The sequence below is a fragment of the Calditrichia bacterium genome, from assembly GCA_020634975.1.
Lineage (GTDB): Bacteria > Calditrichota > Calditrichia > RBG-13-44-9 > J075 > JACKAQ01.
Genome location: JACKAQ010000008.1, coordinates 1 through 57671, shown reverse-complemented (window position 1 = coordinate 57671; position 57671 = coordinate 1). Strand labels below are relative to the sequence as shown.

41 protein-coding genes and 1 riboswitch are annotated in these 57671 nt (G+C 46.0%); of the genes, 22 read left to right on the top strand and 19 right to left on the bottom strand.

Annotated features, from left to right (window positions below):
* The first annotated feature begins 135 nt into the window (after window positions 1–135).
* Complete coding sequence (gene umuD, locus H6629_23505) at window positions 136–570, top strand: translesion error-prone DNA polymerase V autoproteolytic subunit (GenBank protein ID MCB9070755.1); 435 nt, start codon at window positions 136–138, stop codon at window positions 568–570.
* Window positions 567–1847, top strand: coding sequence for a Y-family DNA polymerase (locus tag H6629_23500; protein MCB9070754.1), 1281 nt, complete (start codon window positions 567–569; stop codon window positions 1845–1847). The genes umuD and H6629_23500 overlap by 4 nt, the downstream gene beginning before the upstream one ends.
* Window positions 1848–1875: 28 nt before the next feature.
* Here the strand turns inward: H6629_23500 and H6629_23495 are convergent, their stop codons facing one another.
* The 6 genes from H6629_23495 to H6629_23470 form a co-directional block, all read right to left on the bottom strand.
* A complete protein-coding gene (locus tag H6629_23495) occupies window positions 1876–4098 on the bottom strand; it encodes a UvrD-helicase domain-containing protein (GenBank protein ID MCB9070753.1) in 2223 nt (740 codons plus the stop codon).
* An 89-nt stretch (window positions 4099–4187) separates the two neighbouring features.
* Complete coding sequence (locus H6629_23490) at window positions 4188–5765, bottom strand: hypothetical protein (GenBank protein ID MCB9070752.1); 1578 nt, start codon at window positions 5763–5765, stop codon at window positions 4188–4190.
* 27 nt (window positions 5766–5792) lie between these two features.
* Window positions 5793–6821, bottom strand: a complete 1029-nt coding sequence (locus tag H6629_23485) for a PorV/PorQ family protein (protein MCB9070751.1) — start codon at window positions 6819–6821, stop codon at window positions 5793–5795.
* Window positions 6822–6878: 57 nt separating this feature from the next.
* The gene (locus H6629_23480) at window positions 6879–10325 is read right to left on the bottom strand and encodes a hypothetical protein (protein MCB9070750.1); all 3447 of its coding nucleotides are present in this window, start codon (window positions 10323–10325) and stop codon (window positions 6879–6881) included.
* Between the two features lie 111 nt (window positions 10326–10436).
* Window positions 10437–13346: a TonB-dependent receptor gene (locus H6629_23475; GenBank protein MCB9070749.1), complete on the bottom strand. Its 2910-nt coding sequence runs from the start codon at window positions 13344–13346 to the stop codon at window positions 10437–10439.
* Between the two features lie 50 nt (window positions 13347–13396).
* Window positions 13397–14080, bottom strand: a complete 684-nt coding sequence (locus tag H6629_23470; GenBank protein MCB9070748.1) for a hypothetical protein — start codon at window positions 14078–14080, stop codon at window positions 13397–13399.
* Window positions 14081–14807: 727 nt separating this feature from the next.
* Window positions 14808–14914, top strand: a riboswitch (SAM riboswitch).
* Between the two features lie 138 nt (window positions 14915–15052).
* Here H6629_23470 and H6629_23465 point away from each other — a divergent pair.
* The 3 genes from H6629_23465 to metX all read left to right on the top strand — a co-directional run bounded on the left by H6629_23465 (window position 15053) and on the right by metX (window position 19083).
* Window positions 15053–16378 carry an O-acetylhomoserine aminocarboxypropyltransferase/cysteine synthase gene (locus H6629_23465; protein ID MCB9070747.1) on the top strand — a complete coding sequence of 442 codons (1326 nt, stop codon included), beginning with the start codon at window positions 15053–15055 and terminating at the stop codon, window positions 16376–16378.
* A 91-nt stretch (window positions 16379–16469) separates the two neighbouring features.
* The gene (locus H6629_23460; protein ID MCB9070746.1) at window positions 16470–17903 is read left to right on the top strand and encodes an aspartate kinase; all 1434 of its coding nucleotides are present in this window, start codon (window positions 16470–16472) and stop codon (window positions 17901–17903) included.
* Complete coding sequence (metX, locus tag H6629_23455) at window positions 17893–19083, top strand: homoserine O-acetyltransferase (protein ID MCB9070745.1); 1191 nt, start codon at window positions 17893–17895, stop codon at window positions 19081–19083. The genes H6629_23460 and metX overlap by 11 nt, the downstream gene beginning before the upstream one ends.
* Window positions 19084–19165: 82 nt before the next feature.
* Here the strand turns inward: metX and H6629_23450 are convergent, their stop codons facing one another.
* Both H6629_23450 and H6629_23445 read right to left on the bottom strand, forming a co-directional pair.
* A complete protein-coding gene (locus H6629_23450) occupies window positions 19166–19558 on the bottom strand; it encodes a DUF3224 domain-containing protein (GenBank protein ID MCB9070744.1) in 393 nt (130 codons plus the stop codon).
* Between the two features lie 59 nt (window positions 19559–19617).
* Window positions 19618–20334, bottom strand: coding sequence for an FKBP-type peptidyl-prolyl cis-trans isomerase (locus tag H6629_23445; GenBank protein MCB9070743.1), 717 nt, complete (start codon window positions 20332–20334; stop codon window positions 19618–19620).
* Between the two features lie 261 nt (window positions 20335–20595).
* Here H6629_23445 and H6629_23440 point away from each other — a divergent pair, with 261 nt between their 5' ends.
* Window positions 20596–21282 (top strand): response regulator transcription factor, encoded by a 687-nt coding sequence (locus H6629_23440; protein MCB9070742.1) that lies wholly within the window; start codon window positions 20596–20598, stop codon window positions 21280–21282.
* A 60-nt stretch (window positions 21283–21342) separates the two neighbouring features.
* The gene (locus tag H6629_23435; GenBank protein MCB9070741.1) at window positions 21343–23172 is read left to right on the top strand and encodes a hypothetical protein; all 1830 of its coding nucleotides are present in this window, start codon (window positions 21343–21345) and stop codon (window positions 23170–23172) included.
* On the opposite strand, the gene H6629_23430 is transcribed toward H6629_23435, so the two are convergent.
* A complete protein-coding gene (locus H6629_23430; GenBank protein MCB9070740.1) occupies window positions 23169–23504 on the bottom strand; it encodes an ATP-dependent Clp protease adaptor ClpS in 336 nt (111 codons plus the stop codon). The two genes, H6629_23435 and H6629_23430, sit on opposite strands and share 4 nt — an antisense overlap.
* Window positions 23505–23797: 293 nt before the next feature.
* Here H6629_23430 and H6629_23425 point away from each other — a divergent pair, with 293 nt between their 5' ends.
* Window positions 23798–26680 carry a TonB-dependent receptor gene (locus H6629_23425; GenBank protein MCB9070739.1) on the top strand — a complete coding sequence of 961 codons (2883 nt, stop codon included), beginning with the start codon at window positions 23798–23800 and terminating at the stop codon, window positions 26678–26680.
* Window positions 26681–28049: 1369 nt separating this feature from the next.
* On the top strand, window positions 28050–29798 hold the full coding sequence (locus tag H6629_23420; protein MCB9070738.1) for a T9SS type A sorting domain-containing protein: 1749 nt from the start codon (window positions 28050–28052) through the stop codon (window positions 29796–29798).
* Window positions 29799–30006: 208 nt separating this feature from the next.
* On the opposite strand, the gene H6629_23415 is transcribed toward H6629_23420, so the two are convergent.
* On the bottom strand, window positions 30007–30843 hold the full coding sequence (locus H6629_23415) for a phosphate ABC transporter substrate-binding protein (protein MCB9070737.1): 837 nt from the start codon (window positions 30841–30843) through the stop codon (window positions 30007–30009).
* A gap of 41 nt (window positions 30844–30884) precedes the next feature.
* Window positions 30885–32540 carry a M28 family peptidase gene (locus H6629_23410; protein ID MCB9070736.1) on the bottom strand — a complete coding sequence of 552 codons (1656 nt, stop codon included), beginning with the start codon at window positions 32538–32540 and terminating at the stop codon, window positions 30885–30887.
* 247 nt (window positions 32541–32787) lie between these two features.
* Here H6629_23410 and H6629_23405 point away from each other — a divergent pair, with 247 nt between their 5' ends.
* Window positions 32788–33441: a PorT family protein gene (locus H6629_23405; protein MCB9070735.1), complete on the top strand. Its 654-nt coding sequence runs from the start codon at window positions 32788–32790 to the stop codon at window positions 33439–33441.
* A 53-nt stretch (window positions 33442–33494) separates the two neighbouring features.
* On the opposite strand, the gene H6629_23400 is transcribed toward H6629_23405, so the two are convergent.
* The 3 genes from H6629_23400 to H6629_23390 are packed head-to-tail and all read right to left on the bottom strand — an operon-like array spanning window position 33495 to window position 36072.
* Complete coding sequence (locus H6629_23400; protein ID MCB9070734.1) at window positions 33495–33665, bottom strand: FeoB-associated Cys-rich membrane protein; 171 nt, start codon at window positions 33663–33665, stop codon at window positions 33495–33497.
* Window positions 33666–33682: 17 nt separating this feature from the next.
* Window positions 33683–35830, bottom strand: coding sequence for a ferrous iron transport protein B (feoB, locus tag H6629_23395; GenBank protein ID MCB9070733.1), 2148 nt, complete (start codon window positions 35828–35830; stop codon window positions 33683–33685).
* An 8-nt stretch (window positions 35831–35838) separates the two neighbouring features.
* Window positions 35839–36072: a ferrous iron transport protein A gene (locus H6629_23390; GenBank protein ID MCB9070732.1), complete on the bottom strand. Its 234-nt coding sequence runs from the start codon at window positions 36070–36072 to the stop codon at window positions 35839–35841.
* 345 nt (window positions 36073–36417) lie between these two features.
* On the opposite strand from H6629_23390, the gene H6629_23385 reads away from it, so the two are divergent.
* The 8 genes from H6629_23385 (at window position 36418) to H6629_23350 (ending at window position 45000) form a co-directional block, all read left to right on the top strand.
* Window positions 36418–37923 carry a PAS domain S-box protein gene (locus H6629_23385; GenBank protein ID MCB9070731.1) on the top strand — a complete coding sequence of 502 codons (1506 nt, stop codon included), beginning with the start codon at window positions 36418–36420 and terminating at the stop codon, window positions 37921–37923.
* Window positions 37924–38118: 195 nt separating this feature from the next.
* Entirely contained in the window at window positions 38119–39078 is a 960-nt protein-coding gene (locus tag H6629_23380; protein ID MCB9070730.1) for a stage II sporulation protein M, read from the top strand.
* Entirely contained in the window at window positions 39075–39983 is a 909-nt protein-coding gene (locus H6629_23375; protein MCB9070729.1) for a hypothetical protein, read from the top strand. The genes H6629_23380 and H6629_23375 overlap by 4 nt, the downstream gene beginning before the upstream one ends.
* Before the next feature lie 3 nt (window positions 39984–39986).
* Window positions 39987–40706: a DUF4129 domain-containing protein gene (locus H6629_23370; GenBank protein MCB9070728.1), complete on the top strand. Its 720-nt coding sequence runs from the start codon at window positions 39987–39989 to the stop codon at window positions 40704–40706.
* Window positions 40706–41902: a hypothetical protein gene (locus H6629_23365; protein MCB9070727.1), complete on the top strand. Its 1197-nt coding sequence runs from the start codon at window positions 40706–40708 to the stop codon at window positions 41900–41902. The genes H6629_23370 and H6629_23365 overlap by 1 nt, the downstream gene beginning before the upstream one ends.
* Before the next feature lie 13 nt (window positions 41903–41915).
* Window positions 41916–42896 carry a MoxR family ATPase gene (locus H6629_23360; protein ID MCB9070726.1) on the top strand — a complete coding sequence of 327 codons (981 nt, stop codon included), beginning with the start codon at window positions 41916–41918 and terminating at the stop codon, window positions 42894–42896.
* Between the two features lie 2 nt (window positions 42897–42898).
* Window positions 42899–44245 (top strand): DUF58 domain-containing protein, encoded by a 1347-nt coding sequence (locus H6629_23355; GenBank protein ID MCB9070725.1) that lies wholly within the window; start codon window positions 42899–42901, stop codon window positions 44243–44245.
* A gap of 32 nt (window positions 44246–44277) precedes the next feature.
* Window positions 44278–45000, top strand: coding sequence for an RDD family protein (locus H6629_23350; GenBank protein MCB9070724.1), 723 nt, complete (start codon window positions 44278–44280; stop codon window positions 44998–45000).
* A 15-nt stretch (window positions 45001–45015) separates the two neighbouring features.
* Here the strand turns inward: H6629_23350 and H6629_23345 are convergent, their stop codons facing one another.
* Window positions 45016–46197 (bottom strand): DUF1343 domain-containing protein, encoded by a 1182-nt coding sequence (locus tag H6629_23345; GenBank protein MCB9070723.1) that lies wholly within the window; start codon window positions 46195–46197, stop codon window positions 45016–45018.
* 427 nt (window positions 46198–46624) lie between these two features.
* Between H6629_23345 and H6629_23340 the strand changes: the two genes are divergently transcribed.
* The 3 genes from H6629_23340 (at window position 46625) to H6629_23330 (ending at window position 50390) form a co-directional block, all read left to right on the top strand.
* Window positions 46625–47224: an HAD family phosphatase gene (locus tag H6629_23340; protein ID MCB9070722.1), complete on the top strand. Its 600-nt coding sequence runs from the start codon at window positions 46625–46627 to the stop codon at window positions 47222–47224.
* Window positions 47225–47829: 605 nt separating this feature from the next.
* Complete coding sequence (locus tag H6629_23335) at window positions 47830–48993, top strand: pyridoxal-phosphate dependent enzyme (protein ID MCB9070721.1); 1164 nt, start codon at window positions 47830–47832, stop codon at window positions 48991–48993.
* A 38-nt stretch (window positions 48994–49031) separates the two neighbouring features.
* Window positions 49032–50390 (top strand): tetratricopeptide repeat protein, encoded by a 1359-nt coding sequence (locus H6629_23330; GenBank protein MCB9070720.1) that lies wholly within the window; start codon window positions 49032–49034, stop codon window positions 50388–50390.
* 156 nt (window positions 50391–50546) lie between these two features.
* Here H6629_23330 and H6629_23325 read toward each other — a convergent pair whose 3' ends face one another.
* The 3 genes from H6629_23325 to H6629_23315 form a co-directional block, all read right to left on the bottom strand.
* Complete coding sequence (locus tag H6629_23325) at window positions 50547–50795, bottom strand: hypothetical protein (protein ID MCB9070719.1); 249 nt, start codon at window positions 50793–50795, stop codon at window positions 50547–50549.
* Window positions 50774–52150 carry a hypothetical protein gene (locus H6629_23320; GenBank protein MCB9070718.1) on the bottom strand — a complete coding sequence of 459 codons (1377 nt, stop codon included), beginning with the start codon at window positions 52148–52150 and terminating at the stop codon, window positions 50774–50776. Before H6629_23320 ends, H6629_23325 begins: the two co-directional genes overlap by 22 nt.
* An 846-nt stretch (window positions 52151–52996) precedes the next feature.
* The gene (locus H6629_23315) at window positions 52997–54421 is read right to left on the bottom strand and encodes a sugar transferase (protein MCB9070717.1); all 1425 of its coding nucleotides are present in this window, start codon (window positions 54419–54421) and stop codon (window positions 52997–52999) included.
* Between the two features lie 1340 nt (window positions 54422–55761).
* Here H6629_23315 and H6629_23310 point away from each other — a divergent pair.
* Window positions 55762–56076: a hypothetical protein gene (locus tag H6629_23310; protein MCB9070716.1), complete on the top strand. Its 315-nt coding sequence runs from the start codon at window positions 55762–55764 to the stop codon at window positions 56074–56076.
* A 588-nt stretch (window positions 56077–56664) separates the two neighbouring features.
* Here the strand turns inward: H6629_23310 and H6629_23305 are convergent.
* On the bottom strand, window positions 56665–57594 hold the full coding sequence (locus H6629_23305) for a GDP-L-fucose synthase (GenBank protein MCB9070715.1): 930 nt from the start codon (window positions 57592–57594) through the stop codon (window positions 56665–56667).
* Window positions 57595–57671 lie beyond the last annotated feature (77 nt).

Here is a 57671-nt window from a genome sequence, read left to right as displayed (position 1 = left end):
GTTGATTCGGCGCACTTTTAGATATACATAAATTCACTTATTTTCACAAAAGATTCTCTGTTTTTGGGTTCAAGGGTCGATGATAAGCCATAATTAGTGATTTTTATTCCACTATTTAAAAAGGATTTTATGGCGATGGATCGACCGTGTAAAAACAAACATCTCCTGCCGGTTGTCCGGCTACCGCTGCTGCTGAAGTTCAGCTTTATACCGGCACGCGCCGGTTTTCCCTCCCCTGCGGATGATTATCTGGAAGGCAAGCTGGATATCAATCGATTGCTTATCCAGCATCCGAACTCAACCTACATTTTCCGGGTGGAAGGCGATTCCATGGTTTCGGAGCGCATCTGCAACGATGATCTGTTGATTATTGACACTTCCATCACACCCAAATCCGGCGAAATTATTCTGGCAGTGCTGGACGGCGGGTTTGTGGTAAAACGCATGATTCAGCGCGACAACCACATTCTGCTGATGGCGATGGACGGCGATTTCGACCCGATTCTGGTAAAACCGGAGCGGGATTTCGAAATCTGGGGAAAAGTGACTTTCGCAATCCACAGATATTGAGGCAAAATTTGTTCGCATTAGTGGATTGCAACAGCTTTTACGCCTCCTGCGAAAAGGTGTTTCGCCCGGATTTGCGACATGCGCCGGTGGTGGTGCTTTCCAATAACGATGGTTGTATTGTGGCGCGCAGCCCGGAAGCAAAACGGCTGGGCATTGATATGGCGCGGCCGGCGTATCAGATACAGCAAGTGTTGGAAAAACATAATGTTACGATATTTTCCAGCAACTACGCGCTGTATGGCGATATGAGCCAACGGGTGATGCAAACGCTGGCCGGTTTTGTGCCGGCGGTGGAGGTATATTCCATCGACGAAGCGTTCATGGATTTGCGGGGGATGCGCGCCAACAATTGGCCGCTGTTTGCCGAATCCGTTCGCGATACGGTTCGGCAATACACCAAAATTCCCACCGGCGTAGGCATTGCGCCCACCAAAACGCTGGCGAAACTGGCTAATCACGTCGCAAAAAGGTGGAGCGGTTATTCGGGCATTTGTGTGCTGGATAATCCCGCGCTCATTCGCGGCATACTGGATCATTTTCCGGTAGAAAATTTATGGGGAATTGGCAAACAATACACCAACCGGTTGGGTAAATTTGGCATCCAAACCGCCGGGCAGCTCGTTAAAGCACACGATTCCTGGATTTTGAAAGAATTAACGGTCGTCGGGTTGCGCCTGGTTGAGGAACTGCGCGGCAAACCGTGCATCGCGCTGGAAACCGTTCCGGGACCGAAAAAAGGGATCTGCACTTCGCGCTCGTTTGGCGATGATGTAACGGCGCTCACCGATCTGGAATCGGCAGTCACCGCGTTTGCCGGCAACTGCGCCCGAAAATTGCGGGTGGATAAATCCTGCGCCAAACAGATTTCGGTGTTTTTGCACACCAACTGTTTCCGGCCGGATCAGCCGCAATATTGCAATTATCGCATCATCGAATTGCCCGTGGCCAGCAACAGTACGCCGGAGTTGGTCACATACGCGCTGCGTTGTTTGCGATTAATTTTCAGAGAAGGGTACCGATACAAAAAAGCAGGGGTAATGGTAGATGATATTTTCCCGGAAACCGAAACACAGCTCAACCTGTTCGACGATGTTCAGCGGGACAGGCAACAGCGGATTTCCGGAATCATGGACTCGCTAAATCAAAAAATAGGGAAAGATGCGTTATTTATTGCGTCGCAGGGTGCCCGGCAAAACGGGTGGCGATTGCGCCAGCAACGGCTCTCGCCCCGTTACACCACACGCTGGACGGATTTGCCAAAAGCACGGTTTGGGTAATCGGGGAAATGGGATATCGATTACAACATCAGCTATCCGCTTTTTGCAGGTTGGCATATTCGGCGATCAGCTTTTTCATCCCGGCGCCTTTGAAAAACACGCTGAGTTTGGTGCCCATTCCCGTGCCTTCCATGCCCAAAATTTGCCCGCGGCCATAGGTTTCGTGAATCACCCAATCGCCAATTTTCCAAATGCCTTCGCTGGTCATCATTTCGGCGGCGTAGGTTGGCGCCTGCGAATCGTCGTAGCTGCGATGGCGATTGTACCGCGAGTTATCCGTGCCTTCCCAACTGCCGACAGACGTGCGCGTTTTCAAAAATTCGATGGGGATTTCGTTCAGAAAACGGGATGCCATACTACGAAAAGAATTGCCGGTGCCGCCGGATGTAAATCGTCGCCGCTGGCGCGCCCAAGTTAAATATAAATAATCCTTTGCGCGTGTCATTCCAACATAAAACAACCGGCGTTCTTCTTCGAGATTTTCATCATTTTCCAGCGAACGGAACAGCGGAAACAACCCGTCTTCCATCCCCGCGACAATCACCAGCGGGAATTCCAGACCTTTCGCGCTGTGCAACGTCATCAGCGTTACGGCAGAGCTGGTCGGGTCCCAGCGGTCGATGTCGGTCAGCAATGCCACATCTTCCAGATATTGGGCGAGCGTGGCAAATTCGCCGGTCGCGTTTTCGGAAAACGCCGCGATACTGTTCAACAATTCGTTGATGTTTTCCAACCGGGTTTGGTCGTCGGGCAATGCGCTGAGGTCATACATTCGCGCCAGCCCGAACATGTCCACAACTTCAGTCGCGATTTCAAATGCGCTGGACACCTCAATTCGATTTTGCAGATTCGCCAGTTGTCCGGCAAATTCCAGCACTTTGCTTTTGGCACCGGCGGGAAGCCCATCGATACTTGCCGCACTGAACATCGCATTGTGCAGCGAAATGCCGTTGCGATCGGCAAATTCCTGCAATTTTTGGAGCGTTTTGCCGCCAATTCCCCGTGTCGGGAAATTGATGATCCGTTGCAGTGCAATCGAATCATTATTGTTCACCAACACCCGCAGATAAGCGAGCACATCTTTCACTTCTTTGCGATCGTAAAATTTGGTGCCACCGACAATCACATACGGCACGTTGGCGCGTCGGAGCTTGTCTTCCAGCGCCCGCGATTGCGCGTTCGTCCGGTAGAGAATCGCCATGTCCCGAAAATCCAGATCGTGATCGCGTTTGGCCTGTTTCAAAATAGAAACAGCCTGGGCAGCTTCAACGCCTTCGTCCGATGTTTCGACAACCTGGATATCCGAACCGCCGGATTTATCGCTCCACAAATTTTTGCCGAGCCGTTTGGAATTGTTGCGCACCACCGCGTTCGCGGCATCGAGAATAATTTGGGTGGAGCGATAATTTTGCTCCAGCCGCACCACTTCGCAGTCCGGGTAATCGCGTTCGAAACTGAGGATATTTTCGATATCCGCGCCGCGCCAGCGATAAATACTCTGGTCTTCGTCACCCACAACGCAAATTCGCCGGTGCGTTTCGGACAACTTTTTGACAAAATAATACTGCGCTTTGTTGGTATCCTGATATTCATCCACCAACACGTAGCGAAATTTTTGTTGATATTTTTTGAGGATTTCAGGCTCGCGAGTGAACAAATCGAGCGGCTTAATCAGCAGATCGTCAAAATCCATGGCGTTATTGCGCCGCAAAGCTGTTTCATATCCGTGATAAATTTTGGCAATTTGCCGGTCTGTAAAATCGCCGGCGCGCTCCTCAAACATTTTCGGGCTGATCAATTTGTTTTTGCAATCGCTGATTTTATGCTGCGCTGAGCGCGGTTTCAATGTGGTTTGGTTGATGTTCAACCCTTCCATCACCTGCTGAATCAGCCTTACCTGATCGTCAACATCGTAAATCGTGAAACTGGTATCGTATCCGAGATGCTGGCTTTCGATGCGTAAAATGCGCGCGCAAATTGAGTGAAACGTGCCGATCCACATGCCGTCGGTAGCCATTCCCACCAGTTCATCCACCCGGTGACGCATTTCCCCGGCCGCTTTATTGGTAAATGTTACCGCCAAAATTTCCCATGGCTGAACCACGCGCCTGTCAAGCAAATAGGCGATTTTGTAAGTGAGCACACGGGTTTTGCCGCTGCCGGCACCGGCGAGAATCAGCAGTGGACCATCCTGATATTCCACCGCGCGACGCTGTTCGGGATTGAGATCGGAAATTTTTGAGAAATTCATTGATTCCGGGGGTTTGATTTTGAATAAATTAAATCGCAGAACGGCAGGAAATTAAACCAGCACCATTGAAAATGAAAGGGATAATTGAATCAGGGGTTGGCAAGTTTCCAGTTTTCGCTGACCGTCGGGAAAATCGGACGATTGGTGCCGGCGCGATAAAACCTGGTGGTCGCCCACGGATTGTTTTTGAACTGAACAACCTTTATGGTATCCAATACATCTTGGTTAATGTTGACGGGAAAAACATTCCGGAGGCTGTCGCAGGTTTGCTGGAGCAGTTGAATTTTTTTGTGGATCATCGCATCGTTTTTGACTTGCGGAGCATCGTAATCCAGCACTGGTCCCTTTTCTTTATTGACAACATATTTATCGTTGAAATTGGTGTAAAAATCGATCAAATCGTTGTCGGTGAAGGGCATTTTTTTTGTGATATGACTGGCAGATGCTTCAAAAACCCATTTATCCTGCCATGTTTTCAACCCTTTTTGCACGTTCGGCGCATCCGCCAAATCACGATCTTTTGCGCGTTGAACAGAAAAATAATCACGAATGGACAACTGAATGGCATAGTCCAGAATGGTTCGATAATCATCGGATTTTGCGGTTTCCGGGTTGACATATCGCGTTTTGAAATATGGCAGAAACTCGCCGATCGAAACACTGCCATCGCGCCAGGTGAAAAACTCCGCATCAAAATTATCCCGCAATTTTGCCATCGCGGTAAATTTATCCGCCGCATTTTTTACATCCAGCAAAAATACGCCGCGTTTGATATCAAAATTCTTTTCCCACTCAACAAGTGCGGGAGCCAACAGGTTAAATGCCTCAGCTTTGGTTTTTACTTCCAGCGGCGTCATCATATCGACGACGTATTTTTTAACCATTTCGCCATATTTCCGGTAAAAAATAATTTGCTCAAACCGCGATGCCTGGCTTTTATATTCGTTGGTTGTTACCGCGGATCGGCGAATATCCAACACTTGAAAAATCAAATAGTTATCGCTAATTTTTACCGGATCGGAAATTTCGCCAAAAGGCAAATTTTCGATGGCTTGCAATATTTCCGGGCTGATTTGCTGGTAATCGACATAATCGCTGATCAATAGATTGGGATCGATTCTGCGCCGTTCCGGATTATTATTTTGCAGCTCGTCGACCGTTTCGGCATAGCCGACTTCGCGCATGCGTTGGGCAACTTTTTGGGCGTTCTCCAAATTATTTTCCGGCCAATACCTGAATTTAAACGTCACTTTGGATTTGTTGATTTCTGCTTTAATCTCGTCCGGCGTCACTTTAATTTTGCTGCGGACATCGGCTTCCAACAGCGCATCGATCATCAGTTCCTGACGCAATTCTTCTGTTTCGGCCAAAATCCAGGTGCTTTTTTCCAAACCTAATTGGTAGCCCTTTTTCGCGAGCAGTTTTTCGTTGATCATGAAATCCAGATAGCTGCGTTTTTTGGTCTCAACCGTCTCACCAGGTTTGAGATGTCCTGATGCATTTTCGTAGCTCATCACAAAATCTGATACCGTGATGCATTCTTCCCCGATAGTTGCCACAACCGGTTCTTCTTTTTTGGCACAGCCATATAAGACAAAAATCGCTGTTACGAATAACAGCGATTTTATTGTTTTGAAAATCACGATATTGCTTATTTTTTTATCCATTCCAGAAAAAATATCTTCCAAATATGTTTAGTTGAATACCAATCCTAAAGAGAAGCGATGAACGCTTTCCAGAATTCCCCAGTCAGAATATGCATAATCGATACGGAATCCGAGGCTAGTCGGTGTCTGATAATCAATCCCGCCACCGAGGGTCAACCCATTTATTCCGGCATCTTCGAACGCATTTTCATAACCACCGCGCAAGAAAACAGTTCCTGCAAAACCGTATTCAATACCAAAACCCATACTTTCGGTCGAGTTGCTGGGGTGCAGTAAATCTGTTGTCAGCGTCACTTCCGAAAAAGAGCCAAGTTGTTTGGAGTATGAAATACCGGCACGGAAAATTTGCGGCAGCGGATAAGACCCGACTTTGTAGGAAACGGGCACGTTGTCAATCGTTGTGACATTTTCGTTCGGGTCGAGCACAGTATCCAGATCACGACCGTCCAAACGAATCTGACCGCCAAAATTGCTGATGCTCATGCCAAGCTTCATGCCTTCAACCGGAGTCAGATAGAATATCCCCAAATCAATTGCAGTGGTGCCACCACTGACATTGAGTATCTTTTCGTTGATGTATTTTCCTGTGAGGCCAAAGCTGAACCTGTCTGTCAGTGATTGTGCGTAAGTAACACCGACAGCAAAGCTTCTTGCGCCGTAAGTCAAGCCGTTCCCTTCGGGATTTTCGACCGTTCGCACGGGCTGCTCACCAAAATCGAGCATTGTGAAGCTGACGCCAACAGCAGCGTTGAACATCGGCAAAGGCATGGAGGTCGCCAAATATTCGAAATTTGTGCCAACCAACCATTCGTTGTGCATCAATTCCAACTGGATATTGTTCATCCAAACGATACCCGCAGGGTTGTAATACATTGCTGTCGGATCGTTAGATAATGCGGTGTAAGAACCGCCCATCGCCATTGCCCTTGCGCCAACACCAATTTCAAGAAACGAGGCTGCGTTGGTACCAACATTGCTGACTTCCGTTTGAAATTGCCCGAAAGCGGCATAACCCAACACTGTCAGCAGCAGAATTATATGTTTGATTTTAAGCATTTTATTACCCTATCATTTACAAAGTTCTTGAAAATCCGTCATCAAACGCATTCACATTTATTTGATAATTGCAAACTTGCCGGTTTTCACACCGATTCCGGGCGCTTCAACGGCATAAAAATATATTCCGAATGCAACTTCCAAACCGTCTCTCGTACGCAAATCCCATGCACGCCGGCGATTGCTGGATGATGCGTTGTGGTCCAGCTCCCGAACAAATTTACCCGATGCAGTGAAGATTTTGATCGTGCATTTTTCCGGTAAATTTACAAATTCAACTTTACGATCGCCGCGGCCTTCATCGCGGTTTACAACCAATCGTTCATCAAGGTTGTATGCAATGTAGGGATCGGGAACTACGTAAATTTCATCGAGTTCGTTTTTGGCCATTTCTGTGTTTACTGCATTTCCAAAGAGTTCAAATTCAAGAACATCATCCCGATCAAATGTTTTACGGGTTACAATTTTGTAAACATCACCATTTTGGGGTGCAACATATTGCGAAGTATCCAGATCTGCAGGGTAATTAAATTCGAACCGATAGAGGTTTTTACGTCCCTGAATCGTTTTTACAATTGTGATGTCGTCGTTTTGATCCAGTTTACCAACTTCGTTCCGGTCGAAGATGAAAAAGTCCATCTGAATTTCATTTCCGGGATCTGTTACATCCCAAATCTGGAAATTAACCGGGCGTCGGGTAACGGATGAATCTGCGTTTTCACCCAACACACGTATTTCAAAATCGCGTTTTACCCGGAAAAAGCTTGGCTCAGTTTTATCAAATAACTTCAGGGTTGAGACACCACTAATCCATTTGGATTTTGTGGTATCAATTTTTGTGGTATCGTTCTGCACCAGAAAATAAAATCCTTCGGTAATTGCCTCGTCTGTTTTGGCATTATTGGCAGGATTTAACAAATTCAATACGGTTGCATTTTTGCTGAGCGATTCCAGTTTTACGCGGCTCAATTCGCCGGTATAATTGGCGGAATCGAGGAAAACGTATCTGCCATCATCTTCAAAAGTAACCCGATAGCGAGCACCGTTTTGCATGATGAGCGGGTTATAAACTTCTATCGAAACCGAACCGGTGGCGTTGCCTTCGACGGTTTCAACCTGATTATCTTTCAAGCCGGGTTCTTCCCATCCAGCTAATAATTCTGTGGGAATTACCCGAGCAGTATTTCTATCAAAAGCAATTGCGCGACCTAAGAGGTCAACCTGCACGTTGATCGGTGTTTCAGTGGGTGCGATATCTGCGAGGTCTTGTAAAGTGGAATCTCCCAGAATATCGTAAAATGAACTGTGATGACCGCGGTCAACAGCAGAAATCGCGTAATAATATGTTCTGCCATTTGTAACATCGACGGAATCGATATAAAAATGTTTGAGACCGGAATCATTACCCATGTTGTAGGTTGTTCCCAAATCACTATCACTACCCAATTCGCTACCAAGACTAACCGGGTGCAAGCCCTGAATCCCATTTGCTAAATCGTAAATTGCGCGGGGTTTAAAAAGTAACGGGTTGCCAAAAGCATCCGTAATGGTGCGAATATCTTCGAATGAAGGCACCGTTGATTTGTAAACATAATACGCTTCAAAGTCGCGTTTGTAAATCGGGTCGAAAGACTTTTCCGAAATATCATCCCATTGCAGAAAAACTTTATCATCGCCGGCTGTCGCTGTAAGTGTGGATTGGCTCGGCGGTTTGGCAAAGTTGTAATCGTTATCGTAAATAATCTGCATGGTTTTTTTGTTCCGCAATGCATCCGGGAAATCGTTTCCGAATACCAGCGCAATTGCATAACTGTGGGTTTCTTTGCGAGTTTCACCAAACACTACGCGCTCGGTAAAATCGACAAAACCGCTACCGTATACAAAAGCAACGTCCGTTGCCCAGTCCGGATCGCGGGAAATCAGGCTGTCCGGGTTCGGTTGGAGGCGTTGCCAATATTCCTGATCGTTATCCATACAGCATGTGTAAGCATGAAAGGATACTGATGTTAAACCAACCTGATCCGATTCGTCGTTATCTGTGAATTCAAAATCGGGTTCATTGAGTGTCGGTAAACCGTCTGCTTCGCCGGCGTCGGGTCCGGGATATCCAACTTCTTCCGGTCCGAGTCCGTCAAAGCCCAAGTCATCGTTGATACGATCGATATCCAGTTCTCCGTTTCCGTTAACGTCTTCACCTTCATCGAGAATACGATTGTAGTTAACGTCTTCATTTGTGAACACGCCATCGCCATCCAAATCTTCCCATGTATCCCAGTCGCCGTCGTCGTCGATTCCGTTTGATTGGCTTTCGTCGATTAATCCATCCAGATCGTTATCGATACCGTCAAAAGATAAACCAGGGCTTTCCAAAAAGGCAAAACCAAAATATCCCGTTGGGAATCCGGTATCGGGATCGCGTCCGCTTTTGTTCCAGGTGTATGTGATGTCATCCAACGTTTGTGCATCTGCGTCGTTACCGGTGTTGATACCCATGTCCGGGTCAACCATCATCCCGACAACCGACTTCTCGATATCTTTTCCTTTGTTGGTGATATCGTAAAGATTAATTAACAAATCTTCCGCCAAACGGCCGTTCCACTGATAGGATCGAACTTCAATTTCCATGCCCAATCCACGTTTGCCATCCGGCCAGCTTCTGGTGTCGTCATCAAATGGAAAGTATAAAAATTGATCATTTTCATAATCGTTCATTACATAATATGTTTCCTGATCCGCACGCGGCTTTGCGCCGTTTTCGCCATTCCAGCGTCCTGCACGAACGCCGGGAAAGTTATCTCCGATCTGGCGGGTGTCGCCTTCGTAGGATTGTGCCGGCCAATATTCCGGCCAGGTTTCTTTCCGTGCAGTTGTGGCAAACCAGCCAATCGCATTCCGCATCGAAAGATCCAGTTCGCCGTTCCCGTTGAAGTCCTCGATCGGTTGCAAAATACCATCGCCTTCGCCGGGATCATTTGTTCCCGGTTCACCATCTTCCCCCACATCTTCGCTGATACCATAAACGAGCGGTGTGCGCAATGAGCTTGGAATATCCAGGTTGTAATATCCGGGAATCGGCTGCCATATGGCAAGGTGCGGACGCGGTTGGTTGACACGGTTTCCGTTTCCAAAATCATACGGGTCGGAAATAATTGCGATCGGGTTTCCGTTAACATCGTTAACTTCTGCCGCAACGTAAAAGAAACCGCCAAAAATTGAAGGTACCTGCTGTGCGCCTTTTGGCCATGCGAGGTAATTTCCACGGTTATTGCCGTCTCCGTTTGAGAGTAACCCACGGTTATCAATTTGACCGGTTACCAGGTTACCATCAATAAAAACAGTTCTGTAATAAATCCGGTTGCCTTCATTTTCCTGGCTGGTTTTGGACAGCCGGTTGTATTGGCCACGGGAGCTTTGGAGAGAATTGTTTGTTCTTTCGCCAGATTTTTCATTTTTGTCTTTTTCGGAAGCCTCGGCAAAAACCAGGCTGTTTCCTGCAAAAGCCAAAATGAAAACGTATATTGAACACCGAACTAAAAATCGCTTAAGCATTTAATTACCTCATTATATAAAATCTTCGTATTCTCTTTTCCGGTATCTTTACCTGTCAAACCCGGTTTAGAATTTGAATTCAAAACCGACTTGCACTTTTCTGGGAGCAGAGAAAAAGTCTGGGCGCAAATCTGCTTCCTGAAAGCTAATAACACCTTCACTCTCAATTTCGCCCTCCATTACTAATGTAATTTCGGGTAATCGTGCATTTTCATCTGCTTTACCACTGGCGGCAAAAACATTTTCCGCGTTCAAGTGATCAAAAATGTTATCAACTTTGAAAAACAGAACGCTCTTTAATCCGGCGATATTCAGATTTTTCTTAGCCTTCAAATCGATACTCCAGCTCAGCGGTTTGTTCGCGGAGTTACGAAATTCGCGTTCGTTCAAACCAAAATTTTCCAGAAAATCGGGTGAAAACGGTGTATTGGAATCCAGAAATCCTGTAATACCAACACTCCAGTTGTTGGGCTTCACAAAATTCACATAACAATTGAAGGTGTGACGCTGATCCCAATCCAGCGGAGCCACCTGACGATCGACAAAAACTTCCGTTGCACCGGTTACACTCGGTGTGGCATTTACCAAAAACAACTCGGTCGGATCGGAGTTGCTGCCGTTGGTGTAAGCCATTGTGTAGTTCATGCCGCCATTGAAATTCCCGGAACGCTTGGTAACGTCCACAACTATACCTTTGGACAAACCATAATCGCGATTGACGAAGCGGGTATATTTCACACCGTCAACCGTTTGAACTTGTTCGATACCGAGTAAATTCCGGAAATCTTTATAATATGCACTAATGTTAACAGCGATCGAAGTTCCGATACCTTGCTGCAAACCGATTTCATAAGCGACTGTTTTTTCCGGCTCCAAATCTGCGTTTCCGAGCAATCTGTCTTCCAAATCAATCGGGGAAAGGCTAACCAACGGCTGATTGAACATCCGGCCGTGCGGCGGCATTTGGAAAAAGTGACCGTATGAAGCCCGGAATGCACCCTGCGAGGAAATCGGGAAAGAAATTGCAAACCGTGGGCTAAACTGTGATTTAACCGTAGACTGAACAAGATTCTGTTCCGAACCGACCAGCGATGCCTCTGCGCGATAGTTTGCGGGCACTTTTTCGTTTGCGTTAAAATAATCGTATCGAACACCGGCGTTTAGGATAATATCGGAGCCAAGCTCCAGTTTATCTTGAAGATAGAATGCCATTTCAAACGGCTTATTCGAATAATCGCTGTAGGATTCAACTTCATCACGACCAACTTCGCGAACCCGGGTTGTGTCAAAAATAGTTTCCCAATTCCGCCAGTATAAATTCAGCGAGCTCCAGTAATCGTCAAATGACATGCCACGCGGATTTACAAAATTATCCAGCGGCCAGTCGTTATTTTCCCATGCGGAGGTTAATTGGAATCCACGATTGTAGATATCATAATAATGTTGTGTAACAGAAAATCCGGCTTTGATCAGATTTATCTTGTCAACTTGCCAGTTGAAATCGCCCTGAAATGCATATTTATCAACATAATTGCGACCTTCTGCATTGGTATATAAACCGGACGTTCCGCCAATGTTAAATTGCGTTCCACCTGATAAGTTTGTAGTTGTAATTGTAAATGGCGAAACCATTATACCGTCATCACCGGGGAATTGGGCAATTTTATTGTCTTTTCTGAAATACGAATCGCCATCATCGCGTTGATAGGATGCGGCAAAGTTGTAAAAGAAATTATCGCTGGGAAAATGTTGAAAACGCAGGAAATGCGAATACCGCCAATCTTGCGTTGTCTGGCGATTATCCGGCGAAAATACGTTCACCCTCGCCGTTGAACCATGTGATTCGCGATATGAGCCAAATCCGGTATAAGCTACTGTAATTTTTGGGGTTACCGAATAGGTCAATTTGGCTTGCAAAGAACCATAATCTGAAGTTAACGCTGGACCTGTCGCGCCATCACCTGTAGTAAGACCAAGCGAATCAGGGATATTAATTACGCCGCCTGCCTGAATATTATCTTTTGCCCATTCGCGATATGCAGCAATTCGCCAGCCATCTTCCGAACTAAAGCGCCGCTGATACCACTGAACGCTTTCGCTATTGTTGTAGCGACCGGTAATAAAAAATCCAAGTTTGTCCGACAAAATCGGACCGGTCAGGCTGAACTGAACGTTTTGTTCAGCAACAACATCAAAATTGTTTACTTCGCTGTAAATGTTTGTTTTATTGCTTAGCCAGTCACCCGCATAGTATTCAACATTACCGCTGAATTTTGCAGCCGGACGCCGGGTAACAATATTTACAACCCCGGATTGTGCCTGACCGTATTCTGCGTTAAATGTACCGGTAATCACTTCCAGTTCTGCAACCATATTGTTGTCAACTTCGACCAAACTGCCGCCGTTTTGTGCAAAACTGTTGTTTACCGCAACGCCATCAACAACATAGGAAACTTCGCGAGCACGTCCGCCGCGGAAGTGCAACTGTCCCCCACTGCTGACAACACCGCTCTGCAACTGGATAATTTCTTCGATTTCCGTAACCGGCAGCAAATCTACCGTTTCAGAAGTTACCACCGATGAGCTGTGAGTTCTGTCCAGTTCAATGGCGGCACGCTCGGCTTCTACCGTTACCGTTTCACCTTCAATTGCTGCGGATGTCATTTTGATTTCTAATGTGGTCGTACGATCCACACTAACCCGGACATTATTGAGGGTGGTTTCTTTATAGCCAACATAAAACACCGTCAATTTATATGCATCCGGTGACACGTTTAGAATGACAAAATATCCGTCAACATCTGTTGCAGCACCCAAATTCGTGCCTTCGAGTACAATGTTCGCACCAATTAATGGCTCGCCGGTGTTTGCATCGACTACAGATCCGGCTATTTTACCCGTTGTTCCTGCATGCAGAACAACAAAACTCATCAGCAGAAAAAGCAGGATAATTGCGGTTGGTTTTTTATTGAACATTAATAATGCTCCTATATTCGCTTAGTTTTTTTTCTATCTTTAGGAAATTCTTAAAGTTTTTGAAATGCAGAATAAGCTCTTGCACCTTGGATACTGCCATCTGAAAATGGATAATTCTGTATTTCACCAATCGTGCTCAAGATATTTGCAGAATGTGAATAGTCTATGATTGCAAATCTTAACTCGCCTGTCAGTAAAGAACCTTGAAAAGGTATATTTAAATTTTTAGGAACAATAATCATATTTTCATCACGAATGTCCAAAATTCCATTCTCTATTAATTGGATTCCAATTTCCAAACTATCAGTAGGATTTTTAAAAAACACTGTTCGGAAAAGGGAATAAGTATAGTTCTTGTTTTTATCAATTGTCAAACTAATATCCGAATCCCTCTGATAAATAAAATAATTTTTCAATGTATCAATAGTTGGCACTTGAAGTACTAACTCACTGCCCGCAATTGAATCAAAACTTACAGGACTTACTATGGATTCCAAAATTGCGGCATCAATAGTATCACGAAGAGATGTATCCTGCACCCCAACAGCCGTGAAATATGCAAAATCCCAATTACCGGCAATATCTTCAATCATGGGCCCGTTATAGGAAACAAACTCAGGATTGTTCGGCTCCAAAGGCTCAGTGCAACTGTAAAAAATCATGTTCATTAACATGACCCAAATTACCATATAAGATGACAATTTGTTGCTAATTGGATTGTGTCTTTGCTTCATGCAGTTCTCCATAAATAGTCCAGCTATTTGTGATTATCAGGCGGATTTATTCGACAATTTTAACCGATTGCGAAACAATCGCAAAAAGCAGGCGGCTAAAAAAATGCGACAATTCGGTTTGACAAATATTACTGTTTAGTGATCATCTATGTGAAGAGGCGTTGCGATCAGAACAACTGTCGTTGAAAATTGGGTCAACACAGTCTGTCAATTCGGCTTATAATTGTAGAAGCAACAATAGATTGCTTCAGGGTCACTTGGGTCAATTACGCTGCACTCTTTCCACACGGATGAGAATTTACGAAATAATCGCTTAAATGCAACTCTTTGAAACAATTTTTTACATTTTTCGTAGGGAACTTTTTATTACGATTTCTCAGCTCAACGTAAATAATGCATCTTTGAATGATCGTGCCAGATAATTATCGATTGGCAAAATATGAGTGAATAAAATTTTTCGTACTACAAAAAAACTGTTTGACAACCCGATTCGAATTGATTATACTTTTGCGAAATAAAGGAACAAATGATGAACAACGCTTTTCCGAAATCTCAGTTTTTTGCAAAAATGTGCTGCATGTGCATGTGTATTTGTATGAGATGATTCGGAAGGGTGATTTATAACTAAATTTGAACTTAATCACAGCCCTTCCAGGCATCTCGGAAGGGCTTTTTAATAATGGACTAAATTGCGTATGTAAAAAAAATTTAGCGAAACATAAAATAGCTCTTATCGAGAAAGGCTGAGGGAAAGGCCCTGTGAAGCCTTAGCAACCTGTCAGGATATTTTAGGACAAGGTGCTAATTCCTACCCCGTACGGGGAAAGATGAGAGAGGTGGACATTTTAAATCCTCTATCGAAATCTTTCCGGTAGAGGATTTTTTTTTGACAAAACAATGAATATTAGCGATATCCCGGGAAAATTTTCGCTTAAACATCCAAATATCAAATAAATCAGGAGAATTTGCATCATGAGTGAAGAACGTCAATTCAGGTTCGAAACGCTGCAACTGCACGCCGGACACAAACCGGACGGTGCAACAAACGCACGTGCCGTTCCGATTTATCAGACAACATCATATAATTTCAATAATTCCGATCATGCGGCTGAGTTGTTTGCGCTAAAACAATTTGGCAATATCTATACACGTATTATGAATCCGACAACCGCAGTTTTTGAAGAACGGATTGCGGCGCTGGAAGGCGGCGTTGCGGCACTGGCCACGGCTTCCGGGCAGGCTGCGCAATTTTTGGCGCTGTCAACCATTGTTCAGGCTGGTGAAAATATTGTGTCCACAAGTTATTTATATGGCGGTACTTACAACCAATTCAAAGTGACTTTTCCGCGACTGGGCATTCATGTAAAATTTGTGGAAGGCGACAATCCTGAAGATTTCGAACGGCTGATCGACGAGAAAACCCGAGCAATTTATGTGGAATCCATCGGCAATCCGCGATTAAATATACCGGATTTTGAAGCTTTGGCAGATGTTGCCCATCGCAACGGCATTCCGCTGGTAGTGGACAATACATTCGGGGCAGGCGGTTATTTGTGCCAGCCGATCAAACACGGTGCGGATATTGTCACCCACTCCGCCACAAAATGGATTGGCGGACACGGCACATCCATCGGCGGCGTGATTGTCGATTCCGGCAAATTCAATTGGGCAAACGGTAAATTTCCGGTTTTCACAGAGCCGAGCCCCGGTTATCACGGTCTAAAATTCTGGGAAGTTTTTGGCGCGGATGGCCCGTTCGGGAACATCGCATTTATCATTCGGGCACGGGTGGAACAGCTCCGCGATTTGGGTCCGGCAATTAGTCCGTTCAATTCATTTTTATTGCTTCAGGGGCTCGAAACCCTTTCGCTTCGCGTGGAACGCCACAACGAAAACGCCAAAAAGCTGGCGGAATGGCTTCGCAATCACCCCAAAGTCAGCAGTGTGACATACGGCGGATTTGAAGATCACCCGTATTACGAAAATGCCAAAAAATATCTAAGGGATGGATTTTTCGCCAGCCTGCTCGTGTTCGAATTGGAAGGCGGGACCGAAGCCGGCAAAGCGTTCATCGACAATGTGCAGGTTTCCAGTCTGCTCGCAAATGTCGGCGATGCGAAAACACTGGTAATCCATCCGGCATCGACCACACACCAACAACTCAGCGAACAGGAACAGCTCGATTCCGGCGTAACGCCCGGGCTCGTGCGCGTTTCCGTGGGTATCGAACACATCGATGACATCATTTGGGATTTTGAGCAGGCATTGGCAAAAGTGCCGGAAACTGAACTTGTTTAATTGTATTATTTTCAACTATTTGATCCCGGTTTTTGGTGGAAAACCCGGAACCGGGATTACGGTCTGAAACTCAAAATTATCGAGAGAAAAAATGCAGGTTTTGAAATTCGGCGGAACGTCAGTCGGTAGTACTCAACAAATTCAAACCGTCGTGAATATTTTAAACATCCGTGCAAAAAAGAACCGGCTTGTGGCTGTTTTTTCGGCGATGGCCGGTGTTACCAATCAAATTATCGCGGCAATTGACGATGCGGTGACCTTCGGTGTTCACGGTTCATCGCTCATCCGGATGCTCCAGCAACGCCATTTGGAAACCTTGCGGGAAGTTGCCGAGCCGCAATTTTTTACCGCCGCAGAAGAAACCATCAGCGAAGTGCTGCATGAACTGGATCGCAAATTGAGCGGCATCGCGCTGCTCAAAGAATGCTCGCCACGCACCCGCGATTCGGTGATCAGCATCGGTGAACGGCTGTCGTTGCCGGTGATTGCGGCAGCATTGCGGTCGCTGGGGATTCGCGTTTTCGAAATTGATGCGGCAGAAATTATCAGAACAAATCGCCAATTTACCGATGCCAAAGTAGATCTCGCAACCACCGAAGCGCTGACCAACGCGCGGTTGGAAGGCTTGCAAAATAACGAAATTGCGTTGGTTAGCGGATTTATCGGCGGCACTGCCGACGGCGATGTGACCACACTCGGGCGCGGCGGATCGGATTACAGCGCTGCGCTGATCGGACGCGCGGTGCATGCGGAACTGGTCGAAATCTGGACAGACACAAACGGCGTGCTCAGTGCAGATCCGCGCATCATCAGCGATGCGGTGCAACTGCCGGATATCAGCTATCGCGAAGCTGCGGAGATGGCGTTTTTCGGCGCGAAAGTGCTCCACCCCAAAACCATGAGCCCGCTGGAATCCTGCAATATTCCCTTAATTATCCGCAACACATTTGCACCGGAGCATCCCGGAACGCGAATTGTCTCCGATTCCCGCCCGGACCTCTCCCCCATCACCGCTATTTCGTCAATTTCGGATGTTTCGGTGATCAGTTTGGTGCAATCGCTGAATGTTTCTTCACCGGTTTCGTCAACGGTCATCAAAGCGTTGGCGGGATTGTCCGACCCGATTTTGCTGCTCAATTTCGGCATCGCCGATGCGACGATACGGTTGGCGGTGCACGCCAAAGATGTCCGCAAAATCGTCCAGTTTTTGCGCGAAGAATTAGCCGAACAACTGCGTTTGGGGATCATTCGCGATATATTTGTGGAAGATAACCTCGCGTTGATGGCAATTGTCGGAAAACCGCACCATCTGCAAAACGGCAATCTCAGCCGTATTTTCGAAACGTTTACGCGGCACCACATTCCCACGCGGTCTGTTGCCAGCGGTACTTCCAATCATAGCCTTTCCGTGCTGCTAAACCGCACCGATCTGGATCGCGCAATGAAAGCGCTACATGCCGCATATTTTCAATCCGGAGCAGCAAAACCAGCGACAAACCACGTAACAATGCTTGATGCATATTAATAATAAAAACAGGAGTTTAGCGGTGTCAACTGTCGATCAAAAATCAGAAACAATTCCTGCAGATACCGGACTGCTCGCACCCAATCCGCACACCAAATTCGCGACGCTTTTTGATGAAAAAAATCCCTTTTTGCCCGAACGGGGCGGAGAGCTGCAGCAGGTTCAGGTTGCCTACGAAACGTACGGTAAACTTGCTGAAACCTGCGATAACGCCATCCTCATTTGCCATGCGTTGACGGGTGATGCGCATGTCGGAAACAACCCGCAGCAGGGCGATTTGCCCGGTTGGTGGGCAGAAATTATCGGACCCGGGAAATCGCTGGACACGGATCGATATTTTGTGGTCTGTGCCAATTTTCTGGGAAGCTGTTACGGCACCACCGGACCGGTGAGCATCAATCCCAAAACAGGAAAACGCTATGGCGTTGATTTTCCTGAAGTTACCGTTCGCGATATGGTGCGGGTTCAGCACGCATTAATGCAACAATTGGGCATTCGCGAAATTGCAGCGGTCATCGGCGGATCGCTCGGCGGCATGCAGGTGCTGGAATGGGCGGTGATGTTTCCGGAAATGGTGCGGCGCATTATTCCCATCGCAACTACCGCGCGACATTCGGCGTGGAGCATCGCCCTGAACGAAACCGCACGGCTGGCAATCATGAACGATCCCGATTGGCAAAATGGCAACTACGACAAACAACCGCTGCGCGGTTTATCGCTGGCGCGGATGATTGCCATGATTTCGTATCGCAGCCAACCCTCGTTTCAGGAGCGTTTTGGGCGAGAGGAAGTGGATTTGGTAAAATTAAACGGCAGCGCCAGAATCTTGAACGATCAACCGCCGCGATTTCAGGTGGAAAGCTATTTGCGATATCAGGGCATCAAATTGGTAAAACGGTTTGACGCGAATACATATTTGACAATCACCCGGGCGATGGACAGCCACGATTTATCGCGAAACCGAAAACCGCTAACTGATGTATTATCAAATATTTCCGCAAAAACGTTGTGCATCGGAATTTCATCAGATGTGCTGTATCCGCCCCACGAGCAGCAGGAAATTTCCGAAAATATTCCCAACGCCGAATACCGTGAAATTATCAGCGAACACGGTCACGATGCGTTTTTGATCGAATTTGACCAACTAAATAAAATGGTTTCCGAATTTTTGGCGAGCTAAAAAAATAGCCGGAAAAAGCTGATTTCGCAATTTTTCCGGCTATCAAAAATTTTACAGCAAAAGCTATTTTCTATTAATTCACTCAATCCAGCGAATAGTCGAACTCGTAAAAATGTTTACCGTTGGTGATAATGATTACCATTTTCCCTGCCAAATTTACCAATTGACCGGTCCCGGAATCGGGAACAACTTCGAGAACGAGATGGCTTTCGCCGCGATTCATCATGCCAAAATGTTGCAAAATAAACGAACCGATTTTACCTTTCAACGAACCCGAAACCTGCTCGATTGCCACATAACCCGCACTGCCTTTTACATCGGTTAGCGCGCTAAGCATTTCGCCGGTGCTATTAGCTAATAAATCACCGCTGAACGTTTTGGTAATCGACATTCTACCCAGATTCATTCCGTCCGCACCTTTCGCGAACGATTCCAACGGTTTCATATCAACCGAAAATTCACCTTTTGCGAACATTGTTCACCTCAGACATCCGTATGAATTGAGCATTCCGTTATCTACTTAACCAGTTATAATTACTTAACTTCCAACAATTCAACTTCAAAAATTAATGTTGAATTTGCGGGGATTTTCGGCGATGGGCTGCGCTTGCCGTACGCCAGATTTCCGGGAATGTAGAATTTGTATTTTGCACCGGCTTTCATCAACTGGATACCTTCTGTCCAACCGGGAATGACGCGGTTCAGCGGAAATTCTGCCGGTTCACCACGATCGTATGAGCTGTCAAACTGGGTGCCGTCAATCAGCGTTCCGCGGTAGTGTGTGACAACCGTGCTCATCGCTGTCGGGGTTTTTCCGGTGCCTTCCTGCAAAACTTCGTATTGCAATCCGCTGGCGGTTACTTGCACTTCCGGACGTTTAGCGTTTTCTTCTAAAAATGTTTTGCCTTCCATCTCATTCTCAACTGATTGACGTTCGTTTTCTTCACGGATTTTCTTTTCCAAATCTTGCCGGAAACCAATGATGCATTTGTTGATTTCATCATCTGTCAACATGCATTCGCCTTCTTTAAGTCCGTCGCGCAATCCGGCCATAACCGCATCCAGATTGATGCCGTCTGCATTGGGTTTGATTCCCTGTCCCATCGTTACGCCCATGCTGTAGCTCAGGCTATCTTCCCGGGAATCCAGTTTAAAATCGGATAACGCATCCATCCCGGAACCGGATTTATTTTCGTTACAACCCCAAAGCATTAATAAACCCATAAAAATCAACACGATAATTCGATACATATTTTACCTTTCACAAATAATTTTGTCTTAAAACAGTTAGTTCACAGCCGGATACATTAGTCATAAAATGCCAGACAAGCAAATCCTAAAACAAAAAACATACGAAATACCGGTTTTTTTTGACCGCAATTTTGCACTTAGTACCTGTTGCGATTGCAAGAAAGCTTAATCATTTTGCAATCTATTTGTAATATTGAGCAGTTAATTTTCTTACATTAATAACGGACTTAAAACATTACTGAAAAGGTCTTTACAAAAATGATGAACCAGAATTTTACAATCTACATTGTTGAAGATGACCCGTACATCAACGAGATTTTGGAAGACAACCTTTGGCGCGAAGGCTACCGGATTCGCACATTTGGCGATGGCATAAAAGCACACGATGCGATCACCAAAAGCCCGCCGGATCTGGTGATTTTGGACCTGAACCTTCCTTCGATGAGCGGTATCGAACTGTGCAAATACATCCGCGCAAGTGATCAGACAGAGGAAATCCCGATTATCATGCTCACCGCGCGGAGTGAGGAAATTGACAAAATTATCGGGTTTGAAGTGGGCGCGGATGATTACGTCACCAAACCGTTCAGCCCCCGCGAATTGCTGGCACGGGTGAAAGTTCACCTTCGCCGAACCCAGAAAACCAATTTCAGCGAATTCCGTCAGGATGCGCTGCGTGTGAATTTTGCCACTCACGAAGTTTTTGTGGATGAAGTGCCAACCGATTTAACACCCATCCAGTTCAAATTGTTGAAACACCTCTACGAAGCTGGTGGAAAAGCCGTTTCGCGCCAAAAATTACTGGATTTAATTTGGGGCGAAGATTATTTTGGTGATCCGCGAACCGTTGATGTGCACATCACCCGGCTTCGCGAAAAAATTGATCGTGACGGCAAATTGATTATCACTGTAAAAGGTGTCGGTTACCGCTGGAACAAAGTAAACTAAATATCGATATTCGGTGATTTGCCATCCCGAAAACCATTCATGCAGGATCCTGGAAATTTTATGCGGCAACTAATTAAGCGCAGCCTGCGAATCAGGCTATTGGGGATTATACTCATTTCGTTAACCACCGGACTGTTGATTGTTGGGGTAACATCCTATTTTCAATTCCGCGATTTTTTATATAGCCGGGTTGAACGCGAGCTTCAAAACTATACGGATTTATCGTTATTTTATTTAAATATGGATAAATTCGTGCAAAAAGATATCGATTACATGAAAGCGTATGCAGACAGCATCGCTCAAATTCTGGATTGCCGATGCACCCTGATTGACATTAACGGGGTTGTGCTGGTTGATTCAGAAATCCCGCTCGATCAAACATCCAAAATCGACAATCATTTGGCCCGCCCGGAAGTACAATCTTCAAAAGATTCGAACTACGGTTTTTACATACGGCACAGCAATACGCTGGATGTCGATCTTTTATACATCAGCAAACAATTGGTTTTTAACAACCAGCCGGTTGGATTTGTACGGCTGGCGCAATTTGCCAATCAATCGACCAAATTATTGCGTAAAGCGCAGATGTATTTCGCATTGGGCGGCGTAATTATCCTGCTGCTTTCCGCGTTTTTGGTAGTGCTGCTTTCCCGCAGAATCAACAAAAATGTGGACATTTTAACAAAAAAAGCGCAACAAATTGCCAGTGGCGATCTCGCAACCATCGATATGCGGGCGTTGGGCAACTATCGCGATGAAATCACCGAATTTGGCAGCAGCCTGAACGAAATGGCGATAAAACTGTCCGATAACCTTAAAAAGCTATCGCGCGAACGGCGCGATTTGAGTACCGTTTTATCATCCGTAAACGACGGTATTTTAGCAATTGCACCATCAAAAAAAATCAAGTTTTACAACCAGCGCGCGCTGCAACTGCTGGATTGCAATCTTGCCGAGGTCGATAACCTCTTTTTTTACAAAGTGATACGCAACCAGCACCTCAACTCGTTGATCGATACATTTTTGGCAAAACCATTTTTGATTACCGATGAAATTACGATCGACAAAGACCGCGTTTTTGAAGTGGTGCTCACACCGTTCGATATGGAACGGGAGGATGGCAAAGGCGTGGTGCTGGTGGTGCGGGATATTTCCCATTTCAAAAAACTGGAAAAAATCCGGCGCGATTTTGTGGCAAACGTTTCGCACGAATTCAAAACACCGCTGGCGGCCATCCGTGGTTATTCCGAAACGTTGCTCGACTGGGGTTTGGACGACCCGAACGTAAACCGAAAATATATCAGCAAAATTGTTAAACAAAGTTATCAGCTGGAAAGTTTGGTGCTGGATTTGTTGCAACTGGCGCGGGTGGAACGGCTTGGCAATATCGAGCTGGTGCCGTTTGATCCGCTGATGATTATTTACGATGTGCTGAATGAATATCGCGAAAAAGCCCTCGCCAAAAATCAGGAACTAACGGATTCGCTGAAGCTGGGGCAGGTGCTGATTGTAGGCGATCCGGAAATGTTTCGCTCCATTTTTGTGAATCTGTTGGATAATGCCATCAAATACACACCTGACGGCGGAAATATTATGGTTGACGCGCAGCGAAATGGTGATAGTTGCACATTTTCTGTTCGCGACAACGGCATGGGCATTCCCGCAGATGAACAGGGTCGCATTTTTGAGCGGTTTTACCGTGTAGATAAAGCACGTTCACAAACGATCGAAGGCACCGGACTCGGGTTATCAATTGTAAAACACATGGCAGAATTGCAAAAAGCGGAAATCTGGCTGCAGAGCCGGGTGAATGTGGGCAGTTGTTTTTATGTGAAATTCCGGTTGGCTGAATCTTACAAAGAAAAAGCACTGAATAACGGCGTGGCTTAAATGGACTCCGCCGGTTCGACTATTGCGGACATCGAGCCGGCGCATCGCGGAATTCGCCAATCTGCGCCAAACGCGTGAATCTGGTCGCGTTTAAATTCCGCACGCTCTTTGCTGGTGGTAAACACAATTACCCTTCCCGATGAATCCACTTCACATGCCATTTGATATGCGGTTGTAAAATTGTGACCGAACAATTTCATCAACATTTCTACAACATAATCGTATGAATGATCATTGTCATCCAGCAAAACCACGTTGTATTGCGGAATTTTGCGGGTTTTGGCAACCTTTTTTTCCCGAACCGTCTTTTTGGGTTTGGTTGGTGTGATCACTTCGCTCAACGCTTCATTCCTTTTTGAAAATCAATAAGAAATCCATTTTCAATAATTTAGCACATTTTCGGGTTGAAACCATCCGTTTTTTGCACTCCACATTAAATGTCAGACATCTGAACTTATTTGCCACACAATCATTCCGTAACACCACTGTAACAACCGGCGGCTAATTTTCCGGCATGTTATTGAGAATAATTTATTTTGCAAAACCAAACATCTACGGGAGAAAACAGATGTTGACAAATTTACACAAACATTCCGGAAATCGATTTTCGGAAATACGGAAAGGGATGACGCAGCTTTTACTGCTGGGTCTGATTCTGTTAAATGTATCCATATTTGCACAGGAATCCGGCAGCGTTGTGGGTCGGTTGGTGGATGCCGATAACGGCGATCCGCTGATTGGCGCAAACGTAATGCTGGAAAATACAATTTTGGGTTCAGCAACCGACATCGACGGAATGTTCACGATTATCAACGTGCCCGCCGGAACCTATACGTTGGTGGTCAGCTATGTTGGCTATCAGGAAACGCGCATTACCGATATCGAGGTGAAAGCCAACGAATCCTACAAACTGGATTTGGGTGTCAAATCGCAAACCATCGAGGGTGAAGAAGTTGTTGTCGAAGCCCGGATGATCGAAAACACCGGTGCAGCGATGCTCAAAAAACGCCAGCGTTCCGACGCTGTCAGCGACGGTGTGAGTTCCGAAGAATTTTCCCGTTCCGGCAGCGGCGACGCCGCAGAAGCCATCAAACAGGTGGTTGGTGCATCGGTAGTGGACGGAAAATATGTGTATGTTCGCGGGCTCGGCGATCGTTACAGCAGCACCCAGTTGAACGGCGTTGAGCTGCCCAGCTCCGATCCAGACAAAAAGGCTTTCCAACTGGATTTGTTGCCCACCAATTTATTGGATAACATCACCACAATCAAAACATTCACACCGGACAAACCGGGCAATTTCAGCGGCGGTATTGTGGATGTTGCCACAAAAACTTTCCCGGATGAACAAACGCTGAAGCTCAGCTACTCTTCTTCGATGAGCAGCACCGCATCGTTCAACGACAACTTTTTGTCTTACAACGGTGGCGGGCAAGATTGGCTGGCAAAAGATGACGGTGCCCGCGCACTGCCGACCAGCATCGAAAACGGAACGCTTGGCGCAGACGGATTTCCATCCCGCACCCAGATTCGCCAGGATTTGCGATTCGGCACCGGCGATGTTGCCGCAAACGCCGAACAAATCGGGAAATCTTTTTCAGAAACGATGAATGTGAAACGGCAATCCGTGCCGCTAAATCAAGGCCTGGGGTTGTCCTACGGCAACAAGATGGCATTGGGCGGCAGCAGTAGTCTGGGCTATCAGGGCAGCCTTACTTACAACCGCAGCTACTCTTTTTACGATGAAGGCGAAGTGGGTATTTACAGCGCAAATGCGCAAAGCGACGAACTGATTCCGCAGCTGATCCAAACGGATGCGCAGGGAACGGAAGAAGCCAGCATCGGCGCATTGGGCACGTTTTCTTTCAATTTGACGAACGCTCAGCAAATTGGCGGAACGGCGTTTTACTCGCGCAACGGTACATCCAAAACACGATCGATGACTGGGAAATGGCCGCAGGAATTAGGCGACGGCGATGAGCGTATCGTCAACAACCGGGTGCTGGAATATCAGCAGCGCGATATTTTGTCGCTGCAACTGTACGGACGCCACAACTTCAGCGGGCTGAACAATGCATCCATCGAGTGGAAAGCCTCAAGTGCCGCAACTTCGCAGGATGAGCCGGATCGCCGGTTGATCTTTTTCATCTACGATTCGAGCAACACTGTTGCGCCTTACACAATTACCGGATCGAATTTCGACGATCCTTCCCGCTATTTCAGAAATGTGGAAGATGATTCGCGGAACGTAAACCTGGATTTCAGTATGCCGTTCGGCACCGGAACCAGTCAGGCAAAATTGAAGCTCGGCGGCGCCTATCAAACCAAAGATCGCGAAGCCCGCGAACGCATTTTTTCATACGATACGGATGACAAATTGCTGAATGCGGTAAACGGCGATCTCGATCTGTTTTTCAACCACTCCAATTTTGAATATTCGCTGGATTCCACCCGTTTTGGTCTGCCGGTATCCGGGAACGTCATTTTCGATAACTCAAAAGATAAAAATCAATACGACGCGGAAGAAAATATCGCAGCAGGCTACGCGATGGTTGATTTTCCATTCACATCCAAAATGCGGTTTGTGGGTGGTGTGCGATACGAAACTACCGAAATATCGGTAGTTAGCCAGGATTCCACACTGGATCGCGGTAACATTGACGAACAGGATTGGTTGCCATCTGCAAATCTGGTTTATCAATTGACATCGAATATGAATTTACGACTGGCTGCAACCCAAACGCTGGCTCGCCCGAATTTCCGGGAAATTGCCCCCTACTCCACCAAAGAATTTGTCGGCGGTTTTGAATTTGCGGGTAACCCGAACCTGAAACGCACCCTGATCCAAAATTACGATTTGCGCTGGGAATGGTTCAAACGTCCGGGCGAAATTATCGCAGTGAGCGGTTTTTACAAAAAGATGAAAGACCCGATTGAACGGACATTCCCGGAAGGTGTGACCGCTTCCAACCGCATCGAAACGCTGGAAAATGTGGGCGAAGCAACGCTTTACGGCATCGAACTGGAAACGCGGGTAAATATGGATTTTGTTGCGCCGAAACTGCGTAACTTCAGTGTAGGTGGGAACTTATCGCTGGTTCAATCTACCGTAAATGTGCCGGATGTTGAGTTGGCAAACCGTCGCAGTCTGGACCCTAATGCCGACGATACCCGCCCACTACAAGGTCAATCACCGTATATTTTCAACATCGATTTTACCTACGGCAACCTGATGAGCGGAACAACTGCGTCACTGTCTTTCAACACCTACGGTGAGCGGCTCGCGAAAGTCTCCCGAAATTTCACCCCGGATGTTTACGAACAACCGTTCAACCGGTTGAACTTCACGCTTTCGCAGCGCATTCTGCAGCAAGTTTCTGCAAAATTTGCAGTGAAAAACATCCTCAATTCCGCATATGAAGAAACCTATAATTTCAACGGCAGCCAAACGGTTTACCGGAAATACAAACAGGGAACCGGCTTCTCTTTGGGAATTTCTTACGAAATGTAGTTTTTAAACAACTGCTCCGCACGGATCAGGCGCGTGTGATAAACGGAGCGTTAGAATTCCAGTTTTAACGCTCCATAATTTCAAAAAACTGTTGAAAATAAACATCATTTACATAAATAAATCTTTGATTTTAACTATCACAAACTCATACAAAACATCAATTTAGGAGATCTTCTTTATGAAGCGATTCTTACTCAGTGTTTGCATGTTGATGATACCGTTTTGGGCAATGGCTCAAGTTACGGTCACCAACGACATCACAACCAATACAACCTGGTCTGCAGCAAATGAATATCTGCTGGACGGGTTAATTTTTGTCGATCCGGGCGCGACACTCACCATCGAGCCGGGAACAGTTATCAAAGCCAAACAGCAATCAACCATCACCACCGGCGACGGCGCCAGCGCGCTGATTGTGCGTCGCGGTGCGAAAATAAATGCGCAGGGCACACCGGATTCGCCGATCATTTTCACCAGCGAACTGGACCAGTTGAACGGCAACCTCAGCGCCATCGACCGTGGATTGTGGGGCGGCGTGATTATTCTGGGCGCGGCCACAACCAACCAGCCTACCACCGAAAACCAGATCGAAGGTATTCCCCCGTCGCTCGACGCCAAATATGGCGGCACAAATGACGCGGATGATTCGGGAATTTTCACTTTTGTTTCGATTCGCCACGGCGGATTTTCCATCAGCGGTGTTCCCGGTGACGAAATCAACGGATTGACGATGGGTGCTGTCGGCAGCCAAACAGTCATTCACCACATTGAAGTTTTTGCCAATCTTGACGACGGATATGAGTGGTTTGGCGGCACGGTAAACACAAAATATCTGATCTCCGCATTTTGCGCGGACGACGCGTTTGATTACGATCAGGGTTTCCGCGGCAAACATCAGTTCTGGTTTGCAGTGCAGGCACCGGACGAAGCTGGTCGCGGTGGCGAGCATGACGGCGGCGACGATGACGAAACCGGAACACCGTTGGCAATCCCGATGATCAGCAACGTTACCTACCTCGGCGCCGGCAAAAATGCAACACCGGCTGGCGACGGCAACGATCGCGCCATTTATTTCCGTGACAATGCCGGCGGTAAATATTACAATAGCATCTTTTACGATTTCACAGGCAACGGCATCACCGTGGAAGATTTGGCTTCCGGCGATGACAGCCGCATTCGTATGGAAAATGGCGAACTGGTGCTCGCCAACAATTATTGGTTCGAATTTGGCGCCGGTAACGATCTGAACGGCATGTCCACCCAAGATTTTGTTCGTGACCATCTCGCAGCTAATCAGAATGTTGTCGCTGACCCGATGTTGCGCGGCACCGATCGCAACGGCGGCAGCAACGGACTCGATCCCCGCCCGATGCTCAACAGCCCGGTTGTCGGCGCTGCCAAGCTGCTGGACGATGGATTTTTCACCGAAACCGGATTTGTCGGCGCGTTTGATCCCAACCAGCCGCTGTGGAGCAACAACTGGACCGCGCTGGATGCATACGGTCACACCGGCGATATTTCCGGCGGCTCCCGCACAGTTGTCGATGTTTCCGCAGATATTACAACAAATACAACATGGACAGCCAACAACGAATACTTGATGGACGGTTTGATTTTTGTGGATCCGGGTGCTGAACTGATCATCCAGCCCGGAACGATCATCAAAGCCAAACAGCAATCAAGCATCACTACCGGCGACGGCGCCAGCGCATTGATTGTTCGTCGCGGCGCGAAAATCAACGCTCGCGGAACGGCAACCAGCCCGATTATTTTCACCAGCGAACTGGATAATTTGAACGGCAACCTCAGCGCTATCGATCGCGGATTGTGGGGCGGTGTGATTATTCTTGGCGCAGCAACGACCAACCAACCGACGACAGAAAACCAGATCGAAGGTATCCCGCCGGCACTCGACGCCAAATACGGCGGAACGAATGACGCAGACAACTCAGGTGTGTTTGTTTACGCATCGATTCGCCACGGTGGATTTTCCATCAGCGGTGTGCCCGGCGACGAAATCAACGGTTTGACGATGGGTGCTGTTGGCAGCGAAACCGAAATTCACCACATCGAAGTATTCTCAAATCTGGATGACGGTTACGAATGGTTTGGCGGCGCAGTGAACACCAAATATCTGGTGGCAGCTTTTTGCGCGGATGACGCATTCGATTACGATCAGGGTTTTCGTGGCAAACACCAGTTCTGGTTCAGCATTCAAGCTCCGGACGAAGCCGGTCGCGCCGGTGAACACGACGGTGGCGACGATGATGAAACCGGAACACCGTTGGCGATTCCGGTGATCAGCAACGCAACCTACATCGGTTCTGGCAGCGCGGCAACGCCCGCAGGCGACGGCAACGATCGCACCATCTACTTCCGCGATAACGCCGGCGGAAAATATTACAGCAGTATCTTTTACGATTTCACAGGATACGGTATCACGGTTGAAGATCTGGCTTCCGGGGATGACAGCCGCGTGCGTCTGGAAAACGGCGAACTGGTGCTGAGCAACAACATCTGGTTCGGTTACGGCGCAGGCAATACGCTGACCGCCATCGCACCGCAAGATTTTGTGCAAACCCACCTGACCGCCAATAACAACCAGGTTGCCGATCCGCAATTTGCCAGCATCAGCCGCGAAGCGACCAGCAGCCTCAACCCGCGTCCCGCAGCAGCCGGACCGGCAGGCAGCGGCGCAGTTGTTCCGTCGGATGCATTTTTCACACAGGTGAGTTATAAAGGCGCATTCAATCCCGATCCGAACGTAACGTTGTGGATCAAAGGTTGGACAGCGTTGGATCAGGACGGCGTGTTGGGCATCGAAGCATGGGAAACCAAATTGCCGGAAGTGCCGAACAACTTTAACCTGTCCCAAAATTATCCGAACCCTTTCAACCCGTCAACCAACATCCGGTTCGATCTCGTAAAATCGACCAACGTGAAATTGAGCGTTTACAACATTCGCGGACAGTTGGTGGCAACCCTCGCAGAAGGATTCAAACCCGCCGGTTCTTACGTAATTACGTGGAATGCGGTAGATTTATCCAGCGGTGTTTATTTCTATCGACTGGAAGCGGACGGTTTGGTTGAAAGCCGAAAAATGATGCTTCTCAAATAAAGCAAACACCTCTCCCGTAAAAACGAAGGGCGATACTCATTTGAGGATCGCCCTTTGTGTTTGTATCGCAGCAGCAATTTTCACAAAAATGACATCGAACTGACAGCCTGCCGCAATAACAAATGGTTAATTTTTGACACGCTTTTCAAAGCAGACCTCCTGCTTTTCTCTTAATGCGCCGCCCGTTCTCCCCCGCTCGGGCGGTTTTTTATTTGATTTCCCACAGCGGAATATATCCGGATTCCTCAACAATTTGCTGACCCGCTTCGCTTAGCACCCAATCGATAAATTGACGGGTAACGCCGCGCGGTTTGTCCACTGTGTAAAAATAGAGATATCGCGAAATCGGATACAGATCATATTGCACACTGCTGTGCGTCGCCGGAATGCTGTTTACCCGGCAATGCCGGAGATCCTGCCCATATCCCAATCCGCCGTAACCGATGGCATTGGGATGGTTGCGAATGTGTCCGACAATTTCCCCGGTGGTTTGCAGCACCAGCGCATCGGTTGAATAATCGCGATTTTCCAAAATATGCTCCCGGAAATATGCGTAAGTGCCGGAACTTTTTTTAGGTCGGCAAAGCACCTCAATCGGCGCATCGTTGCCGCCGACTTCCCGCCAATTGCGAATATCACCGCTAAAAATTTCTTTCAATTGTTTGAGGGTGAGATCGGAAACCGGGTTTTCGGGATGCAAATAAACGCTCAGCGCATCGCGGGCGACCAGCACAGCCAATCCGATTTTCTGGAATTCCGCAGCCAATTGCTGCACTTCCGAGGTGTTGATCGGGCGTGATGCGGTGGAAATTTCCACATCGCCGCGAATCAACGCCTGAATGCCGGTTGCAGTCCCGCCACCGCTCACGTAAACCGAAACGCCCGGATGCGCGACCATGAACGCCTGTGCCCATTTTTCGCTGAGGAGCAACATCGTGTCCGATCCTTTAATGCGAATGATTTGCGGCGATTGTTGGCGCGTTCCGCCGCAGGCGAGGAGCATCGCAATACAGCCAATCAGCAACATTTTTTGAATAGCTTTCACTGGTGTGTCTTCCGAAAAGTTGGTCCGAAATTCCAAATAAATTATCGTTTTTCCGCGATTGTTTGCAGCCGGACAGTACGAAACCGCGAGTTGCTGTGCCACTGCGGTTCATCATCGCTGCTCGCCAGAATGGCGCACAATTGCGCCAAAAACCGGGTGTGCAGTCGCGCAGCTTCCAAATTCATCGGTTGATACATATCATCAAATGGCGTGTGATAGCGCGTTTCGCCCCATTCGCGAATCAGTCGCAATCCTTCCGCCGGCGTGAGGTTGCGATAGTTCAATCCCTCCATCGTCAGTACGGATGGAATGCCCGCCTGCGCAAAAGCGATCTGATCGGAGCGATCGAATGCCTGCATCATCACGATCATTTCCGGCAGGTTGGCAACCTGTAATCCGGTTGCACCAGCGGCATTCGCCAGAAACGCATCGAGCGAAGACAGCTCAGCGCCGATGCCAACAATATCATCGAACAAATCGAACATCGCCAGCCCGTCGATATTCACATTTGCAACTGTCTGAAACAGCGGCACCACCGGATGATCCACATAAAATTGCGAACCGAGCAGCCCTTTTTCTTCGCCGGTGAGCAGCACAAACAGCACCGAACGCCGCAGATTTTCGCGCGATTCGGACAGCACGCGGGCAATTTCCAGGGTTGCCGCAACACCGGCGGCGTTATCAAAAACGCCGTTGTAAATCGAGTCGCCGGCGACCGCCGGACCAATCCCCAAATGATCGTAATGGGCGCTGACGATCACCGTTCGTTCTGCCAAAACCGGGTCGTTGCCGGGTAAAAATCCTATCACATTCGGTGATCGAAAATTCCGCTCGATGAATTCGCCTTTAAACGACAGTCGGGAATTTAGCGTAAAATTTTCCTGTTGCCCCTGTTCGGTATTCTGGCGCAATCTATCCAACGGAATACCGGACTTTTGCAACAATTCGTAAGCGGTAACCGGATTCAACACCGCGCTGAACTGGCTGACGGAACGATATGCCAACGTCACATCTTCAAACGTAAATTCGCGCTGCAATCGCTCCCAATGTTGCGAATTTGTGTAAAATTGATCGGCAATCAGCAGGATTCCCAACGCTCCACGCGAGATTGCCTGACGCAATTTGGCTTCAGGCAATGCGTAAATACTTTCTGCTTTTCCGTCAAAATATGCAAGGTTTTCCGATGGCGGTTCACCCGAAAACGCGACAACAATTTTGCCGCGAACATCGGTATTTTGATAATCGTTATAATCGAACTCCGGCGCAACAATACCGTATCCGGCAAAAACCATCTCAACCGGTTGCGAAACAAAGGTTTGTGGTCCGGTTTTCATCAGTAAATAATCGCTACCGAGATTGAGATCGATGATTTTTTCATTATAGTGAATCCGCAAAACAGATTCTGCCAGCGGCAAACTGCCGTGCATGGGTATCATTTGAAAATAATCTTCCGTTTGTCGGGGAGATTGCAGATTGTATCGCCGAAAAACGCCGCGAATATAATCTGCGGCGGCGAGTTCGCCGGGCGTTCCGGTGCCGCGCCCGGCTAATGCATCGCTGCCGAGAAACGCCATGTGCTGCCGCAACGAATCCCGGGAAATTTCCCCCAAAACGGGCTCAAATTTGGTTTGGGCAAAACATTGCATCGCGCCGAGCAAGCCTGCAATCGCAAATAAATGTCGCGTTTTTTTTCTCAATCTGCTCCCGATTCGCAACGGTTTCAACTGTATTATTCGTTCGTAAATAATATCCCGGCATTCACAATAAATCAATACTAAAAATCGCCACACAGCAAATTAACCCATATTGCGACATCTATCACAGAAAAATTGAAAATTACTGTTGAAATTGATCACCTGAAATGTGTTAATTATACTCGAATTACGTAAAAAATACGCAGCCATTAACGAGCTGCAAATAAAAACCCCCGATAAGGAGATTATTATGAAGCGATATTTTGCTACCCTCTTGGTGCTGTGCATGATGATTGGAACGCAGTCCGTTTTTGCCCAATTGTCCATCAAAAAAGGCTTGAAAGCCGGTTTGAACGTATCAAATTTCAGGGCTGATACAGATGAAGGTGAGGAATTAAAAACCAAAAATGGTTTCAACGGCGGCGTCTATCTGGAAATTGATCCGATTGGCCCGTTGTCATTTCAGGGTGAAGCGTTGTTTACCCAAAAAGGCGGAAAATTAGTTGAAACAGATGGCAGCAATGAAGCAGAAACGACTCTCAAAGTAAATTATTTTGAAATTCCGGTATTAGTGAAATTGCAGGTTCCGGTTGCACCGCCATTGGTATCGTCCAATTTTTATGCCGGTCCGGCGTTCGCGTTCAAAGCCAGCGAAAGTGCCGATTATAAATTGAACGGCGAAGATGTGGACGTTGAAGACAGTGAAGATCTGTTCAAAGGATCGGATATGGGTGCGGTTGTCGGCGCCAGCATGTCCTTTTCGACTATGGGATTGGCATCCGTATTTATCGATTTGCGATATACCCTCGGTTTGTCCAATATCATCAAAGAAGAATTTCAGGAAAATGATGACGACACCGCAAAAAATGGTGTGATTTCGTTGTCGGTCGGTTTGGGATTCTAATTCGAATTAACAAAATGACACAACATGAAAACGCCGGTAATTGCCGGCGTTTTTTATTTCTGGATAATTTCGATAGTTGATGAGGGTTGCGATTTGCCGGCAGCACATTTGCTGCAACCGCCGCATTCGCTTTCAGCAGTATTTTTGCTAAACAGGGTATAGATGATGTAAATGAGCGCAAACCCGACAATTGAAAATGCGATAACTTCTTGAAAATCAATCATTTGTTCACCTCCATTTCTTAACCTAAACCTAATAACAATCCACCCTGATACACCACCAGCGAGCCGATATACGCCAGCGCAGTCATATAAACAATCATGATAATCGGCCAGCGCCAACTGTTGGTTTCCCGTTTCACAATTGCCACGGTGGACATGCACTGGCAAGCCAGCACAAAAAATACCATCAACGAAATGGCAACTAACGGTGTGTACCGCGGTTTTCCGGTTTCGGGATCGGTTTCGTTGCGGAGCGCATCACGAAGGCTGAGCGAATTTTCATCGCCACTTTCTACATTATATATGGTTGCCAGTGTACTAACCAGCACTTCGCGGGCGGCGAATGACGTAATCAGACCGATGCCCAGTTTCCAGTCAAAACCCAGCGGTTCGATAACCGGCTCGATGATCTGCCCGATTTGTCCGGCATAACTTTGGCGAATTTGTTCGCCGGCTGTGGCTTCTGTTCCGGCATCCGTTTTGGGATAAGATGACAAAAACCAGAGCACCAGCGACATCGCCAGAATAATTTTTCCGGCGTCAGTGACAAATATTTTGGCGCGTTCCCACATTTGCAACAGCGTCCAGCGCAGCGAGGGCAGGCGATACGGTGGCAACTCCATCATAAAAGATGCCGGCGATCTGCCGCGAATCAGAAATTTTTTGAACACCAATGCTGCAACAATTGCCGCAACCACACCCAATAAATACATTGCCAGCAATGTGAATCCAGCAAGTGAAAATACGCCGGCAATCCGTTGGTTCGGGATAAATGCGCCGATCATCAGCGTGTACACCGGCAAGCGGGCGCTGCAACTCATGAGCGGTGCAATCATAATTGTGATCAGCCGTTCCTGCCAGTTGCGGATGGTCCGGGTTGCCATAATGCCGGGAATGGCGCAGGCAAAAGACGACAGCAACGGAATTATCGAACGCCCGGAAAGCCCGGCACCGCGCATAAATCGATCCATCATAAATGCAACGCGGGTCATGTATCCGGAATCTTCCAGCAGTGAGAGGAAGAAAAAAAGAAAGAGAATTTGCGGCAGAAAAACCAGAATTGAGCCAACGCCGCCAATGGCGCCATCGACAATCAAACTTTGCAACGCGCCCGCCGGCAGCAGGTTGGCAACCAGTTCACCCAACCATCCGACACCGGTTTCAATGGCATCCATCGGCGCTTCTGCCCATGTGAAAATCGATTGGAAAACAACCGAAAACAGCAGCAGAAATACAATTGGTCCGGCGATATGATGCGTCAGCACCTGATCAATTTTATCGCTGAAGCTGCGTTTTTCTTCGTCTAAACGACATATGATTTTGTCGCAAATGCTATCCACCCAACGATAGCGGACTTTGGCTTCCAGTTGCTGCCATTCGTCATATTTATCATAAATAACACTGTTCAGTTTTGGGTAATCTGCAGTACTCAATTTGCCATTTGACGATGCGGCATTTTCCCGAAAGGTTTTCACTTCGCGGAATATGCGCTGCAGCCGCAACCGCGCTTCCAAATTTGTAAGTTCAGTATTTTCAGCAATTTCACCGATAAAGGGTTGGTAAAATGTTTCCAGTGCAGGATCTTTCAACCATTGCGGGGGCGACACTTTTTTGCTATCCGTCGATTCAAGAATGTCAAAAATTGTGCGCCGTAATTCGGGAATGCCTTCCCCTTTGCTACCAATAACCGGAATAACGGTAACCGCCAGCGATGCAGCAAGTTCATCAATGTTGATTTCGATGCCATGCGCTTTGGCGACATCCACCATATTCAGTGCCAGCAATGTCGGTTTGTTGAGCTCCAGCAATTGGCTGACTAAATACAAATTCCGGTTCAGGTTACTGGCATCCGCAACAACAACAATCAGATCGATCGCATCATCTGAATACAGCGTTTCTACGGCAATTTCTTCGTCCAGCGATTGCGGGTTCAAGCTGTATAATCCGGGTAAATCGATAACTTCAACCTTTGCACCACCGGGCGAAATGAGCATGCCCGATTTTTTTTCAACCGTAACGCCGGGATAATTACCCACTTTTTGGCGCAATCCGGTTAGTGCATTAAACACGGAAGTTTTGCCTGTATTTGGGTTGCCCACAAGAGCAACCCGGAATTTTTTTATGGAATATGACTGGTGTGCCGTCAGGTTTTCAACATTTACAGACATCGATAGCGCTATCCCTTTTCAACCAAAATAGAGCGGGCTACGTCTTTCCGGATCGAAAGGTTGTAGCCCCGGAAACGAATTTCCATAGGATCGCCCAAGGGTGCAAACTTGATCAACTTTACCGGTGTGCCTTCCAGAAGCCCCATTTCCATCAGACAGTTGGTATCGCTGGTGCAATTGCAATATTCCCGGATAACGCAACATTCGCCCGGTTTCAATTTGTCCAGAGAGTCTTGATTCATTATTTAGCCCCAAACTAAAAAATTAATATTAAACCCCTCAGTAATTATCTACGACACAATTTAGATGGTTGATCTGTTTTTTTCAACACTGTTCGAGAATAAGAATAATTCTCCATTATCAAAATAAATGCCGGACAAGTTCCAGTGAATAATAAATTTACGGCATCTATTAAATATCGCCGTCCGGAACCGGTTTCACGAACTGTTTATGCTTTTTGTTTCGAAAAACAATTTTTTATATGAGTAAATAAGTTGCTGTTTCTGACGACGTCTATTATATTTACGAAATCTGTATATGACCGTTGAAATATGACTATTGAACATTCATTCTTCGAAAGGCCTGCGGTGCAATCATTTTTCCGGAACCAACACAGTTTTCAGATTTTTGTTGAAACTGCGTCACATGCGATTATTGTCAGTAATTCGACGGGTAAAATTGAATACGCAAATGAATCTGCAGCAAAATTACATTTGTGCAACAGGGATGAGTTGATCGGACAACCCGCAGAACTGCTTATTCCGGAACGGCTTCGCGAACAATATCAACAATATATTGGGAAAACGCCGTTAAACAACCATCAAAATACCCACACCCATCGCCTGGATACTTTCGCCCTCCGGTCGGACGGTTCGGAAATTCCGGTTGATATCAACCTGAACCGTATTGAAATCGATGACGAAAACTATCTCATCAGTTTTATTTCGGAAATCAGTCGCCGAAAAGAAGTGGAGAACGCGCTTCGGGAAAGCGAAGCCCGCTATCGCGGATTGTTTGAAGATGATTTAACCGGAAATTTTATCATGGACGGACAGGGCAATATTTTGATGTGCAATCCGGCATTCGCCAAATTGTTCGGATTTGAAAATCCCCGGGTTGCTCAATATTCCGATTTTATGGAACGCTTTACCGACGATGAAGCCCGGACAGATTTTATCGAAGAAATACATCGTCAAAAAAAGCTTGCCCTTTACGAAATCACCCTCCGCAAAACCAATGGCAAACTGATTTATGTGTTGGCAAATCTCGTCGGAAATTTTAACGATGCCGGGAAATTGACCGGAGTGAAAGGCTATTTGCTGGATATCAGCCGCCGCCGGGAAATTGAAGCACAGTTTCTGCAAGCCCAAAAAATGGAAAGTTTGGGCATTTTGGCAGGGAGCATCGCGCATGATTTCAGCAATTTTGTATCGGTCATCGAAGGGTATGCGGAAATCATTTTGATGAAAATGGATGAAACCGATCCGATGCGAAATTTTGTTGAAAAAATACAGCAAACCAACAAACAGGCTGGTCTGTTAATCAAACAAATACAGGCATTTAGCAGAAGACAGGAAGCGCTGTTAATGCGCATCGATCCCAATTACGCCATTCGGGAAATTAAAGAAATACTCGATCGGTTGATTGGGAAAAAAATCAATTTTCAACTGCATTGCGGCGTGGATATCGGCACGATTATCGCAGATCCGGTTCAACTGGAGCAAGCCATTATGAATTTGGCAGTGAACGCCCGCGACGCCATGCCAAATGGCGGCACGCTTACCGTTCGGACCTATCGAACAAAACTCGGCGAATCGGATGTGCTCCACAGTGAAGCCGAACCGGGTGAATTTGTCTGCATCGAAATACAGGATACCGGCATCGGGATGGACGAAGAAACAAAATCGCACATTTTTGAACCTTTTTTCACCACAAAACCGCGCGGTAAAGGCACCGGTTTGGGACTCTCGACCGTTTACGGAATTATCAAACAAAGTCACGGGCATATCAGCGTAACATCTTTTCCGGAAAAAGGCACCACGTTCAGGATGTTTTTTCCGATTGTTCCGATAGAAAATGCGGAAAGCGTGTGATGCTCCAACGTGCAAACATGGATTATTTCTAGCGGTTTTAAAATCGCATTTTATCGTTCGATTCTCATAATTTTTTAACATGTCCCCTCCCCTGTTTTTCGGTTTCCTGTCAATTTTATGTGTGAAAATTGTAATTTTTCGGCTATATTATTCGAATAATTTTATTAACGCTAAACCCGGAATTTTAGTTGAGTTATGAAAGAAGTTGCCTTTCTTAAACTGAATGCCGAAAAATGGAAAAAGCTGGAAGGGTTACTGAACAATTCCGAACCGGTGGACGCAGATATTTACGCCGGTTTATTTCTGGAAATAACCGACGATCTCTCATTCGCCCGCACCCATTTTCCCGGTAGCAAAACAACGCAATACCTCAACGGTTTGGCCGGAAAACTGCATCAGGAAATTTATAGCAACAAACGAACCGATAAAAACCGCCTCGTTACTTTTTGGAAAACCGAACTACCGACACTTTACGCCAACCATCGCAATTCTTTGCTTTACAGCTTTGTCATTTTTTCGATTGCGGTGATGATCGGCACCGTTTCCACACTGAATGACACGTCATTCGTCCGACTGATTTTGGGTGACGGATATGTTAACATGACCGAGCACAACATCGAAAAAGGCGATCCGCTGGCTGTTTACAAAGATGCCCGGCAACTGCAAATGTTTTTTGGGATTACGCTGAACAATATCCGGGTGTCTTTTCTTTGTTTTAGTGCGGGTATTTTGCTATCGGTCGGCACAGCTTTTATGCTATTTACTAACGGCGTGATGTTAGGAACTTTCCACACCTTTTTTTATCTGAATTCGCTGTTGGGCGAATCTTTGCTGGTTATTTATATTCACGGTGCGCTGGAAATTTCGGCAATCATCATTGCCGGTAGCGCCGGATTGGTGTTGGGCAACAGCATTTTGTTTCCCGGTTCATTTACCCGGCGGGAATCGCTGCAACGCGGCGCGAAAGATGGATTGAAAATCGCCATCGGTTTGGTGCCGGTTTTCATAGCTGCCGGATTTCTGGAATCGTTTGTGACCCGATACACCGAAATGCCGGTTGCTTTGAGCCTGTTGATTATTTTTGGCTCGCTCGCATTTATCGGATTTTATTTTATCGCATATCCTGCTTATCTGAACCAAAAGGCAAAAAAATGAACATGACTGAACAAATTGATTTTCGCCAAACCCGCGATTTCAGTCAGGTACTGACCGAAACATTCAACTTTGTCCGCCAGAATATCAAAATTCTGGGGACACATTTGGTTATTGTAATGGGATTTCCGGCGGTTTTGGTAGGGTTTCTCACCGAATACTGGACGCCGAATGCAACCGATTTTCAAACATCCGGATTCGATTTTCTTGATTATTATGCGGCACTGTTGCCACTTTATTTAATCGCAATGTTGTTGAGCATTTTTTATTCCTGCCTGATTTACGCATACACAATGTTGTATATCGAACGCGGTTTCGACCAGTTCGAAACGCGCGATGTGTTCAATTATGCCAGCCGCTATCTGTTGAAAGCAACCATTGCATCGCTGCTTTCTTTTGTGTTTTTGATGGTTGCCGTTGTGATGTTTATTTTACCGTTTTTTTATATTCTGGTACCGCTGTCATTTTTATATATCGTTATTTTTAATGAAGATAAAGGTATTTTTGAGTCCATATCCCGCTGTTTTGAAGTGGTTTCCGGTAACTGGTGGAACACTTTTGGGTTGATCATTTTGCTCGGCGTGATTGTTTATATGCTCACCATCGCGGTTTCCGTGCCGCAAATTTTGATGAGCGTTTTCATTGAATTCAACGCTGCAAAAAATGAAGATATCGAAATGTATCGATTGATTTCGGCATTTTTGGGCGTTTTTACCAACTTAGCCGGATACCTCATTTTTCTCATTTTCCATTTTGGGATTATTTTCCAGTATTTCAGCTTGGTGGAACAGAAAGAAGTTCCCGGACTGCTTCGCCGCATCGATTCCATCGCCCAATCCGAAGAACCCGATGGCGAATCGCCACCGGCGGCGATAGATTCCAACGCATCACCCGGGGATAAAGAATAGCCGATGATGCAACGTTTACCTGTTTTCGGAATCGCTACTTTGTTGTTATTATTGATTTTACCTGTCTATTCAAATTCTGACAGCGTTACGACAGATTCCAGCAACATCGAAATACGCCTGCCCAACGAACAGCAAATCGAAACCTTTCGCAACAACCCGGATTTCAAATACGATCGTAAAAGCAAAACCGGCGTTTCCCTATTTGAGCGCGCCGAAACATGGTTTTGGGAAAAAGTGCTGCAATTTTTGCTGATGCCCGCATATTCCTGGCTGCGATATCTGATCCTCTATTCTTTTATCGCGCTGGCGTTCGGTTACGCCTATTACAAATTGCGCGGCCAGCAATGGCAGGCGTTGTTCGCTGAAAAAAGCGATCTGTCTGTCCGGTTCAGCGAGCATCCCGAAAATTTACAAACGCTGGATTTACCCGCGCTCATCCAAGAAGCGGAGCAGCAACAACAGTTCCGGTTGGCGGTTCGCTGGCAATTTTTGAAAATTCTCAAAGAACTGGAAATCGCCGGAATGATCCGCTGGCACCCTCACAAAACCAATCGCGCATATCTATCCGAGTTGGGCGAAACAGCCGTTCAGCACGATTTTTCGGAAATTATCGCTGTTTACGAATATGCCTGGTATGGTCATTTTGATGTGGAAGCAAATCAGTATCAACGCGTTTCTGCACAATTTTCTCATTTTCGAAATGAAATAAAAACAATGGTTTAATGAAAAATAAACGCAACATTTTAATCGCAGTGATTTTGGGTATTTTGCTGCTCACGTATCTTGAAACACGGGCGCCAAAAGCAATCAACAAAACACCCAGCTTCTCGCGATATGATAAAATTCCGTTCGGGAGTTTTGTTGTCCACGATTTTCTCGCAGATTTTTTTCCTTCGGGCAATGTTTTCGAAAACAACCTGCCGTTGCTGCACACACTCGCGGATCTCGCAGAGGACGATACGCCAAATTTTCTGTTTATCGATCTCAAATTGGAATTCGATCGTTTGGAAACTGATGCAATGATGGATTTTACCGAACGCGGGGGCAATATTTTTCTCGCAGCGGAACGCTTTCGCGGACATCTTGCCGATACGTTGAACATTGCTACCAGCTTTTTCCCGATGGACATTTCCGATTCGTTGCAATTGCAATTTACCAGCCCGTTTTTGCAGACAGATTCCGGCTATCGTTTCCGGCACGATAACGTCGGGATTTACTTCACCGGATTCGATTCCAGCCGGGCCGTTATTTTGGCGACAAATTCCCAACAAAAAGTAACTTTGCTGCGCATTCCGAACGGCGACGGGCAATTTATTTTCAGCTCAACGCCATTTATTTTTACCAATTATAATATGTTGCTCGCAGAAAATTACCGGTTTATCGCCACTGCGCTGTCATTTTTGGACGACACCGATGTGTATTGGGACGAATATTACAAAGAACGCCGCCGGATGTTTCGAACACCGATCCGTTTTATTCTTAGCCAGCCGGCGTTGAAAAGCGCATATTTCATTATTTTGTTGGGCGTTTTGCTGTTTATCATTTTTCAGGGTCGCCGGAAACAGCGCATCATTCCGGTGATCAACCCGTTGCAAAACACTACTTTGGAATTTGTGAATATTGTCGGCAGGTTGTATTTTAACCAGCGTGACCACAAAAAAATGGCGCAGAAAAAAATCAATCATTTTCTGGAATTTTTGCGGGAAAATTACCGGGTGAACACTGCAGAAATTACACCTGAATTGCAAGAAACGCTCGCCCGGAAAACCACTCGCCCACTGTCGGAAATTGAGAATTTGTTTAATTTTTTCGCCGCAATCGGCGATTCCAGACAAATCAGCGTGCAGGAATTGTTGAAACTCAACCGGATGATCGAATCCTGGTACCCAATAACGGAATCGATTCAACGCACAGAATAAGGAAGCTTAACAGATGGATGAAATTTCAAAACAACCGCCGAGAGTCGATGTCGGCGATTTGCAGGAAGCCCGGAATCGCATCCGCGCGGAAATTCGCAAAATTATTGTCGGTCAGGAAAATATGGTCGATTTGCTCATTGCCGCGCTGCTGGCAGATGGACATGTGCTCATCGAAGGTGTGCCCGGCGTTGCCAAAACGCTGGCTGCACGGCTGCTGGCGCGCACCCTTTCCGTCGCGTTCGGACGCATCCAGTTTACGCCGGATTTGATGCCGTCGGATATTTTGGGCACCAACGTTTTCAATCAAAGCAGCGCAACATTCGAGTTTAATCACGGACCGATATTTGCGAATATTGTGCTCATCGACGAAATCAATCGAGCACCGGCAAAAACGCAAGCTGCACTATTTGAAGTGATGGAAGAACGACAGATCACGATGGATGGCAAATTGTATCCGATGGATCAGCCGTTTATGGTGGTCGCCACCCAAAATCCGGTTGAGCACGAGGGCACCTATCGACTGCCGGAAGCACAGTTGGACCGGTTCCTATTCAAAATTTCGGTGCCATATCCCAATCTGGATCAGGAAAAACACATTCTGCGGGAATTTCACGACCGCGGGAATCGCAACGATCTCAACAGCATCCAACCGGTGCTGAACGTGGCGGAAATTTTATCGCTGAAAGCAAAAGTGCGCGCCATACATATCGAAGAAAAATTGCTGGATTATATCGCCACATTTGCCGACCAAACCCGTAATCATCCGTCGCTGTATTTGGGCGCATCGCCTCGGGCGTCGCTGGCATTATTGACCGCAGCAAAAGCGATGGCCGCGCTGCGCAACCGCGATTTCGTAACGCCGGAAGATATTCAGGATGTAATCACGCCGACGCTGCAACACCGGCTGCTGCTCACGCCGGAAAAAGAAATGGAAGGGCAAACCACGGAAGTCGTTATCCGGGATATTTTACAGCGGCTGGAAATTCCGCGTTAAGCATGAAATCAATGCTCCAAATGATCAAAGATTTGTATCTGGCACCGCGATTATATCAGGCAATCGGCGCGGTTGCCGTGCTGCACATTCTGAGCTATTTTTTCCGCTCGCTGACGTTTGTCGCGGAAATTGCCGGAGTGACACTGCTATTTTTTTCACTGATCGACATGCTATTGCTGTTTCGCCAAAACAGCGTCATTTTTGCGAGGCGGGAATTGCCGGAGCGCTTTTCCAACGGCGATGAAAACAATGTCCGGGTTTTCATCGAAAACAGATTTGCATTTCAAATACAAACATCCGTATTAGATGAGTTACCGTTTCAATTCCAGATTCGCGATGCCGGGTACGATGTCGCGCTGTCACCAGGAGAAACGCGCCACATTTCCTATTCGTTGCGTCCGGTGGCGCGTGGCGAATATCATTTCGGCACGTTGAATGTTTACGTTTCAACGCCGGTTGGTTTGATCAAACGGCGCTTTCGCTTCGAAACGAATGGCGCGATGGTTCCCGCCTATCCCTCGTTTATCCAGATGCGTAAATATGAATTGATGGCGATTTCTAACCGGCTAACCGAAGCGGGTATTAAAAAAGTGCGTCGGATCGGACACACAATGGAGTTCGACCAGATTCGCGAATACGTTCGCGGCGATGACCACCGCACCATCAATTGGAAAGCCACTGCCCGCAAACGGGCGCTGATGGTCAACCACTATCAGGATGAACGGTCGCAACAGGTGTACAGCGTGATTGATATGGGGCGGGTGATGCAGATGCCGTTCAACGAATTGTCGCTGCTGGATTATGCCATCAACGCCAGTTTGGTGATTTCCAACATCGCATTGCTGAAACAGGATCGCGCCGGCATCATCACATTTTCTCATAAAATTGGCAGCATTTTACCGGCAGAACGCACGCCCGGACAAATGCGCAAAGTGATGGAAACGCTTTACAACCAACGGACTGATTTTCTGGAATCGGATCACCAGTCTGTGTATCTCACACTTTTGCGAAGGTTAAATCAACGCAGCCTGATTTTACTGTTCACCAATTTTGAAACGCTCACCGCGTTGAAACGGCAACTCACCTATTTACGGCGCATTGCCCGGCGTCATTTGCTGGTCGTGATTTTTTTTGAGAATACCGAATTGAAGGGTATTTTGCACAGCGCAGCGGAAACCCCGGAAATGGTTTATCGCAAAACAATTGCCGAGCAATTTTCCTATGAAAAACGGCAGATTGTCAAAGAATTACAGCGCTCCGGTATTTTTGCGATCCTGACGTCACCGGAAAATCTAACGGTTGCAACCATCAATCAATATCTGCAGCTAAAAGCGCGCGGATTGATTTAACCATCGCAATAAGGCAGGATACTTATTTTCTGATGAACCGTGTGAACATCTCCACTACCCAAAATGTTTCCATTTCATACGAAATTGCCAATATCGGCGAGCGGATTTTGGCTACTTTGATCGACTGGTTTATCCTGTTGGGATTTGCATTCGCGATGTTATTTCTATCGAGCAACGCCATTATTCCCGGCGAAATTAGCGGTTGGGCAATATTTTTTGTTATCGGATTTTACGACCTGATTTGCGAAATAACCATGAACGGGCAAAGCATCGGGAAGCGGGCGCGGAACATCAAAGTTGCCAAACTGGACGGTTCGCAACCGACATTGAGCAGTTATTTATTGCGTTGGATGTTACGTCTGGTTGATTTTACGATAACTTCCGGTGCGGGCGCAATTCTTTCAATTTTGTTTACATCCACCGGGCAACGGCTTGGGGATTTGGCAGCCGGAACAACAGTCATCAAAATCGGGCAAAATGTATCCATTACCGATACAATTTTAACCCGAATTGAGGACGATTATCAACCGACTTACCCGCAAGTTCACCAGTTGACCGATGAAGATGCGGCGATTATCAAAGAAGTGCTGAACACCGCACCGCGATTGCCGGACGCCAAAACCCGTCGATTGGTGATCCGTAAAGCGGCGGAACAGATTGCCCAAAAAATGGGATTGGCACCGGATTTAGCGCCGGAAATGTTTCTCGACACCGTTTTAAAAGATTACAATCATTACAACGGCACCGTTGAATAATCCACAGAAAATAAATTAATACAGCAAAAACGGCTTGCGGATTTCTTCAAATTCCGCGGTATCCGGCAGCCAGCGTGCTTCCATTTCCGCTAACGGCGCCTGCGCTTCCAGCATTTGGCGCAGCCAGTCGTTGGATGCCAGAATATCAAAGGGCATTTTGATGTATTCATATTCATACGGCGGATTTTTCCATGCGAAATCATCCGGGTAGAGATGAATCATTTCCCGCAACAGCGCAATGGTTGTCAGGAATGGCTTAAACATTTGACGATTTACCACATGAATAAAACAGCCACCGCAAATTTCATCTGCAAATTTGTGAAATGTCGGTTGGAACAGCAGCGGACGAAACACAACACCCGGCAAATGATACGATTGCATGGCTTCAGCAAATTGCCAGCCATCCACAAACGCCGCGCCAAACAGCTCAAACGGACGCGTTGTTCCCCGACCTTCGGATATATTGGTTGCCTCCAATAAGCATTGACCGGGATAGACAACCGTGCTTTCAGTAGCCGGGATGTTCGGTGATGGCATCGCAAAAGGTAAGCCGGTTGCTTCAAAATACATATCGCGTTTCCAGCCCTGCATTTCTACAACGGTTAGCTGACAGTCGGGATAATGATAATGCAGCAAATATTTGGCGATCTCGCCAATGGTCAACCCGTGGCGAATAGCCATATCGTGCCAACCCACAAAACTGGTGAACTCGCCGTGGCGAAAAGGACCTTCCACCTGAGTGCCGCCAATCGGGTTGGGGCGATCGAGCACAACAACTTCGATATTGTTCTCCTGACAGGCTTCCATGCAAAGCGCCATCGTCCAGATAAACGTATAATATTTTGCGCCGACATCCTGCATATCGATGACGAGCACTTCCAGCCCATCCAGCATTTTTTGTGTGGGCTTGCGATTCTCGCCATACAGCGAGTAAACCGGCACCATTGTCCGGGGATCTTTAAAACCGCCTTCCCATTCAATCATATTGTCCTGGGTATGTCCCCAAAGTCCGTGTTGCGGGCCAAACAGCGCATTTAGCGACAATTTGCCGGACTGATGCGCCGCATAAAACAAATCGACAGCGTGTTCCAGCGTTCCGGCAACGGATGCCTGATTGCAAACCAGCCCGGTTTTACGCCCTTTGAACAAATTGAAATTGTTTTTTTTAAGGATATCCAATCCTGTCAAAACCTGCATCTCAACCCCTTTCTATATTTAACATTCAAATATATTATTAAAAAAGTCCGTTCAGTTGCAACAAACGGTTACTCTTTTTCTCGAATTGTTGAACATTTGCCAACATTTGTGATTATTAAATTGAGCCGAAAAAATAATTTTATCGACACAAACAAAACATTGATTGCAAAAAGAACTTCTCAAACACGATTCCGGATAGTATATTTTCACACTCGAAAAACAAACTGCGTCATCTTTTTTATATGGGAATTATCCGAAATTATGTAATAAATTAATACATTTAATTGATCGTTAATCAATATTAGTTTGCAATTCATATTAAAGCTGCTACCGCACAACAGCATTTTCACAAAAAATTGAATGACAAAAATTCATACGGGGTGAGAACTTTACCGTAATAATTTTAATGATCTAACCAAAAAAACTTATGATTGAACACATTATTTTTGATTTGGGCAATGTCCTGATTGATATTCACCCCGAAAAAACGCTAGACGAACTTGCTGAACGCACCGGAAAATCCCGAACGGAACTACAAGATTTTTTTCTATCGCCCACCCATTTAAATTTTATGGGCGGAACGCTCTCGCCCACTGAATTTTACCGTGAATTTGTTAACCGGTACGATTGCGACATTAGCTACTACCGTTTTGCGGCAATATGGAAAAGACTCATTGGCGAACCAAAAACCGGTATTGCATCACTTATTCATAGGCTATCCGGGAATTACACGCTGAGTGTTTGTTCAAATACGGATCCGCTGCATTGGCGGGTTGCACAAAAAAATTGCACCTTCCTTATTAATTTTAATTTCTTTTTTCTCTCTTACAAACTCAATTTATTGAAGCCGGAAACGGCCATTTACCACGCCATGATTACATCACTTAAAACGGTACCCGAAAAGTGCGTGTTTATTGACGATACCCGCGAAAATGTCCAATCAGCCAAATCCATTGGCATCCATGCGATCCACGCAGACACTATTGAAACAATGTTAAAAGAATTGTCAAAAATCGAAGTATTATAATTATCTAATTTTTAAGAATAGTATTTGATATTCGCATTAAAAGTTTGTAATATATCAGAAGTGATCAACGGAACAATTTCTATATTTAGGTCTCTGGTATTTCATTCTATTATGTATTCTCAATATTACTCTTCATATCATTTTTTTTACAAACTCCTGGACGGGATATATTTGAATTAATAAATATTCTTTTCAGTTGAGTTTCAATTCTACTCCTGATTCACTCTGTACTTCTTTATACGAATCTTTGCAAATAGGATTGTCTTTCCAGATAATTTTGTGTGCTTTAATGGCGCTCAGCTCAATATATGTATATCAGCTGTAACCAATCATAAATATTTTATTTACAAATATTTATAGTATTCCTAATTTTCCAAGCAACTTTAAAAATGAAGGGAGTTGTTTTTAATCTTAATATCTGAATAAAATGTCCGAAAGCGTTCAAGCCTGGTAAATTATTTGCGATAATGAAAAGTATTCTCATCAGCCTGTTGGGCTCACTTTTAATGATTTGGTTTTACCAATCCAGCCATTTATTGTTTGACAGGCATTCCGGAAAAGTTAGTCGGCAGATCTATTACAAATAGTCAAATACAGGTTACGCAATGAGTTATTTTCTGAACTACCAGTGCTCAGGGTGCCAAAAAGAATACGATATATATACCACAAATTTTCGCTGTGTAGCGTGCTCAGACCCGTTATTTGCGGTTTATGACCTATATAAAGCACGCAAAGAATTGCAAGGTTTTCAAAACTACCATTTTACATCAATTTGGGGATTTGAGGATCTTCTACCGATTAAAGAACAGCAGCAACCGGTCAGTTTGGGAGAAGGTAACACACCCATTTATCGATTGGAACGGATTGCCAAATCTTTAAATGTTCAGAATATTTTTTTAAAACAAGAGGCAAACAATCCCGGTGGCTCAATGCGCGATCGGGAAATGAGCGTATTGATTTCTGCAATACAGCCATTCAGATACGAGACCTGTTTTGCAGAAAGTATCGGGACGTCAAGCGTATCATTCAGCATGTATTGTGCGGCTGCACAACAAAAAAACTTGCTGATGACCAGCGATACGTTTCCTGAACAATTAGCACAGGAATGTCGTGAGTTTGGCACAAATGTAAAGCGTATTCAATGGACCGCCACCGAACGCGAAAAAATGCGGGCAACGGCTTTAGCTTCATCAGAACGGATTTTTGATCAAACGGAACAGGGTTTCACTTTTCGGATAGAAGGTGCAAAAACAATATTTTACGAGCTTTTTTTACAATTTCATAGAAAGATGCCCGACGTAATGGTGCTACCATTGGGTGACGGTGTTCTGGTTATGGGATTGTGGAAAGCACTCAGCGAATTCAAAAAGCTCGGTTTTCTGAAAAACGTGACATTACCCAAAATCTGGCTGGTCCAGAGCAGCAAATTTCCGGCGCTTTCCTTGTTTATGAAGCAGTTGAAATCGGAAATCCCGGAAGTGACAGATTCAATAGCAGCGGATCTTTATTGTACGAACACAGTATTATACCCCTTGATCAGCAAGATATTGAACACACTTTCGTTGAATATCATTCACATTGAGGATGATGAGATGATTGACGCCTGTAAACGGTTGGCCCGTAAAGAGGGAATTCAAACATCTGTTGAAGGCGGTGCCTGTATGGCTGCTGTTCAACAATTAATATCACTAAATCAGGAACATACAAAGCAAAATTTCCTGATCATTAACCCGTCTTCCGGCATACGTCGTGCCTGGAATGCTGATTGAGAAATTAAAATTCATTAATCACTAAGGAGTTGTTTCAAATGGCAATCACCAAAGATTTAAGTCTTGTTGCAGTTGAGATCCGGAAATGGGATCTTGAAACGAACAAGATCGGTATTACCAGTTTTTTCGTAATGGATAATCAGGAAAAATCACTCGAATTTATCGTTAACATCATGCAACCCCCGGAAATGGTTGAAGAATTTTTAGGGAAATTGCGTTACGAAGCAGAGCTTAAACTGAAATCCGAAAACGGTACAGATGAATTTTCCATTAATTTTGAAAATGAGACGTTTCTGCGTCAAAAAGTATATAACTATTTCAAACGAATTACATCGGAACTGAACAGTACCAAGCGCAAAAAAGGTCAACCACGAATGATCTTTACGACGCATATGGATATTTACAACGAAACGCAGGACATCACATTTCTGCAGCAACGCCTCCAGTTTTACGTTGTGCTAAACTGGTCTCGGAAATATTACGAACGTGAAGAATTTAAAAAAGCGGTCGAGCCATTGCGAAAACTGATCAAGATAAATCCCGGTTATGGTCCGGGCTATCAAATGCTGGCACGATCACTCAAGAAAATTCGAAAATACGACGAAGCCATGCGCTATTACGAGCGTTATGCGGAAGTTGAAAACACAACCGAAGCGTGGCTCGATCTGGCAAAATCGTATCGCAAAGGCAAGGTATTTGACAAATCCGAAGCCATTTACAATCGTATTTTAGCTGACGACCCGAAAAATCCCGAAGCACGAATCGGCATTGCCCAAATCCGCTACGCCACACAGGATCAGGAGTATATCAAATTACTGGATGAAATATTCAAAGATTCGCCGGACTGGACCCGCAGTTGGTTGAAAGAAGAATTTAATTTCCGGATTTATACCAATGACAAAATGGGATTGTCTCCCAACCAGGCGGCGAAATTTATGGGTTATGACAAAATTTTTGACCTGACCCAGCGGGCATTTCGCAACGAGATTCCATCACATTTTAATCCGTCCAGAGCACGACTGAGCTTTTTTAAAGAGGAGTTGGAAAACTGGGCGCAAATGATGAATCGCTTCAACTGCCTGCCCGGCGAAGTCAAGTTGTATCCGGACAGAATTCATGCAGAAGATGCGGAGATGGATGAAGCGGAAGCCGCACCGGCACAAAATGCATCTACGAACAATGATTCCGGTAGTAAAAACTCAACCAAAGTTGAAGAGATACTGACCCAGCTTCGGGCGCGAAAAGCCCAGCGATTGGCAGAAGCCAGCGGTAATCCGCAACCGCGCAAAAATCAACCGGTCAATCTCACTCACCAAAAGCCAGCTAAACCGCAGGCGGTAGAGGTTGAAGAAACACCGGCGAAACGTAAACGAGGACGTCCCCGTAAAACGGATTGATTGATCGAAAGTAATAAAAACGTTGTCTGACAAACCAGTTCGTATCGTTCGAATGGGTTTCTTTTTGGGTTGAAGGAAATGTTCAGGCAGCAAAACAAAAAGGTCTGCACAAATTGTGCAGACCTTTTTTGATTAATGGCTTTTTATAATCCGAAACTATCGCCAGAGTTTTTCCCATTCCCAACCGGCGGCAACGCGCAACTGCATATCAGATGTTGCCTGTCCCTCAAAATGCTGGAAATTGGAAATATCTGAGTAGGTCAAATCAAACCGCAAATATGCCAGGTGATGCGGTTTGTAAAACACCCGCACACCGCTTTGCCAATCCCGCTCGACAATCCCGAACGGAAACGGTTCATCGTAACCTTCTTCCGGCGTAAAATTCAAAAAATCTTCGTTAAACACACCGGCAACACTCCCCTCCCCTGTTTGGTGAAACGGGTGAATCCGGTGAGTTGCAATTCGGGTTTCAGCCAGTAATCCAGATCGAGCGCGAGTTGCCAGAAATTATTGCCCAGATAATGCCCGATTTCCTCGTTGCGGTGCAGGTATTTGCCAAACGGCGGCGCAGCGACGTTATACGTGCGGTTTCGCACCTGTGTGTACGCCAGATGCAATTTGCTGCCGGAAAAACCGGCCGGATTTGCCCATTGAAATCCGAGCAGCAGCCCCAACTCTGCAGGCTCCAGATCACCCGGCACGGCGTTATCCACCTGATAATCATCGATCAAAAATTCGCCGTAGATGTTCATCTGCGGGAAAACATACAAATCCCAGTCGATGGTATAGAGCACGTTGGCGTTGGTTCCGCCCACTTCCTGATTCAAATTGTAGAGATAATAAAAGGACAGCGGATTGACAAATCCCATCTCCCAGGAACGGTTTTCGCCGCCATACAACGCAACTTCGGAGATGCCGATGTAAATGCGATTGCGAAGGTTCAGGCGCAAACTGTGTCCGTTGAGATAGCGATTGGCAATATAACTGCGGTCATCGATGATTCGCTGGCGATCCAGTTGCATCCCCCAAAACGAAAATTGCAGCACAGATTTACCGAATTTGAGATGATACATATCAAACGGACGGCTGTTGGCGGAGAACAGCAATTGGGCATCCCGTCCGGGACCGGATTGCAGCCAGTCCCGCCCGACCTTGATGCTTAGCCAATCCTGCCGGTACTGCAAATAACCCTGCTCCATATAGCCGTATAAGTTACGGTATTCCTTGCCAATATAGGTCGATGGCGCATCGCTGAAAACCCGGAGATTGCTGTAAAATGTAAACGATTGATTGAGATTACCCATCACGGTTGCATGGGCATCATATTCGGTTTGGGTTTCAGTATCGCGGGAATCTTGCAGATAAAGTTCGCCAAAAAATCCCGGTTTTATTGCCGTTGAGCGATCGGGGATTTCCAACGGCAGTTTCAGAATACCCATTGCGGTATTAAACAATTCGCGCCAATCGCCCAAACGTGCCAACTGGGCAATTTCCGGGCTGAATTCCCGGTAGAGCAAACGGATGATCGACCGGTCTTTTGCGGAAAGCTGCTGCTGCCAGCCGATTTTTAGCAGTTCCCGGGCAATGGCATCCCGTTCCAGCGGTCGCTGATTGACATCGACACCGGGGAGATGTCCGGCTACTTTGAGATAATCGATAACATCATTCGCCCAATGATACGGCGGCAGGGTTTCCTGTCCAAATAGCGTCAATGAGCTGAAGATTAGCAGAAATAATATGTTGCGAAAACGTTGAATCATGGATCGCCTCAACTGTTGAATTTGTCAGACAGAATCTAATTTTACGGGTTAACGGATGCAATAAAAAAGGAAAGCGGTTAGGTTTTTTGGATTGAAAGGCTATTTACCACATGAAAAACACTGATTTATCCACGAATTTCACAAATTATTCGAATGACTTAAAGATGCTTGAACAGGTTTTCCATTTTATTGGTTCGTGAGCTATTTTAAGAAATAACCAAACTAAAAACACTAAACTTTCAGATCTTTTTGGACTCACCCCTGCCCCTCTCCTATGAGGAGAGGGGAGCCAAACAACTGAATTGTATAGTATATTTCCCCCTCGCCTTTTAGAGAGAGGGGATAAGGGGTGAGGTCTGAAACCAAAGTTTTATTAAAATGATCACATATTCATCTAAAACATCCCAACTTAATTCACGAATCAATATTGAGTCCTATTACCGTCCTGCCTGAAAGTTGTTATCAGTCATCAAAGAATAGATTCCCGCTAAAAGATTGCGGGAATGACAGTAGCAGGTATGTTAATATTCAATGCTTTCAAAGAAATATTAATTTGTGAAAATTCGTGGAATTTGTGGTTAATAACCGGTGTTACGCATTTTAGCCACAGAAACACCGAGGAACACAGAGATTTTTTAAACTCTAAAAAGACAGTGAGAGATGAAAAGGTTATAATCAGCAAAAACAAGCATTTATTAAAGAAAAGGTTGCTGTAATATTTCTCTGTGGTTCTCCGTGTCTCTGTGGCAAGAACAGTTGATGCGTAACATCAGTTAATACATTCAACAAAAAGGGAACACAAATCTGTGCTCCCTTTTCATATATCAAATATGTTACATCATCCAATCAATAGGCGCCTTTACCGAGGAAAGCTACCGGAATCGTTTCAAACAGGATCTCCATATCAAAGAAAATGGACTGGTTTTCGATATAATAGAGATCCAGCAAACACATTTCCTCAAACGACAGGTTGCTTCTGCCGGAAATTTGCCACAATCCGGTAATGCCCGGTTTGGTGTTCCCGCGCTTGGCATACCAATCGTAGTTCACTTTGCCATTTTTGATTTTGTTAAAATCATTGATCGGCAAGGGACGCGGTCCAACGATGCTCATATCCCCTTTTAATACATTAATAAATTGGGGAATTTCATCCAGGCTGTATTTGCGGAGGAATTTGCCGACCGGCGTTACCCGGGGATCATCCTTCATTTTGAACAATGCGCCGTTGGTTTCGTTATTTGCCCAAATTTTATCTTTCATGTCATCGGCATTGTCATACATGGTGCGGAATTTGTAGAACCAGAATTCCGGTCCGCCTTTATACAGTGAACGCCTTTGTTTGAAAAAAACAGGACCTTTTGAGGTAAAGCGGATCATCGCCGCAATGATGGTCCCGACGGGTATGAGCAAAATACTGGCAAATGCCAAAATGATTAAATCGAAGACCCGTTTCAGGCGGGACTGCCACACCGGCACCCGCAAGCGCCGGCTGTCCGTGGACAGCGGTACGCCGGTAACATCTTTTACCTTGATCTGGTTCATCAGTTTTTTAACATCCGGCGACACCATTTTAACCGCAACCCCAAAATGTTCGCAGGCTTTGCGGATCGGTTCGTATTTCTTTTCCAGCATGGAATCGCTGACAATAAACACTTTGTCGATGCCCTGTTCCGGGATAATCGTGTCCACATCGTGGTATTTACCGATAATATGCGGGGCGATTTCGGGATGGTGATGGGGGGTGCCATTGGCGATAAACCCGCGCAAATCGTAATAATCGCCGTATGCATCGGTCAGGATTTCGGTAAAGCGAAGGGCGGACAGATCGGTGCCGACCACCAGTATCCGCTGATTGCCAAATCCCTTATTGAACAGGCGCAGGTTGATTTTATGCATCAGGGAGTGCATGATTTCCAGAATGATGTATTGGGACATCAGAAAGATAATTACCACGCCACGGGAAAACTCATGGCCCTTTATCAAAAAGAGATAGGACATCGTGAGCAGACCGAGGTAATAGGTCATTATTTTGAGGTGCTGTTTCTGGTGTAATATCGGACTGCTGTAAACACTCCGGTAGAGCCCGAGGATGGCGGCCAGCGGGAAAAAGATCAGGTTGATAAACAGCCAGGGCTCAAAGTACTTTGAAAGAGGTTCTTCCATTTCCGGGAAACGGAGATACAGCGCCAGCCGGAAAGCAGCGTTGATCATGATGAAATCGCCAATCATGACGAGCATCGTATAGACGAATCGCCAATTCCGTTTTAGCATGAGGTTAATCCTGTTTCAGTAAAGATTGTTGAATTTAGATTACAGACACTATTTTCGGCAGTATATCTGCAGACTTTAATGATTAAAAATATTTGTATTTTGCGCCGCTTATTCAACTGTTTTTGCTACAGCGGCACAAGGGTTCACAGAGAAAGGTTCATGAAGCCCGTATTAATTATACTGCAATTGGTCATTAACATTATTTACATCAATATTAAACTAGATTCCTGTCTTCACAGGAAGGACAGATGCTCTTTCATTTGTCATTCCTGCTCCGAAGGAGCGCCTTTTGGCGCGGATGCAGGAATCTCCTGCTCAAAAGTTAATTTTTTTACTCACTGATGTTACGCATTGTTAGCCACAGAGGCACAAAGCGCACAGAGATTTTTTTACTGTTACTTATTTCGCCACGAATTCACACGGATGATCACAGATTAATGAAACAAGTCTTTATTATTCACTGATGTTACCCAATAGTAGCGAATTAGCATCCTGAGTAGCGCAAAGCGCGTATCGAAGGGTGCAGTTTGTTTTGATTTTGATTCACTGCGTAACATCCGTTACTAAAAAACAAGCCGACAGTATAACACATTAACCGTATATTGCGCAATTTCTTTTTAAATGCTAATGTTACCGATCATTGGTGTTGACAAGATAACAGGATTTACCAGAGAATAATGTATTATCTTGTTCATCATGCATATCCTGTCAAAAAAACCACTTCCATGTTTTGATTTGCGACTCAAAATACATCATTATATAGGTGCATTTGTGACTGGCATAACAGATCGGCAAAATTCATTATATATTCTCATTTTTATTGATATTCTTCCGCAAATAAAAAGCCCCGCCATGAATATGACGGGCTGGAAAGAAACATCCCCTTGCCCCCTTCGAAGGGGGTGATTTCCCCTTTGAAGGCAGGGCTGTTAAGTTCTATTGAATCTCGCTAATTTTTTTTATATTTAGCGAAAAAGGGTGTTTATGGATTCAACAACTTCTCGCAAAACCCTGCTCGATTATCTGGCAACGGTGCCTATTTTTCGTCGTCGCGCCGAAGGGAAACGTTATCAGTTATCAGCGTTGTTAGTAATGAGCATCATGGCAACGATATGAGCCGCTGCTTTGGGTATCGTGAAATCGCTCGTTTTTAAAAGCCAATCAATCGGCACTTGTTGAAACGTTTCAACTGAAGCGAAACAAAATGCCTTCACATGTTACGATTCGCACGGTATTAATAAACCTGGACTTTAAGTCTGTGAGCGCTGTTTTTTAGCCAATGGGTCACCGATTGTCATCCAGTCAAGCCGGAAAGTTGGGTTTCTATTGATGCCAAAGCGTTGGCATCGACGATTGTCAGCTATGATAGCGCCTATCAGGATTTTGTCAGCTTTGTAAGCGCATTTGCTCAACAGGAGAATATTGTCATAGCCGTTCAGCGTTTTCAAAACAAAGAATCAAGTGAGATTGAAGTCGCCCGTGAGCTGATCAGAGTATTGACCGAAGTGCTTGGATTAACAGGAGTTACCTTTACGCTTGATGCCCTGCATTGTCAAAAAAAACGTTACAGCAAATCCGCCAAAGTGGTAACCATTATCTTGTTAAAGTCAAGGGCAACCAAAAACGTTTATACAAGACGCTTCGAAAAACAGTAACAGAGCAGCGACCATCGGACACCTTTGAAGCCCAGGAAAAAACACCGTGGAAGAATCGAAAATCGAACCTATCGTGTGTATCTATGCCCTGAAGATGTGGACGCTGATTGGATAGACATCAAACGCGTCATCTATTGTTACAGAAGCGGCAGGCGTCAGGGAAAAGCTTACCAAAACCCACATCAATAGAACAGCTACTATATCAGTAGCCGGGGCTAAGTGCCGCCGACTTTGCAACAGGCATTCGAGGTCACTGGTATATCGAAAATAAACTCCACTGGGTGAAAGATGTCAACTTTAATGAGGATGGCTCGTTGATCAAAACCGTTTCGGCAGCATCCAATCTCTCACTATTGAAAAACATTGCGATGAACATATACCGTATCAATGGATATCACTCAATGAAAACAGCAACAATATTTTTTACCAATAAAATTGAAATCCTCCTTGGTTTTATGAGAACTTAACAGCCCTGCCCTCCGAAAGGGGATTAAGGGGAAGATCCCAAATTTCCCCCTTCGAAGGGGGATAAAGGGGGATGTTATCCTGCGGAACGCATATATGCGTTCCCTGCAAATGTTATTGATGTTACGGTTGCTGGGCCAGATACCATTGATAGGTTTGGGTAATGCCATCGCGTAAGGAAATACCGGCTTTCCACCCCAAACCATTCAGTTTGGAGACATCCAGCAGTTTGCGGGGCGTGCCGTCCGGTTTGGATGTGTCAAACGTCAGTTCACCGCTAAAGCCAACGATATCCTTAATCAGCAGCGCCAGGTCTTTTATTGCGATGTCCTCACCCACCCCGATATTGACAATATCGTTATCTGAATAGTGCTGCATCAGATACACACAGGCATCTGCCAGATCATCCGCATGCAGGAATTCCCGTTTCGGTGAACCCGTGCCCCAGATTTCCACGGCCGGTTTTCCGGCAAGTTTGGCTTCATGAAACTTGCGGATCAGCGCGGGCAGCACATGGGAACTTTGCAGATCGAAATTATCGTTGGGTCCATACAAATTGGTGGGCATTACCGAAATGAACTGCGTGCCGTATTGCCTGTTATAGGACTGGCAGGTCTTGATCCCGGCAATTTTGGCGATAGCATATGGCTCGTTGGTCGGTTCCAGCTTGCCGTCCAGCAGATGCTCTTCCTTCATCGGCTGCGGCGCGAATTTGGGATAAATACAGGAGCTGCCCAAAAACAGCAGCTTTTTCACCCCGTTCCGGTAGCTGTGATGAATGATATTGGACTGGATCATCAGGTTATCATAGATAAAATCCGCCGGATAATCGTTATTGGCCAATATCCCGCCCACTTTGGCGGCAGCCAAAAACACGTATTCCGGTTGCTCTTTTTCAAAGAAAGCCGCAACGGCTGCCTGATTCCGCAAATCGAGTTCTGCGGATCGTTTGAGCACCAGATTGTTAAATCCGTTTGATGCCAACCGCCGTGCTATGGCGGAGCCAACCAGACCGCGATGTCCGGCTATGTAGATTTTTGATGTTGTTTTCATGTTGGGTGGATGGGGTTATGGGTGGATGAGGGGAAGCGATCAGCTTTTAGCGGTCAGCTTTCAGCCGTCAGCTTTCA

What these genes read in the sequence shown, in the direction of transcription:
- umuD (MCB9070755.1), top strand. Translation starts at nt 136, where the DNA reads ATGGATCGACCGTGTAAAAACAAACATCTCCTGCCGGTTGTCCGGCTA.
- H6629_23495 (MCB9070753.1), bottom strand. Translation starts at nt 4,098, where the DNA reads ATGAATTTCTCAAAAATTTCCGATCTCAATCCCGAACAGCGTCGCGCG.
- H6629_23490 (MCB9070752.1), bottom strand. Translation starts at nt 5,765, where the DNA reads ATGGATAAAAAAATAAGCAATATCGTGATTTTCAAAACAATAAAATCG.
- H6629_23485 (MCB9070751.1), bottom strand. Translation starts at nt 6,821, where the DNA reads ATGCTTAAAATCAAACATATAATTCTGCTGCTGACAGTGTTGGGTTAT.
- H6629_23475 (MCB9070749.1), bottom strand. Translation starts at nt 13,346, where the DNA reads ATGTTCAATAAAAAACCAACCGCAATTATCCTGCTTTTTCTGCTGATG.
- H6629_23470 (MCB9070748.1), bottom strand. Translation starts at nt 14,080, where the DNA reads ATGAAGCAAAGACACAATCCAATTAGCAACAAATTGTCATCTTATATG.
- H6629_23465 (MCB9070747.1), top strand. Translation starts at nt 15,053, where the DNA reads ATGAGTGAAGAACGTCAATTCAGGTTCGAAACGCTGCAACTGCACGCC.
- H6629_23460 (MCB9070746.1), top strand. Translation starts at nt 16,470, where the DNA reads ATGCAGGTTTTGAAATTCGGCGGAACGTCAGTCGGTAGTACTCAACAA.
- metX (MCB9070745.1), top strand. Translation starts at nt 17,893, where the DNA reads ATGCATATTAATAATAAAAACAGGAGTTTAGCGGTGTCAACTGTCGAT.
- H6629_23450 (MCB9070744.1), bottom strand. Translation starts at nt 19,558, where the DNA reads ATGTTCGCAAAAGGTGAATTTTCGGTTGATATGAAACCGTTGGAATCG.
- H6629_23445 (MCB9070743.1), bottom strand. Translation starts at nt 20,334, where the DNA reads ATGTATCGAATTATCGTGTTGATTTTTATGGGTTTATTAATGCTTTGG.
- H6629_23440 (MCB9070742.1), top strand. Translation starts at nt 20,596, where the DNA reads ATGAACCAGAATTTTACAATCTACATTGTTGAAGATGACCCGTACATC.
- H6629_23435 (MCB9070741.1), top strand. Translation starts at nt 21,343, where the DNA reads ATGCGGCAACTAATTAAGCGCAGCCTGCGAATCAGGCTATTGGGGATT.
- H6629_23425 (MCB9070739.1), top strand. Translation starts at nt 23,798, where the DNA reads ATGACGCAGCTTTTACTGCTGGGTCTGATTCTGTTAAATGTATCCATA.
- H6629_23420 (MCB9070738.1), top strand. Translation starts at nt 28,050, where the DNA reads ATGCTCAACAGCCCGGTTGTCGGCGCTGCCAAGCTGCTGGACGATGGA.
- H6629_23405 (MCB9070735.1), top strand. Translation starts at nt 32,788, where the DNA reads ATGAAGCGATATTTTGCTACCCTCTTGGTGCTGTGCATGATGATTGGA.
- H6629_23400 (MCB9070734.1), bottom strand. Translation starts at nt 33,665, where the DNA reads ATGATTGATTTTCAAGAAGTTATCGCATTTTCAATTGTCGGGTTTGCG.
- feoB (MCB9070733.1), bottom strand. Translation starts at nt 35,830, where the DNA reads ATGTCTGTAAATGTTGAAAACCTGACGGCACACCAGTCATATTCCATA.
- H6629_23390 (MCB9070732.1), bottom strand. Translation starts at nt 36,072, where the DNA reads ATGAATCAAGACTCTCTGGACAAATTGAAACCGGGCGAATGTTGCGTT.
- H6629_23380 (MCB9070730.1), top strand. Translation starts at nt 38,119, where the DNA reads ATGAAAGAAGTTGCCTTTCTTAAACTGAATGCCGAAAAATGGAAAAAG.
- H6629_23375 (MCB9070729.1), top strand. Translation starts at nt 39,075, where the DNA reads ATGAACATGACTGAACAAATTGATTTTCGCCAAACCCGCGATTTCAGT.
- H6629_23370 (MCB9070728.1), top strand. Translation starts at nt 39,987, where the DNA reads ATGATGCAACGTTTACCTGTTTTCGGAATCGCTACTTTGTTGTTATTA.
- H6629_23365 (MCB9070727.1), top strand. Translation starts at nt 40,706, where the DNA reads ATGAAAAATAAACGCAACATTTTAATCGCAGTGATTTTGGGTATTTTG.
- H6629_23360 (MCB9070726.1), top strand. Translation starts at nt 41,916, where the DNA reads ATGGATGAAATTTCAAAACAACCGCCGAGAGTCGATGTCGGCGATTTG.
- H6629_23355 (MCB9070725.1), top strand. Translation starts at nt 42,899, where the DNA reads ATGAAATCAATGCTCCAAATGATCAAAGATTTGTATCTGGCACCGCGA.
- H6629_23350 (MCB9070724.1), top strand. Translation starts at nt 44,278, where the DNA reads ATGAACCGTGTGAACATCTCCACTACCCAAAATGTTTCCATTTCATAC.
- H6629_23345 (MCB9070723.1), bottom strand. Translation starts at nt 46,197, where the DNA reads ATGCAGGTTTTGACAGGATTGGATATCCTTAAAAAAAACAATTTCAAT.
- H6629_23340 (MCB9070722.1), top strand. Translation starts at nt 46,625, where the DNA reads ATGATTGAACACATTATTTTTGATTTGGGCAATGTCCTGATTGATATT.
- H6629_23335 (MCB9070721.1), top strand. Translation starts at nt 47,830, where the DNA reads ATGAGTTATTTTCTGAACTACCAGTGCTCAGGGTGCCAAAAAGAATAC.
- H6629_23330 (MCB9070720.1), top strand. Translation starts at nt 49,032, where the DNA reads ATGGCAATCACCAAAGATTTAAGTCTTGTTGCAGTTGAGATCCGGAAA.
- H6629_23320 (MCB9070718.1), bottom strand. Translation starts at nt 52,150, where the DNA reads ATGATTCAACGTTTTCGCAACATATTATTTCTGCTAATCTTCAGCTCA.
- H6629_23315 (MCB9070717.1), bottom strand. Translation starts at nt 54,421, where the DNA reads ATGCTAAAACGGAATTGGCGATTCGTCTATACGATGCTCGTCATGATT.
- H6629_23305 (MCB9070715.1), bottom strand. Translation starts at nt 57,594, where the DNA reads ATGAAAACAACATCAAAAATCTACATAGCCGGACATCGCGGTCTGGTT.